Raw genomic sequence first — 57,671 nt, forward strand, 5'->3', positions numbered from 1 at the left:
TTGGAGTCGGTTGGGATGTGGCTAAGGACATCTTCAAACGTGACCTGAAGCATCGGTTCGGGAAACCCAAGCTTTCGGAGTTAAAATACATTGCAATCGATGAAATCAGCGTACGTAAAGGACATAAGTACCCGACGCTGGTCATGGATTTGAAAAGCGGAGCTGTCGTGTTCGTGGGAGATGTAAAAGGAGCTGAAGCCTTGTTGCCTTTCTGGACAAGATTAAAACGCAACAAAGCAAAATAAAAGCTGTAGCTACGGATCTCAGTCCCGCATATATCGGTGCAGTTCTTGAGAATTTACCGCGAATCCCTCTCGTCTTTGACCATTTCCACGTGGTCAAACTCATGAATGATAAACTCACCAAGGATGTGCTGAAAGGCACAAGATGGCTGCTTTTGAAAAATCCCGAAAATTTAAATGCGGATAGAGATGAACAGCAGCGTCTGGAGGAAGCCCTGCGGTTAAACAAACCACTGGCAACAGCTTACTCTCTCAAGGAAGACCTGCGTCAGAGATGGAGTCAGCCAAACAAGAAAGATGCTGCAACATTTTTGGAAAGCTGGATATCTCGTGCAAGAGCATCCGGCATTGCTCTGCTAATGACCATTGCAAACACGTTGGCAACGCATAGCTTCGGGATACTCGCTTGGTACGGTCATCCCATCTCATCAGGACCAATGGAAGGAACGAATAACAAAATCAAAACCATGAAAAGACAGGCATATGGATACCGTGATCTGGAATTTTTCAAACTTAGGATCATGGGCATTCATGAAGCGAAGTACGCTTTAGCCGGATGAACCTATATTTTGTCCTCTCTCTATTAGTAAAATCAAGTACTAGTGAACAAAGAACATGTTTATGTGTAATAAACTTATTCTCTGCTCCAACTAATCTGTTACCATTGTTAATCTTATCTGACTGTAATGTTTAACTTAATATAATCCTAAACAATCATAAATCATGCTTTCCAAATTGAAAGCTATTGCTGCCAACTTTATTATCAATTCGCAGGAATGTTTTATAAAATTATATCAATAGCTATAGTCGCCTGATTTTATATTAAATCCTAGGTGATGATTCTGCATGCTTCTGACGCTTTCAGTTATAATTAATTATTATTTCTTCTTTCAGTCTTGTTCCACTCGATTAAAAGGATTACTCTTTATTTTGTAATAATAATTACTAGTTGTATTAAATTATACAGAGATTAGTACTCGTTTATACCGTCAATAGAAAAGATCTGAATCTGTTTGAAACTGAAATTAGAACATTTAATCAGGACTTTTTGAACGGTAACAGTAATTGCGAGTATACATCGTCTGAAGGAGAAAAAGATATGCAGAATAATGAATCGACCATTGCCGGTCATGTATGCGAACTGCCTGAATTTTTGGAAAAACCCGCACCGATAACCAATATTGAAGAAATAAAGGAATACGACGTTGTCATAATCGGTGCCGGATCTCCGGGTGTCCCTTGTGCTCTTTCTGCTGTTGAATCCGGTGCAGAAGTTGCCCTGTTGCAGAAAGAAGCCGAAGCTTCAGCTTGTGGTAATTTCGGTTCCGGAATCGAGCTGTCAACCAGTAATCCTGCTGATGTAGAAGCTTTAGTTTCCACACTTATGGCAGCATCTTCACACCGTCCGAAACGTGGTCTGCTCAGCTCCTGGGCTCAGAATTCCGGTGAGGCAATCAACTGGCTGATTAAAAAAGCTGAGGAAGCAGGCGCACAAGTCAGCAATTTTGGCAACGGTGCCCATGCAGAGCTTTTAGAAAAATATGGTTATAAAATTGATTTTATCACATCATTTTTCGGACCTAAACCTTATGATGTCGGTGAAGCCCTGAAGGCGTTATGCGGACTGGCAGAAAAAGAAGGTGTTAATATTTTCTACAATACGCCAGCGCAGCAGCTTGTTCTTGAAGATGGCCGGGTCATCGGGGTTATTGCTAAAAGTGAAGGCAAATACGTTCAGTTCAATGCCAGAAAAGGTGTTGTCATGGCTACAGGCGACTATCAGAATGATGGAAGAATGCTCTCCTATTATCTGCCGGATGTAGCTAATCTTGTTCCTAAAAAGGCCGGAAGAACCGGTGACGGACATAAAATGATCGTATGGGCTGGCGGTAAAATTGAAAATCTCGGCCATACAAAAATGTGTCATGATTTTGATTCCGGACCTGCAACCATGTGCGATATGCCGTTTATGCGCGTTAAACTGAATGGTAAACGCTTCTGCGACGAAACTCTTGGTATGGAACTTATGAACTGCTATTTGCTTGGTAAAGAGGATTCCGGCCAGTATTGCCAGATCTTCGATTCCGCTTATATGAGCAAGGCTGCGGATTGGTCTGGTGGATTGGTTTCACCTGAAGAAATGAAAACCTGGATGCCTGAAGAGGATGTAGAGCGGAACGGTGTTGAAGAAGATCTGATCAACACTCATAAAGCTGATACTCTTGAAGAGCTGGCAGAAAAAATGGGAATCACCGACGTTCCGGCTTTCCTCGAAACTGTAAAAAAATACAACGAGATGACTGCCGCTGGAGCTGATACCGAGTTCGGTATGCCTTCAGAGTTCATGAAATCCATTGACACTCCGCCATATTATGGCATTCACCGTCATTTGGGAATGTCCATGGCCTGCTCAGGAGTTGAAGTTAACGAGAACCTTCAATGCCTCGACACACAAAATAATCCTATTGAGGGATTGTATGCCATAGGCAACTGCGCCGGTAACTTTTTCGGAGGAGTTGAATATCCTATGGCTGTAGCCGGATTGAACCTTGGACATAATTATACACAGGGTTATGTCGTTGGTAAGAGATTGGCAAAATTATAAAAAGTTAATGAATTGAAATTCAGCCCTTTTGGGTTTGCAGAAATGTATCCGTTCTGATTATATGCTGAGAAATGGCATTCAATCCTTATGGTGCTGATTTTTTTCGTCACACATTAGAAGCTTAAAATAAAACAGCCGGTTAACATCTATTGTTAACCGGCTGTTTTTATATTTAATAACCAATATGATTTATTAATGTGATGAAAAATTGGAACTAAGTTGAATCACAATTAGAGCATGAACTTCCGCAGCAGAGATGACAGCTCGCTGTTTGTAGATGATTTGACTGACAGACATTCCCATAACTCGCATGTATTCATAGTCTCCTATCTGTTTAAAATATAATAAGGATGAGAGGAAAAATATGAAAAAAATCAGTATTCCTGTTTTGGTCTGTCTAATAATGTTGTTGGTTCCGGTTGTTTCTTTTGCAACCATGCAGACTTTCAGCAACTTTTCAATTGATGTGCCGCAAGGTTGGCAGACTATGGAGAATGGCAATGTTGTTGCGCTTATTGCTCCTGATCGTTCCGCCTCCATGTCTATTGCTTTCGACAGTGCTCAGGGAATGTCCGCAGCAGACCTTGCAAATGCTTTCGTTCTTCAGATGAAAGGAAGTACACCTCAACCTCTTGATGATGGCGGGTATGCTTTTACATTTACAACTGCCAATGGGATAGAGAGTCAGTCAATTTTATATGTTGAAGGTAATCAGTATATGATGATCACAACAACAGGTGATCATCCTGATTTTGGCAGAATTATTGACAGTCTCGAATAAAAAACGCGTAGAAATTTACATTGGTCATACTGACAGGAACGTCTTTAAATGGATAACTATAGAGGTTTGCAGGTGAAAGTCTGCAAACCTTTTTTATTGAGATTCTTTAGAATTGCATAGTCGCATTTGTATTTTTAAATAAAAAAACATACTTATCCACCTGATAAAAGTATTGTTTTTATATAAAATCCATTGCATTATCCTGAGTCTTTATTTCTCCAGAGTACTATTCGCAATAAAGCCAAACAAAGAGTGTATTTTATAAATTGTGAAAATGAGGAATGTTGTGAGTACATCCAAATCATGTATCCGCATCCAGCTTCCTGCTGAAAAATCATGGGTCTGTCTTATGCAGACTGCTGCCGAGCAGGCAGGCTCTGTATTCGGTCTGGACTGTGGCAAAAAAATGCGACTTGTTCACTGTGCAGAGGAGTTGCTACTTTTTCTTTCTTCGGCTGACGCTGGTGACATAGAAGTAGTTATTCAGCAGATATGCACGGGAGTGGAAATCGGAATATCTTTTGCCTCGAGCGGGGTAGACCTTTCAGCTTTGAATCTGGTTTCTTCACCTGATGTTTCCGGTGAGGATATTGATTTATTATCATTGCCGCTGTTGCTGGCTTCACGAATGTCTGACGGCTTTAGAGTCGGGCTAGAAGGGCGGCGGATGGAAATTGTCATGCGGGTGGACAAGGATTACCCCAAACTTGAGCCTTTTCCGGTTGAGCGGTTTTCTGTGCAGGGGCGTCCTGTCCTTTCCGAAACTAATGACGCTGATGCTCTGCTTGAAGCCTGTAATTCCGTTGTGGCTTTTTATCCCGATCACGTTGTTCCTCTCTGGTGTCATATTCCGGGAAGACTTACGGATATGGTCTGTTCAGGACAGTTATCGGTTATAGAAGCACGGGATGCGGTCGGTCGTTTGTGCGGGGTCCTTTTCTGGGAATCACGCTCAAAACAGATAGTCACTTTTTATGGTCCTTATGATTTCTCATCAGACGACTCAGTTGCGGGAGAACTTGTTGAATCCATGTTGCAGGGTGTTGCCAGAACCTCAGCCAAAAATGTTTTCAGCAGTCTGGTGACACAACCCTTGTCGGAGTATGGGTTCGAATTGTTGGCCCGGCTGCCTTATCATCTTGAAAGTACCCATGAACCGGTTGTGCATCCTGTCTGGGGGCGTATGCTACAGGAAGATTTCGGAGGGGCGGTGTGGACTCATAGCTCTTTTGATGAGTATTTGCGCGGCCGCTATATTGCTCTCGACACTGTTCGCGATTTGAGACCTGTCAGCCAGCTTGGTGAAGTAGCTAACTCGGCTTCTGTAATTGGAGCACGCCTTAATCCGGTTCTCAGCGAAGCCTTTCTCAAGCCTGAGCTGAATGGTGATGATATCGGCATCAATATTGAGCGGCATGTTTTGTCGCTCACATCAGCAGGATATAAAAATATATTTTTTGAAATAGATCTTGCTAAAGGCTGGCACGCTGCATTGGGTGAACATCTAAGTAAAAGCCATTTTCATCCTGAACTTCTGCTCCCTCATGGCGGGCAGTCAGATACTCTTATTTTTCGCTATGACCCTGAATCTTGATCATCTTGTTCCGGCCCATATTCGTCTTTTTGACCCGTACCGTCCAAGTCCTCCAGACTCGGAACTGATGCGGCTTTTCGGCCTTAAAAAGCTCTACCGTCTGAATAACAATGAAAATGTTCTTGGACCATCTCCAGATGTCTGTAACCTGTTGAAAGGAATAGAATCCGGTCTAGTCCCTATCTATCCTCATGGTGACAGTCAGGATTTGAGGGAGGCCCTCTCTTTGAGACTTGGCCCGGACCGATCGCAATTCCTTGTGGGAAACGGTTCTTGTGAACTTATCTCAAGTGTCGTTAAAGCGTTCTGCGAGCCGGGAGATAATATTGTCACGGCTGATAAGACTTTTGCAGTTTATGAATGGGTTGCAGAATTTTCGGGAATCGAAGCTCGGCTTATACCGCTGGATCAGAAACAGGGGTTTGACCCTGAAGCTATGCTTGCAGCAATAGATGATCGGACCAAGCTTGTTTTTGTCTGTAACCCGAATAATCCCACCGGAACATACTGGGATGAAACCGCCATGCGCCATTTTATGGATAGAGTCGGGGAAAGGTGCATTGTTGTCGCTGATGAAGCTTATTTTGAATATGTGGAAAAGCCTGATTATCCGGATTGCATAAAGTTGCTGCAAGAATACCCCAACCTTGTCGTTTTCAGAACGTTTTCCAAGATGTTTGCTCTGGCTGCACTGCGAGTTGGATATCTTTGTGCCAGTGAAGAAGTGACGGATATCATAAGCCGCGCACATGTAGCCTATTCTGTGAATACTATAGCTCAACTTGCCGCGAGGTCAGCTATTCTGGATGAGTCCGCTTTTATTGCGGACACCAGAGACATGGTCAGACAGGGAAGGGAAATCATCAGAAAAACGTGCGAATCACTAGGGTTGGAATATATCATAGGTGAAGGAAATTATGTCATGGTCCGCACTCCTATGTCCGATACTTTATTGCAGCGAAAACTCCTGCGCCGTGGGTTTCTGGTGAGGACTATGACCGGTTTCAGATTTCCCAACTGGATTCGTGTCAGTCTGGTTCGTGATGATGTGCTTAATGAGTTCAGCTCAGTTCTGGCAGATATTTTTCGTTAAGTTCTACTGTTGTTGTGTTGATTAATTTCTCTGCTTGTGATGCGGATTAAAGGATAAAAGAATGATGTCTGGTAAAACCAGAGAAGAATGCCTGAAGTTTTTGAGGAATGAAGGTTATATTATCGAGCCGGGACAGAAATTTACTGTTGATTATTTTAAACCTGAGGATGCTCTTGGAGTAGCTCGACTATATTACGCCGTTTACGGTGAAATGTTCCCGATTGATTATGTTTATGATCCTGAAGCGATTGTCAGCATAAATGCAGGAGATGATTTATTTCAGGCTGTAGGACGTACGCCTCGGGGAGATGTCGTCGGGCTGTACGCTTTATTTCGTTCGGCACCGGGACTCAGGATTATGGAAGGTGGTTCATGGATGGTACATCCGGATTATCGTAAAACTTCCGTGGGATTGCGTCTTGCGCGTAAAATACACAGTAAACCTCCTGAGCATCTGGGTTTGGAAGTAATTTTCGGTCAGAGTGTTTGCGACCATGTTACAAGCCAGAAGTTGGGAAAGCTTATTAACGGGCATCATTGTGCTTTGGAAGTTGAGCCTATGCCTCCAAGACCCGGTGATCCTGATTCATACGGTCGTATTTCGTTACTCGATGGAATAGTTCTTTTAAACAATCGGCATAATAAGGTGTATCTTCCTGCCAGATATAAATCCCAACTTAAGACTATATATAGCTGGCTTGATCTTGATCGAAACTTTCTGGAAAGTGATATTTGTGATAAAAATCAGGTTTCTGCGAGCGTGACCGAGGTTGCTGTCAAGCCGGTTGGTGACGCTGGGGTAGTCAAGATAGAAGTAGAATCTGTAGGAGCTGATTTTGCTGAGTGCCTTGCTGAGGTTGAGCAGGAGTATTCAGGCATCCATGCATACCAGCTTATACTTTCTCTCAGCTGTCCTGAGAGTTCCTTTGCCGTTGAAACTGCCCGTAAATCAGGATTCTTTTTCGGGGGCCTGCTTCCTCTATGGTTTGACAAAGACGCTCTGCTTATGCAGAAAATTTCAAAAAAACCTGATTTTACAAGACCTTTAATTTATACTGAGGAAGGTAAATCCGTTTTATCTATGGTCGAATCAGACTGGAAAGCAATTCAGCTTTAATCTGTTTTTAATCGTCACATATACAAACTTCCCCGTGCATCCATTAGGATGACGGGGAAGTAGAGATACTAATTACAAAAATCAAGTATGATTTATTACCATGCCAGAGATTGGCCCTTGGCCCGCATCTCATGATCGTACATCATTCTTATAGTTGAATAGTTACACATTCCTGTAGCGCAGTACTGGTTTATTATTCTGGTTAGAGTATTTGGGGCTTTGGCGCTGAGGAGTTTTTGGAAGGCATCAAGATCTTGTTTTTCCATCATCCGCAGTGTTGATTCAGATGTCATACCGACTCTGTAGCAATCCTGCTTAACACTCTGCTTTATGTAGTTTACTACGGCAGCTTTATTCTGTTCAGTTGCCTGAAAACCGATAGGATTGACAAAATCAGCAGCTAAACATGATGTAGCGATTAGTAAAAAAGCAATTACAAGGATTAATTTTTTCATAGCCTTATACCTTATTCTTTACTTATTTTTTGCATTTCCTCTATTACATCATCGTAAGTCATTCCATCCAAGTAATCTAAGGCTTTAGATTCATCTCCACCGTTTTTGAGTGTTTTTGAGAGCAGCAACCCAAGCACTGCCTGTTCAAAGTTCTGCTGTTTTTCTTTAGGCAGAGAATCAATAATTACCTGCATTGATTTTTTGAAACTGGCTTCTGATGATCCGTCTATTGACGGTCCTGATGAGCAGCCTGCAACGAGAAGGGAAAGTAAGACTAAGCAGGATAAAAGAATAGTTTTCAAAGATGTTTTGGTCATAATCACTCCATCATTTCTAAATAAATATTAATAAAATAATACAAAATCGTGTACAGGTGTTTTTTTTATCATGCAATAACTTTTAATTATTTTATAAAAAGAAATTTATGTCTGGAGTAATTATGACATTTTATATTTTGCTAAACAGAATTTGATATTTTATATAAAATATGTGTGTGTTTATTTACATATAGATAGCATTTTAAATACATGGCTGCTTTTGATTTGATAATTCTATAATACAATAAAAGTCTGGAAGTATTCACTTCCAGACTTTTATGTTTAACTAAGTGCCTAAATATGACTCCCTACTTTAAATTTTCAGGGAAGTTCTCAGGCAATTCACTTGCTGCGCAGTTAATAACTTCTTCATTATTAAGACCGCAATCTTTGATATAAGTTATTGTCGCGAATTCATCTATTACTTCAGTAGGGTACGCGGGGCCGGCTTCTCTGAATGCTTCCATTTCTGAAATGTGTTCATTTTGAAAGCATACGGTTTTCTTGGGATCATTGATAATCCAGCGTGGGAAAAAGATTGTACCGTGAAAAATTTTATCAGCAAGATTCGCAATTAAGCTGACATCGGTTCCGGTAGGTTCGGTCCATGAGATTTTGTAGACCTGATCTGCAACCTGAACCATGTAGACTTTCTGGTCTCTAACCCAGCGGTTTCCCACTATTCCACTATGAATACGGTAATCCATAGTGGTTTCATTTTTAACATATATTTCATAGTTCCAACCGTTATCATAAGTATAAACCAGATGTTTTCCCAAAAGTCCGCTTAAATCTTCTTTTTCAAATTTCATTTTTATTTCTCCAGTTATTGTTGTTTCGATTTATGTCGTAAACTATAATGTTTTTATTTTTGAATTAAAAACGTTGATTTTTAATCAAAACAATCTAAAAATTAGATATGTCAAAAATGAAAACAAATCTTGCCCAGTGGCAATTGCTCCAAGCCGTAGTTGAACTTGGAAGCTATCAGAAAGCGGCCCAAAAATATCATCGTACTCAATCCTCGGTGAGCTACCAGCTATCAATGCTTCAGGAAGGACTCGATCTTCAATTGCTTGATATTGTCGGTAGGAAAGCACAGCTCACAGAGGCCGGTAGGGATTTGCTCGCACAGGCCAAAATTTTATTGGATGGAATGTATGCTCTGGAAGCAAAGGCAGAGGCTTTCAGGTGTGGAGAACGAGCCAGAATTGATCTGGTGGTTGATAGCATTTTCCCAAAAGCTGTATTGTTCAAGTTGCTTGAAGATTTTCATCTTGAACATCCCCAGACACAGATTCATCTGACAGAGACTTTGAGAAGTGAAAGTCTCAACCAGCTTTCAGAGCATACCGGCGATTTATATTTAATCCACCTCCCTGAATCTTCACAGCATCTTGGGAAACTAATTTTAGAGATTCCTTTTATTGCAGTTGCCTGCGAGGGGTACGGACTTTTAGATCTTCCACAACCTCTTCACGAACGTGATCTAGCTCGTTTTCCATTAATCAGGATTGTAGATAGAAAAACACAGAAAAGTCCTGAAACAGAAACAGCCGAAAACTGGTCATTCACATCAGTTGAATCAGCAATAGAGGCCGTATTGCACGGTTTCGGTTATGCATGGCTTCCAGAGCCTTACATTCTAAATTATCTGCAAGCTGGTGCTATGCTTAAACTCCCTTTACAAAATGGCTGCCGCCGGATGACTTCCATCTATCTGGTGCAGGATGCAGCTTTAGAACATGATGCTGTGATGGGGGATCTTATTAATCTGCTTGATAATCTTAGTGTCTGATTTGATATTTAATTATATTGATAATATATTAAATATCATCTATCTAGTAATACGTCTGTTTAAATAATTCAATATTGATTTTGGAACTCTACTGATGTGTACTTCTTTTAAATTAAGTCTTTTATACCGGAGATTATCAGAGCATGCTTAAGATTTTTGAATGGAGCAACTACCAGAAAAAAATATTCACCATAACCATACTGATATTATCAATTACAATTTTTATTCCGCAAAAAGTCACAGCAAAAACTTTCATGGTTGAAAGCTACCAAAAACTCCTAGTTGCTTTGAATGAATCCGCCCATAATAAGGAAGATGATATCATTAAGGTTTCTGCTGGTATAGATATACCTGCAACAAATGATTTTATTGAAACTGGATTTAGCTTAACCATTAAAAGTGGATATTCAAATAATTTTAACTTTAGAAGTGCTGTTACTCCAACAGTTGATACTACCGTTACAAAAGGGTGATTTCCCCAAATTCCTGCTCAGAGTACTTCCGGTCCTGTCCCTCCTGAAGGAGTTGAGCCGGTTTCTACTGTTGATAAATTTTTTAATAAAGAGGTTGGTGCCACTGAAAAAGTCCTTGGTGTTCCCGGGTATCTGTGGCGCCATGGCTGCGGTCCAACAGCTTTGGGTATGATTATAGGGTATTACGATCTCATAGGTTTTTCATCTCTTTACAAAGGGAGTGCTGCTACTCAGACCAGTGATGTTGATCAGGGTATAGCCTCTGAACGGAGCGCATCAGATCCCGGACATTATGAAGACTATAGCCTGCCGATGGATACTTATTCAGATAATCCCATCCCGGATAAATCTGAAGCTCCGGCAGGGGATGAACATACAAGTGACTGTGTTGCAGATTTTATGCAAACTTCTTTTTCATCCAGAGATAACTTTTATGGCTGGAGCTGGAGTACTGATATTTCACCAGCCTTTTTAAAATATGTTCAATATAAAAATTCTTCCTATATTGCTGAAAGTTCAACCTGTTATATGAGTAACAATTCTTTGAACTGGACCGTCTTGAAAAGAGAAATTGATAACAACCGTCCGATGGTTTTTCTGGTTGATTCCTCAGGTAACGGGTATACTGATCACTTTGTGGCTGTGGTCGGATACAGAGAGGGAACAGAATTAGAGTATGGCTGTCTTGATACATGGAGTCCTGCCTCTACCGTCCGGTGGTGTACGTTTACCGGCATGTCCTCAGGACATAATTGGGGAGTCTGGGGTGGTTGGAGCTTTTCATTGACCGGGAAAACAAAATTAATGGTACCGCAGAATATGCTGTTGTTGCAGTAGCAGTCCTGAAATCAGAGTGGTTACGGATTTTTTCTTAATTTTCAAGGAAAGATGTAATTGACTGGTCACTTTCATCACGGATATGAATTAGACAAATCTTTGAGAACTCATATCTAAATTTACAGTTTTCGTTATTCAAAGGACGGAAGCTAGCGGTGACGGTTGATTGCTATGAAATTTTTAGATGAAAACCTTCTGGACCATCTTCAGCGGCCTGAATTTAAGGAACTTTTAGCTTCACTTAAAACGCGAAGTTATCAATCAGGCTCTTTACTCTGTCAGCCGGATGGAACCGATAATCAGGTCTTCATCGTGGCTCATGGTCGAGCCAGAGTTTATCTTGGTTATGAAGATAAAGAATTTAATATTGGAATTTTATCCAAAGGTGACATTTATTCCACGCATACACGGGCATTTGTGCAGTCGCTCGAAGAAATAGAAATTCTTTCAGCCGATGTAGGAACTTTCCGGCAGAAGATGCTGGATGACTCAGAAGTTGCGAAAGCCATGATCGGTGTTCTTGGCAGCATGCTCAAAAACTCGTTCACTATTATTGAAGGTCTTGTTTTTGAAGATGTCAGCAGTCGACTGCTTAAACTTTTTGTAAACGAAGCCACAAAGCACGGTTCGCCTTACGAAGAAGGCGGAGTAGTGGTTAAAATTGATCTTTCAGTGGAACAGATAGCCCTTCTGGTCGGTTCTACACGTCAGACAGTGTCTAAAATCTTAAACGAACTTTTCCAGAAAGGGCTTATTAAAAGACTGGAACGCGGGAAGTATCTGATTCCTGATATTTCAGAACTCGAATCATTCTCCGGCTTGCGGCATGGGTGATGCCTTTCTTAAATGTGTTTAAGAAAATGGAGAAAAGCGTCCACCACAGCGATCACACCAGTTGATACCTTCTCTCTTGTCATGAATAAAATGGTCGATGCGGTCAGCTGTTTCCAACGGATTTTCTTTAGGTTCAATGGTCTGAAATGGAAATTTCAAGGTATGTTCGCAACTGGCGGAAGCAATAATAATTGCCGGTATAGCGGATACGTCCACTGAGGCAAATTGAGCAGTCACATCAAAGAGAGTGGCCAATCCTGAATTATCCAGTGGGGAGTTAACAGAAATTACCGGACTAATCCCAATAAAATCACAGAATTCAGCAAGCCCGTCTCCAGCATTTATGAAAAAATCAGGATCAGATAAAAATTTGCATTCGGACCCTGCTTTTTCTTTATTGAACTGTATAACCAGAAGGTCACGGTTGATAAGTTCCTGAATCAGTGCTGAATGAGCGTTGCTATCCCAGTCTGTGGAAAGCTTGGCGTCAGCCAGTATAACAAGGCCGCGGACTCTGCCAAGCTGAAATGATTTGAAAAAAATTTCTGTTGATTCTTTTAGAATTTCCCATTGGCTGTCATTTGAAATTTCAGTAACGCTAATTGATGAAAGATCTTGCTGGTCGCCGTGGAGGTTTGCAGTTTGAACGTTTCTGTCCATTTTATTCTCCTGACTGTTTTCTCATTGCTGATGATTTATGGAATTCAGGCTAAACAGGGTGCAGATTGTTGGATGCCTTGAGAGTAATATAGATACGGAGAAAAACTCTGTCTGTCGGCTGGCTGACACATAAACTTGTTTTGTGAAGATAATGTCATCTCAAGGGTATAAAAATGGGAAAAAAATTTAGTGTATTCTTTTTAACAATCATTTTATTCTTGGGCCTGCAGCAAGTTGGCAATGCCGGACAAAACTTTCGGTTGCGTATTTTTTTCGGTTTATCACGACCTGATGGAGGGGCTGTTTCACTAGAGCAATGGCAGTCTTTTCAGGATAAAGAGATAACCAGATTTTTTGACGGCTTTAATGTTGTCGACTCAGTTGGATACTATAAAGGTAAAGCTGAACGATCTAAAATTGTAACAGTCATTGTCAGTGAAGACGGGATCGGAAAAGCTGAAAAACTCGCAAAACTTTATGCGGTTCGTTTCAGTCAGGATTCAGTTATGATTGTTAAGGTCCCGGTTTCAGAATGCAGTTTTATTACTGCTGATTAAACTTTAAAATTAAAATAGATAGTTATGACTCCTGCTATTAATGTTGCCAAAAAAGCCAAAATAAATTTTCAGATACATGAATACGAGCATGACCCGGATGCAGAATCTTATGGTGAAGAAGCTGCTGCAAAAATGGGCATTGCCGCGGAAAGAGTTTTTAAAACCTTAGTTGTTGCCCGGGATGAGAAAGAGCTGTTTGTGGCAGTTGTTCCTGTTTCATCCAGACTTGACTTAAAGGCTTTTGCAAAGGCTTTAGGCCTTAAAAAGGTTGCTATGGCTGATAAAAATATTGTCCATAGAGTTACCGGGTATGTTCTCGGAGGGTGCAGCCCACTCGGGCAGAAGAAAAGATTGAAAACCGTGATTGATAAGTCCGCACAGGACTATGATTCTATTTTTGTAAGTGCCGGACGCAGAGGGCTGGATATTGAGCTTAACCCTGATGATCTTGCAGGATTAACCGGAGCACAGTTCAAAAAGATTACTGTTACAAAATAGGTGGGCTGGCCATCTTGCCTAAGTTGCATCGCAGAGCTGCGGACCATATTTTGTGACTTGAACAATGCGGCTTCTATTTTATGGTAATCTCAGCTTCTTACCTGTTTCTGTACTGATTTTTATATCTATATCTTTAGCACTTATAGACAAAATTTTTTCGGAGATTTTAACTTTTTTACCAGTCAAACGCTTAATTGGAATTGTCGTGCTCCATTTCTTTTTCCAGTTTGAAATTGTATACTTGGAAACAGAAAGCCCATGTTTGTGCATGGCAAAAAGGTAAACTGAATTGTTTCCGTCAGTCTTCGCGTAAAAAAAGTTACTGTCCGCTTTACGCTCAGTTATTTTCTTCCCTGTTGCTACATTGATAAAAGCAACCTGCGCTATTGAAGATTTAATCTTTTTCCAGCCGACTAAACCTGTCTTACGGTCAAAGAAAACTGAAGGCAGCGAATGCTCCAGATAAATAGGCTGCTTGTGGTTTCCATCAATTAGTAAAAGCAGGTAGCAACGGTTTGCTTTACCTGCTTTTTTTTGAGTGTATCCGTAAACAAGAGCTCCTTTTTTATAGGCCCAGACTCGATTTACCTGCATTCTGCCGTTGGCGGCCGTAAGTTGGGAACTCAGGATTTTTTTACCGGTTTTGATGTCTACTATGCTTATGAAATAAGAATCCTGCAGGTAGCTTTTCAGGCTGTCAGGATTATTAAATTTTTTTATTGTCACGCTTGTCTGCGTAGAGCTATCCGAAAACTCGGTAACTGCGACAGCATTTTTCTTCCAGATTTCATTAACAGTGGAACCGGATGAATTTTCAGGAAGCGTACACCCGCACAGCAGTACCAGTGCGAGGCATATATTTATCAGCTTTTTCATTTAATCAACTCTGCTGAAAGCTTCGGAGATTTCTTTATCAGGATGTATTTCCCCTGAATAAGCGTCAACAAATACATTCTTAAGCTTATTGTTCTCCTTGAACCTGAAACGCCATGTCGGCAGGTACGTTTTTACTTCACTATCATTCTGGAGCCCATAATAACAAAGTTCCGCTTCTTCCAAGGTAGGGCTGCCAGCATTTTTTGCTTTAACGTCTGTTTCTGATTTTAAACCTGTCAGAGCATAATCAAGAGCAGCTGATGCCGCTAAAATCTTCTCATTCTCCGGTGTAATGTCAGAAGTTTCGGCAATGGATACATATTCATGCCAGTTTCCCTTTAATTTGATGACCTCGTTACCGCTTATTGTTGCCGCAAGCATATCGCCTACCACCGGTATTCCATTTATGTAATGCGTGTATTTAAAAGTTCTGGCAATATCCACTATCTCATCAGACCTTAATGCGTAATTGTCCTGCCATGTAAAATCCTGCATTTTCAGGCTGCCACTCTGCGGCCCGTATGCATCATCAGGCAAAGGACCGAATGAACCTGTTAATGCTGCTTCTGCTTTTGCCAGAGCCGTGAATTCGTCTTGATTTTTGTTGGCAATTTTTTCACCGCTGTTAAGTATGACCATTCCGCATTTGAGTTTTGTCTGCTGATAGTTGTCAGGATAAGTGGAGAATTTCTTCTGTTTTAATATTACTGATTTTATATTTTTATAATCAAAAGAATCTAGATTCACTTTACTTGCAACAGAAGTTCCATCTGCTGTTTCTATGATTATATCATCTTTAGATTTATCTATGAATGAAGCTAGATTGTACCAGTAATATCTGTACCGGCTGGTGCTGGAGTCCTGAGTAAGAACTTTCAAGGTGTCGTCGATATTTTCAACATGCGCGACCATTGCACATGGTTCGTCTGAAGATCCTGAAGTCATGGCATTAAAAAATGCGTTAAGATATGTTTCCGGAGATTCAGATGATCCTAAACGGGAGAAGAAAGAATCAATTTCTACTGACAGGTCGGCTGATACCGGCTCATAAAATCCAAGCAGACCGTGAACTGGATGTATTGTTCCTTTTAAAACACCCATCCAGTTTTCAAGTCCGGTATCATCCTGATCAAGAGTACTGCATGCATTTATAAAGACCCACTCAATATCACTGTTCATATCCTGATCGGTATTTATTTCTGATGGCCGTATGATTATATCCTCTCCCCAGGGTGAATCGTTATCGACCAGTCTTCCATCGTGATCGCCGTGACTGGTAAAATGCAGAAAATCAGCTTCTCCGTTGGCATCAGTATTGTCTCCTGCTTCTTTGATGAAGTTTCGCATAATAATATGGTCTGGATTAGCTTCATTCCCAGCTGAATTACTGAATTCCTGATACCCTGCATTTACCCAGTTCAGCTCAGACATATTATTTTTTACTCTGGTTGCATCAGAAAAGAAGATACTAATGCCGCACGAAGCGAATTCCCCTTTGTCCAGCATAATTGATTTTGAGGCGACAACGCCTTCTCCGGCTGCGCTGATTGTTGTGGTCAGTGTATCTTCATCTCTGAATTTTATGGTGTCAAAAGAGCTTCCCATGGAATCCTTATCAGAAAGCCTTATGGGACGAGGATTTCTGTAAAGCCCTGGAGTACTGCTTTCAACCATATAAAAAGCAATCTGCGATGTTGAGTTTGAGCCTTTTACTCTTGCAAAATAATAATTTGTTTTGCCGGGTTTCCCCCTGAATTCAAAATTAACTCCATCATTTGAGGCTAAAACATACTTTGGTGATGCCGGGCGCAGAGGAGCTTCTTTGTAATCGGTCAATTCCAGCTGATAGTCGTTTAAGTAGTAGTTAAGATTAGTATCTTCATTAAGTAGAAGGTTTACTATGGCTATAGGGAATTTATCCGCTGCCATGGCCACTGCGGTACATGTTTTGATGGAGAAAAACACGACTGCAATAATAAGCAGAGTTAATTTTGTTGAAGGCGGCAATACTTTTGGGGAGTTTTTTTTAGAAAATTTGATTTGATCCATTTTTGACACTTTCTTATGTGGTTACTGGGACAATGACTTATAATTTTAGCTCTGTTTTAAGAGTCGCCGTGTATTCTATCTGCGCTGAATATAAAATTAAAAATTCAGTCAAATATCAACAGTGAAAAAAATCAGCACGTTAACATTAAAAAAGCTGCTTTGTTTTTTATTGAATTAGTTTGACAATACCTTATCTGCCATGTTCCAACCAGTATAATTTTAATTTTAAATGTCCCCATATATTCTGTTTACGGACAAAAGATAACTTATCTCATAATGATCATGTCTGATTTTGTAACTGAATCCTCAAAGGGTATTTCATAATGGCAGCCAGCTCTTCACCATGTTATTCCTGCGTTGTTGACAACTCTCCAGTATTTACATGGCAATGCCATATCTTTATCAGCACCTTGCTGCATAACTGCAATGTTGCTGCTGACAATATTTATATTCATACAATAGACCCTTCTCCGACTTTATTAAAATATCTTGATTCAGCAGGAGTAAACATTGTTTCTGCCCAACGTTTCGGAGACGGAAAATATTGTAACAAGCTGGCACAATTTGAAACCGGAGCCTTGAAAGAGGCCGAGCATGTTTTTCTATGTGACTGTGATCTTGCATTTGCTCAAAATATTGATGAACTGAGCCGTAGCAACGTCGTTTCCGGTAAAATCGTTGATTTCCCTAATCCTGATGTAGAAATTCTGGAGCATATTTTTGATAAATATGAGTGCTGTCATCCTGAGCTGGTCGACACCTATACAGGAAAATCATTTAAAACAAATTGCAATGGGGGATTATATAGTATTCCCCGAAAGTATTTTGAACCTTTGGGAGAAATTTGGCGTGAATTTTCGCTGGCCCTGCTGAATGACCGGGAGGTATTGGAATTACTTGGGGCCAAACGTATTCATATTGATCAGATTACCTTTGCAATGTCTATAGCAAAACTTGATATTCCATTTTCAAGCCTTGATGATAGCTATAATTTTCCTGTTCATGTTCCTAAAATAAAAGATAAAATCTCTGAAATACTTGGTGGTGACAGGCCAAAGGTACTGCATTACCATAAAAAGATTGATCATTGTGGCAACCTGCTGCCATTTAATGTCGCCACTGTAGACGCCAGTATCAATGCGGTGAATTCAACCCTGATGAAGGAATTCAATAATAAAATTTTTTGGGATTATAGATATGCAGAGCATCCCTCACTCGGCTCAGGTGTAGGTTCACGAGGTGATTTAAAAGTAATAAAGAGGCGAATTTTAAAAGCTCTGGGTATTGAAAAATCCGCTTCGGTTCTTGATGTCGGCTGTGGTGACGGAGAGATCGTTAAGGGGTTGGAGATTTCTGCTTACAGCGGCATTGATATGTCCTTAGAATCTTTGGAGCTGATTAAAAAAAGAATCCCTGCTGCAAAAGTATTCAATTTTTTTGAAAAGGAGAAAGCCGACAGGGCTGAGGTTGTGGTCTGCCTTGATGTTCTGCTGCATCAGGATAATCTGAAAGACTATAACGAGCTTATACGTTTTATTGCAGATAAAGCTGAAAAGCGTCTTATTGTCTCCGGCTACGGAGCTAAAGAAAGTCTCGATAAATCAGCCATGTGCAGATTTTATGAAGAGCTGCGAACCTCACTGGAAAAGACAGGAAAATTTGCCCGCATCTTTAAGATAGCTGAATACAGGAATCTTGATGTTCTTGTTGCTGAAAAAAAAGATTCACTAACTCATGAGGCTCTAAATCCCAATGATATAAAAGATGAAGTTGTTGCCGGTTTGCTTCCATCGCATGAGATGAGTGATCTTTTCCTTACATGTCTTGCTGTTTCAAGAAATTGTTTCGGCTGGCATACCAAACAGTATTCCCGTGCTTTTGAGTATCCATGGGTGATGGCACAATTCGATACTGATTTGCAGGGGGTCTCTGTAGCTGAATTCGGTGCCGGTATTTCAGCCCTGCCTGTTTTGTTATCCATGCGTGGTGCTGATGTTTATACTTATGATCACGGCAAAGAAGTTTTTCTTGAAGAAGTAGCAGCAAAAAATGAATGGGGCTTCTTTGATTATTCCGTACTTGATTCGGGTATAGTTTCAAAAAATAAAACCCTGTGCAGTGGCGATATCCCGGATGAGAGTCTGGACTTCTGGTATTCTGTCAGTGTTATTGAACATGTTCCAGCTGTAGTAAGACATGATATTTTACAGATAATGCGGGCCTCTTTGAAAACAGGAGGCCGACTTATTTTAACAATCGATTTGTATAAAGACAGCGAAGATCTTTGGAATTATTGTAACGGTAAAGTCATTGAAACTATAGATGAGCACGGCACTGTGGATTCTTTTCTGCAGGAGCTAAGAGCTCATGGGTTTGAGCAGATTAGCTCACATATTCAGAGAATGCCTGCCTCAGAGAGAATTGATGTTTTATATATTTCGGCATGCAAAGGGAATGTTCCCGATGAGGTAGCAGATGTATCCTGCGAAAATTGTGCTGATGAGCCTGAGTCAGTTGAAAATTTAGCGGTAAGCAGTGCTGGAGATGCAGGAGCAGCGTCTCAGATTTCAGCAGGTGCCTCGCTGGATACTGCTGATGGTCCTATTCATTCAGAACAAAATTTTGAAGATAAAGTGCATAAATTGCATTGTGTCAATGAAACTGAGCATGGAAAAAATATTATTGAAATAGTGAGAAGATTTTTCTCCTCGCCTAACGATTTAAGATCGAGACTGCTCGCAAAATGGGAACAAAGAGTTATTGAAAGGTCACATCATTTCGATAAGGTCTGGTATTTACACACAAATGAAGATGTCAAAGCTGCCGGTGTTGATCCAATTGTTCATTATGTAAATTATGGATGGCGTGAAGGACGCGATCCTTCAGGTATTTTTAGTACAAACGAATATCTTGCAAAGTATCCTGAACTTTCTTCAAAAAATATCTGCCCGTTAGTGCATTTCATCCGTACCGGGGGATATTTTAATACGGATGTAGATATAGATGCGATAATACCGGCACAGGTTCTTAATTTGGTTAGCCCGGTTAATTTCAAGAGTGCTTACGAATTAGGGAACAAGAAAACCAAAGGTGTTCCTTATGCCATATCTTATCGTTCCAGAGGTATTGAGTATACTTCTCTGGATATGAACGCTCTTGACGGAGCAGTGCCTGTTGATCTTGCCAGACCTGTAGATTTGCCACCAAAAGATATTGTTATGAATATCGGTACAATTGAACATGTCGTAGATCAGGAAGAAGCTTTTAGAAATGTGCATGTGCTTGCAAAGTCAAGGATGGTTCACTGGGTTCCTCTTACGGATAATCATCCTGATCATGGTGCATGGGGCTACAGTTTTGAATTCTTTAAGGAGCTTGCAAGGCTTAACGCTTATTCTATTGAAAAAATGTATATCGAGAATTCATTCAAACATTGGAATCTTGTGTGTTGCTCTCTTAAGAAAACTGTTGATACCGGCAGAATTTTTGAGTGGTCTGGTGTCCTGCAAGAAATGCTGACATATAATGAAAACGGCACTAGAGAAGTTGATTACAGATAATATTTGCAATTGCTTGATCTTAAATTATTAAAAAATATTTCATCCTTTTTTTTAAGTTTTTTATCTCGCCTATTCCTTCCTTTTTACCTTTCAAACAGACGTTATATATTTTATAGTGTGGTGAGGACGCCAATAATTTAGTAAAGTAGTATTTAAATGTCTATACGTAGCAGAATCTATTATTTAAGTTCTTTCCGGTATGTCTTTAGTTAACGTCTATACTTACAACAACTATTGTAATTGATTTAAAAGAAAGTTGTATCTGAAGATATTAGTTTTTATTTATACTTACAAAATATGGAAAGGATATTTATTTTTTTGTATAATTTACTGAAAATTATTATATCATAATATTATACAATAATTTTTGAGTAAATTGTAGCACTTTTGGGAGTTAACTTGGCGGATAAGTTAAGAGTTCTTGTTATTGGCGGGAGTGAGTCCAATAGAAGACGCGTTCCTTCTGTTGGGATGGAAGAAAATACTCAGTGGGCTAAGATTTTAGATACACGCAATGAAGTACGCGGATACTGGCCCGCATTTTTAATGCATTATCTGGATGCCAGAGCTTCCGGCTGTGAACTGCCGGGCATAGATTCTCTAAGCGGTTTTGGTAAAGGGCACTATCTGTATGATCGCAGGTCTGCTTATGAGTGGGAATCAGCAATACTTTGGAATGTGGCCATGCCTGCAACAAATGCCATGTTTGGTCTGGATTTTCTGATTCACCATAAGGAAAGGTTCAGAGCTTTTTCTCCGGACATAATAGTTTTTTGTCTTGGTTCAGTGGACTGTATGGAAATTGATATCGAGAGAACAGCGGAAGATATTCAGGAACCGGGGTCTGTCAGCGGACTGGATGATGATATGAAAATGACATATCCTTATTGCAGTATTGCTGAAGAATTCAGGGTTATTATGGAGAATATCTCAAAAACTGTTTCATGGATAAGCAATGGAGGCCGGGTCTGCCAATTGGATATTATCGGTGGTGCTCTTAAAAGCACAAACTATGATCAGCGGGTCAGAGCATTCAGTCGTGTCGTTCAGGATAACTGTCTTAAATTCGGTTTTGAATTTATAAGGCTCCCATATCTGGAAAATGCTTCGGGAGATGAAGTCTTTAATTGGTTGCATAAAGTCGATAACCATCCCAACGACAAGATGAATGAAGCCATAGCTGCCAGCATTCTTCCGTTTGTTCCTGACAGTCATAATTTTAGTGGTCCGCAAAATGAAATTCCGGTTCCAGTTATTAGGGTTTCAAGTTTGGGGAATAGAAAATGAAACTTAGAATCCCCGTAATTTTAGAAAATTCGAAAGTTAAGTGTGATGTTCGAGGATTTAGCCTTAAGGCTGGTGATTTTGTTAAGACCGGAGATTTTATAGCAGAATTGCGGTATGAAGTGATCGAGGATTCATATTCTGACTGTCCTCTTGTATATTATGGAGATTTAATTGCCGCGGCTTCCGGCTCAGTCATAACCGTTGAAACAAATTCAACTGGCGGGGCAGGCATGGTTCTTGGTGAAATTGGAGACGGTGAAGGCGATTTCCCAGTAACATTTGAAACGCTTTAAGGTTGTAACTTTGGATCGGATAAAACTTATTTTTGTGGATCTGGATAATACTTTCTGGAATGGAATTTTGCTTGAGGATAACTTTTCAGAAATCAGCCTTAATATTCCACTGGTAGAAAAGCTGATACATCTTGATAAATCGGGAGTCCTTTTGGCTGTCGTGAGCAGGAATCATGCTGACGAGGTTGAAGATGCTCTTAAATCCTTTGGATTGTCATCTCTTTTTGTCTCCTGTGAAATTTCTTTTAAGCCCAAATCTGAAGCTATTCATAATTTATTAAGATTTTTCCGTTTTGCTCCGTCAGCGTGTTTGTTTGTGGATGATTCTGCTTTTGAGAGAGCAGAGGTCCGGCATGCTTTCCCTGATATGAGAACCGTTTCCCCTGAAGATTTTATCAATCTTGATGATGAAAATATGTGGGCTTACGCAAGCTCCTATGATGCCGCTTTGACCCGGAAAAAATCTTATGTGGAAGAACGTCAGCGTAAAAATGACGAAGATTCATACTGCGGTACATTCAGGCAGTTCTTAAAACAAAGTGAGCTTACCCTTAAGCTTTCTCCCGCCTCGGCTGATTCTGTCGGCAGAATCAGCGAACTGGCCAAACGAACAAACCAGATAAATTTTTCCGCTAATAGATATTCAATTGAAGAAGTGGAGCAGCTTCTAAAATCTGAACGCTTTATGTGCTATGTTGCCGAAGTTTCAGACCGCTACGGGGATTATGGCCTTGTTGGTTTTGCCTGTATCCGGCTGGAAAAGGAGTCTGCAGTGGTACAGGATTTAATGCTTTCCTGCCGGGTTCAGAGTAAAGGTATCGAATCGGCAATAATTGTGATGCTCGCAGAAAAAGTTAAATCTTCCGGTTTGAAAAAAATGGTTGGATTGTTTCGCCCTACACGCCGTAACGGTCAGATTGCAGGAGCCTATCAGAAATTAGGATTTTCCCCCGCAGGAACCTGCGGAGAGTATCAGAAATTTGAAATAGAGCTTGATGGCTGTGAATTTAATTCTCCAGCCCACATCAGCATGGTCTATTGTGATGCCTCCTCTGACGGAGGAGAATCAGGAATCCCGTTTGTCCGCAATATTGTTCAGGATGCTGTGAATCGGAAATTTATTTGTGGTGATATACTTGATGTAGGTGCCGGTTGGGATGGAGTTTTAGGCGAAGACTGTGATGAATTTTTAGAAATTGAAGGTAATAAACATATCCGTCTTGATATGGAGAAAAGAGCCCGCACCGACATTGTGGCGGATGCCACGAACATGGCTGTTGTCGGCGATGAAACTGTTGATTCGGTACTGTGTCTTGAGGTTCTGGAACATTGTGCCAACCCGTTTACCCTAAGCTCTGAAATTTTGAGGGTTCTGCGTCCCGGTGGATGTGCAGTTGTTTCAGCCCCTATGAATTATGTTATTCATGATACTCCGGGTGACTATTGGCGTTTTACTCCGGATGGCCTCAAAATGTTGTTTTCTGATAAAATAACTGTTGTTTCTGAATTTGTAGAAGGAGATAGCGATTTTCCTGTAAGGACTATTCTGATCTTTAGAAAAAAATAATAATATGTTTTATAATATAGTTTATTTTAGATTTTAAAAATAAGTTTTTTTGTTTTATTTTGCTATTGCTTTTATTCTTTGCTTTTATTGTAAAATAAATAGATTTATATTCAATTGTGTAGCAAATTTTATTGTTATTGATTATCAATTATACCGTATAGTAATTAAATTTTTGCAATAAATTACTTCAAATCTGTTTAATACTTTTATCCATAACATTCTTTATATCAAATATTGTATCTCTGTAACAATAATTATCTTGTCTTAATTATTGTTAATGGTTATATAGCTTCTATGAAAAAATATATAACTACATTAATAACTCTGGCAGTATTGTTTTTGTCTGTACCTTCCTATGCAGGATGGGTACTGTACGATGATTTCAGCTCTGGTATTGATGAAACGAAGTGGGCTTTATATCCTGAGGGTAATGCAACTATATCTTACTCTTTGGGTGGTGCTTCTTTAATCAGTAGGAATCAGGAAAGTTATCCTCACATAGAGGCTCTTGCAATTCCTGCCACTGCCCGCGGATTAAGATTTGATCTAACTTATATGTATCAGGAGGATTTTGAAGCCATTGCTTATTGCAATATCGGAAAATCGCAGGACGATTGGCATGACTTTATGGTTGGTGCCGGATCTGACAGTGGCTATTCAGGTATTTTTAGTGTCAAAGAAGATTATGGCGGAGAAACTTTTAAAACACATTTAAAGGCTAATTTTAACTTTGCTGAAGGATCTAAGCAGATTGAATTTTTGTTCAACGATAAAGCTGTGCAAGCCGATTATACTGTAGATGGTGTGAAAAATACTACACTTTTTGTTTATCCTGTAAGTGTGTATAGGGCAGATCCAAAGTTTACTATAGGGCTAAGAGTGAGAGCTGATCATACTGCATCAGCTACCATAGATAACGTTTATTATTATGTTCCCGATAATGGAAAGAGTTATATGCCTGCTCTGAATCTGCTTTTGCTGAATTAATAAGTCCGCAAAGTATAAAGAGTGCCAGAATTTTTCCAATAAAAATGTAGTTATTGGTTTAAATAATTGAAGATACTGATCATGGCGACACTATAAAATGGTGTCGCCATTTTTGTAGGCCGCATCAATCACAGGGTAGTGTTTTTTTATGAAACTTTTAATGAAAACTATATGTTGAAGCATGTGACGTCTGGCTCCTTCTTTATCTTTCTGAATTATGGCGCCAAGTATTTTAAAATGATGTTTTTCAATTATTTCGAGGTTGAAAGGAGTTTCGTACAGCAGTGAATGGAGAGCATTTATTTCTTCAAACATCTGCTCATAAAATTTCTTAATCAGATCAATATATACCAGATTATGAGTTGCGTAGGCTATGTTAATGTGGAAATTCATATCAGCATCCCTTGCTGAACTCATATCCTGCCTGTTTGCCGGTATTTTTGATAAAGACTCTTTAAGTCTTTTTATATCCTCAAAGGTTGCTCGCTCTACAGCCATCACAACTCCTTGTCCCTCAAGCCCTGCACGAACTTCCAGAAGATCGTTTAATGAGTTCAGATGTGGGTAAGTTACACAGGAAAAATGGCAGTTACTTTTTTGCGTGGAATTGTCTTTGATGAAAATTCCTTGGCCTTCACGTACTTCAAGATAATTGGAACTAATTAGTTTTTTTATGGCATCTTCCACTGAAGATACCGAAACAAGCAGAATCTCGGAAAGTCTCCTGACTGATAAAAGTTTATCCCCGGGTTTCAAGTCTTCGCGGTATATACTTTCCTGAATGCGGCTGAAAACAAGCTCCTGCTCAGTAACTGACTTGCGGCTGATTATAAAAGCCTGCTGCGCTTCATCTATAAGTTTAGAGCGCAGGGCATCACAGATCAGATCTTCCGTATTTTCATATTCCCCGGAATCCAGCTGTTTTTTTATTTCGTTTTCCAGTTCAGGAGTTACGGAAATCTGCATTTTGGCTATCCTCATCGTTATTAGTTTTTTTCAGAAATATATTAAAAAAAATATTTCGGAAAAGTCTATAATAATAAGTATGCGGGCAGGAACTTAATTTCCTCGAAAGCAAGGGATGCCAACGATCTTAGATGATAATCACTCCGTTTTGCCCGGTAATTAAGAAGCCGTAGGTGAGACAATCATTCCCATTTTCTTTTATGCTCTCATGTGCGCCATAATTAAATCTGGGCTGCATGGATTTAATACCCCGAAAGTTCTGCTCATCTTCAGCCGGTTTGGTGCTGAATTTATTACCCATTGTTTTACTGCGGGATAATTCTCTGCGCGAATCATTAAGTCTGTAGCATTCTTCTAACTCTCCATAATGTTTATTTATAGTGCGTTCCAAAAACTTCTTCCACATTAGGATGAAAGCAGTATGCTCTATACGCATAATGTATTTCATACTTTTGTAGTATTAATTAAAAAGTATTGAATGATAGTTGTTACTGTTAAGCCATTGGTGTCACGAATGTTCAAAGAGACGTGACAGGATTGGCACTAAATTAAACTCTGCTTATAGACTCACTCAGGTGTTGAAAGTGAATGTTGTAATGATTTTGAATGATATAAAACTAACCATCCTTATTTAAATTAAATTTGAAAATAGTTTTATATTATTTGCCTGTGTTGATGCTGAGTGATGCTAATTTAAAAATTTCGTAAAAACTTTGATATTTAAAGATGTGCTATTATTCTTTGAATATTAATAGTTGTTGGGGGGTACATTGAAACAATTTAACGTGTTGATAATTTTTATTCTTCTTTTACTGCTGAGCTTTCCTAATGCGATAAAAGCTCAGACATTAAATGATAATGTCAAGAAAGAAGACAGTGTTAAGAAAAAGAGTAAGAAGAATAAAAAACCTAAAGTTGAAAAGTGTATTGGTCTTGTTAACATGTCCAACGGTATTGTCCTTCCTAAAGGAAAGGTTATAGCCAACGTTAAGTATAAATATATCCATAAAGGATCATTATACGACGGCAGTACTGAAAAAAATGGAAATTACGGCGGTAAATACGATCGCGTCAATCAGCTTGTTCAGTTCACAGCCAGAGCCGGTCTGTTTAAAAATTTTGATGCCAGAATTCTCGTTCCGGTATGGAAAAAACAGATTAAAAGGAAACCCGGCAACCTTGCTCAGCCATACGATAAAGACACCAACAGCGGTCTTGGCGATATAACCATCATGGGACGTTATGCATTGCTGACTCAGCGTGATGGAGACTGGCTGAACCTTGCCATAGGTGCCGGTATCAAGACTCCTACCGGTGATTCAGATCGTGAGAACGAGGCTCCTTTCTCCAATATGTATAAATATCTGGGACCAAGGGCGCAGCTGGGTACCGGATCATGGGACCCGAAGTTTGAAATTGGTGCCACAAAGTTCTTCGGCCGTTCCAGAGTTGATGCACACATGATGTATACTCTGGGTGGTGACGGCGCTCATAATTCCAGACCCGGTAACCAGTTCAAATATGATATTGGATACGGGTATGCACTTAACCACTATTTTGACCTTGAACTGGAGCTTAACGGAATAGAGCAGGATAGCGATGTCCATGATGGAACCGTTGACCGTTCAACCGGTGGGCATACGATTTTCATTACACCCGGTATTCATTTCAAATATGAAAAGATCAACTTTTCAGTCGGTGTACCGGTTGTAATTTACCGTGACCTCAATGGCTACTCCAGAACTCCAGAAAGAAACAGCCGCTACGGACTTGGTGAAGATTTTCAGGTTGTCTCAAAACTGGGCTTCTGTTTTTAATTTAATCTGCTGCTATATGATTATGGACGGACATTCTCACCTTCGTCCACTTCTCCACTTGTTAAATGGCGGGTCGTTCAACCAGCACGGCTCGCCATTTAACTTTATGGGAACATTTTATTTTATAGCTAAAAATATAACCCGGTCACGAAACAGTTGAAAACCGTGACGGGATTTTCAACTGGGATTTCCGGGGATAGATTTAATAAAGCCAACCATGAAAGACCGCTCTAATCTGCGGCTGTAGTGGTATTAGAGAGAAAAAAATGCTTGATAAAAAAAGAATTACAAATGCTTTTTATGTTGCGCTTACTGTTCTGATGATACTTTCTCAGGCTGCAATAGGTTCAGCTGGAACAGTTATAGATATGACCGGGCGCACGGTTGATATTCCTGATTCCGTAAGCCGCGTTTATGCTGTTTCTCCACCGGAAACCATGATGGTTTACGCCATCGATCCCAAGCTGCTGATAGGACTCAATTTTCCTTTTAAAGGTTGTGATAAATACGTTGATGCCGCAACATTGAAACTTCCTATTGTCGGCGGTTATTTCGGACAGGGTAAGATTCCTAATTATGAGAAGCTTGTTTCTTTGAAGCCGGATCTGGTCATAGGAAGAAAATCCAATCCGATGAGTGCTAAGTTTGAAGCTATGCTGGCTAAATTCAATATTCCGGTATTTAATATCAGCATTGATGATATTGATGAATATGCTGAGGGATTTGAAACCCTTGGTATGGTCTTCGATCGTATGGACCGGGCTGAGAAACTCGCTGAATACACCAGAAAAACTCTTGAAGAAACAAAGACTGTTGTGGACAGCATTCCGGCTGATAATGTTGTTAAAGTTTATTACGCCGAAGGCAATGACGGTTTGAGAACAGACAGCAGCACATCTATTCACGCCAAGCTTATCCCGCTTGCCGGTGGTGATAATGTTTTCAAAGGGGATATCATGACCCGTTTCGGTAAGGAGAAAGTAACTCTAGAAACCGTCATATCCTATCATCCTGATGTTATTCTGGTGGAACGCCCCCAGTTCTTTAAAAAAATATACTCACTTTCAGCGTGGAAAAATATCCCGGCAGTTAAAAATCACAGAGTATTTCTGATTCCAAGAAAGCCGTTCAACTGGTTCGACCGTCCACCTTCCTTTATGCGTATTCTGGGCTTGAAGTGGGTCAGCAGCAAACTTTATCCTGATCTTTTCAAACTGGATATGACCAAAGAGTGTCAGAATTTCTTCCATCTGTTTCTGCAAAAAGACATTAGCGCAGCTGAAGCTGAAAAATTGATGAGCGGTATGAAATGATAAATCGCAGTCACCGGGAAAAGCAGGAAAGAAGGTTCCTGTGCAGCCTTAAAAGCCGATCTTTTTTTCTCCTTTTTCTGGGTGGACTGCTTGTGCTTTGCATAATGGTTTCCATGACACTGGGAAAATACCCGGTTTCGATGGAAGAAGTTTGGACCATAACTAAACATTTGTTTTTTCCGGGAAACGGAAAACTTGGCGAAAGCCTGCTTACAGCGCAGACGGTGCTGCTTGATATTCGTGCTCCGAGGCTTGCTGCCGCGGTCCTGATCGGGGCGGCACTTTCGGTTTCGGGTGCTTCTTTTCAAGCCATGTTTGTGAACCCTCTCGTTGCTCCGGGGATATTAGGCGTTCTCCCCGGAGCATCATTCGGGGCCGCACTGGGACTGCTTATCGGTGATTCATGGTTTGAAGTTCAACTGTTCAGTTTTACCGGAGGTCTGGTTGCCGTTCTCATCGCCATGTTTCTGGCAGGCATGTACAAAGGTGACAAGCTCATGGTGCTTATACTCGGTGGTATAATCAGCGGCTCTTTATTCACATCCCTTCTTTCCGTTGTGAAGTATACCGCCGATCCTACCGATGAACTGCCGGCCATTGTCTACTGGCTTATGGGCGGGCTTTCGATGGTGAACGGTAAAACGGTTCTTTTTACGGCCGTTCCTATTGTGGCTGGAATTATAGGTATCCTTGGTATGTCAAGGCTCCTTAATGTGCTCAGCATGGGAGATGAAGAAGCAAGAGCTTTAGGTGTGAATGTAAAAGCTGTCAGGGCCGGACTTATTTTTCTTACAACAGTGGTCAGTGCCCTCACTGTAGCCATTGGCGGTCTTATCGGTTGGGTCGGGCTTGTGATTCCCCATGTGGGCAGAATGATTGTCGGCCCTGATAATTCCATTCTTTTACCAACTGTTGCCCTTGTCGGCGGTATGTACCTGCTTGTCGCTGATGATATTTCAAGACTGCTCTTAGATGTAGAAATTCCACTCGGGATCATAACCTCTCTTGTTGGGATACCGTTTTTTTCAATAATTATGAAAAATGCCAGACAGGGATGGAAATAATGTCTTTGCTTAGCATCCGGAATATTCATTTTGCCTATCCGGGCTGTCCCCCGGTGCTGGATGGTGTTTCATTCAACATCGAAAAGGGCGAGCTTGTTTCCCTGCTCGGTCCAAACGGGTGCGGCAAAACAACTCTGCTGAAAACAATTTTAGGCATAATGCATCCCGATTCAGGAAAAATATTTCTAGAAGGTGCTGATATCAGTACGATGGGAAGTAAGCATCTGGCCCGCCGGGTAGCCTATGTGCCTCAGGTTCATAATGCCTCGTTCGCATATCCGGTTATGGACGTTGTTATGATGGGCAGGATGCCGCATAACAGTTTTTTCGGTGTTTTTTCCAGAAAGGATGAGCTGGCTGCAATGGAGGCGATGGAGAAAATAGGTATCCTTCATCTTAAGGATAAGTCCTATACGCGCATAAGCGGTGGAGAAAGGCAGTTGACGCTCATTGCAAGGGCTTTGGCTCAAGGCGCCGGAATATTTATTCTGGATGAGCCGCTTAATGGCCTTGATTATGGGAACCAACTAAAACTTCTGGAACAACTTCACGGACTTTGTCAGGAAGGTTATACGTTCATAAAGTCCACACATTTCCCGGAACATGCGTTCTGGGTTTCGGACCATGTGGTTATGCTTAAAGATGGTATTGTCATAGAGGACGGCTCACCGGACGGTGTAATTACGCAGGAAAGTCTTTATAAAATCTACGGGGTTGAAGTTCGTGTTCTTCCGTATTCTGAAAATTTCAGAATATGTATCCCCGGAGAAATATATTCCAGACTCTGCCCTTTGTCCGGCAGTGCAGCCAAAGCCGGTAATACACAGCAATAATTCTGATAACCGGATTGAATAAGTTTTTTAAGCAACAGAAAAGGATGGGAAATTATGGCTATTCCAGAAAAAGATAGAGATTTTTACAGGTACACAAAAGATCACCGCTTTGCCCCCATGTATCCATTACTGGCGAGAGAGTTGGTTGAAAAGTATGATTTGAAAGATGGAAGATGCCTCGATATCGGCACCGGAAGCGGAGCTTTGGCCATTGAACTGGCCAAGCTGACCACATTATCCATTACAGCCATAGATGCTGAAGCTGATGCTGTTGAAATGGCAAAGGAAAATTGCCTGCAAAATGGTCTTTCCGAAAATTCAATCAAATTTATCACAGCTCCGGTTGAAAATATTCCACTTGATGATTCAAGTTTTGACATCATTATAAGCAGAGGCTCAGTCCCGTTCTGGAGTGATTATGTCGCAGCATTCAAGGAAATCAAAAGACTGCTTGCGCCCGGAGGAGTCGCTTTAATTGGATGCGGATTCAGTCATTTTCAGACCATGGAGGAAGTTGAAGCCATGCGTCCCAAGCTGAGTCCGGAGAAAAAGAAAAGACGGTTCAGGTGGAAGCAGAGTGATTTCCTTTCCGAAAATCTGCGAAAGGCTGAAGTAATTCCTTATGATATTATTGATGATAGTTACGGATCATGGGTCGAAATTCGTAATTCACTGGAGAAATAAAGATGTCTGGCAATGTATCTGTGGTTTCGTGCAGCGTTTGTGAAAATTCCTGCCTGATTTCCGAAGGAGAATCCGGTATCTGCGGTCGTTATATAAATCAGGGCGGGGTAATTTCTGAGCGTTATCCGAACAGATATCTTCTGGCATGTCCCATAAGAATTGAAACCATGCCTATGCTGCATTTTCATCCGGGAGCAAGGTTCCTTCAAGTAAGTACCGTTGGTTGTAATTTTAACTGCCCCGGATGTATTTCAGCAGTTATTGTCCGTGAAATGAATCCGCAAAGCAGGGCTATTCATGAGTTCTCACCGGATGAAATAATCGAAAAAGCCCGTCAGAACGGATGCAGAGGAATCACATTCGTTATGAATGATCCTCTTGCTGCTTTTGATACCTTTATGGCTGTGGCCCATGCCGCCAAGGAAGCCGGACTTTATGTCGGCTGTTCTTCCAATGGGTATTTTTCGCTTCAGTCGCTTCAAAGAATTCTTCCGGTTCTTGATTTTATAAATCTTGGAATAAAAGGACTCTCAGATGAAAGCTACCACGCCTGTGGAGGATATAAAGGCGCCGCTCCAGTTTTAAGAAATATCAGGATGCTTCATAAAGGTGGTGTCCATATTGAAATAGCATGTATTCATACCACTAAGAATACGGAAGAACTTCTGGAACTTTGCAGAACCATAAAAGATATTTCTACGGATATTCCTGTGCAGATTATGCGTTTTATCCCTCTGGAGGGAGCTGACCCCCGGTTGGAACCACTTATAAGGGAGACGGAATCACTCTGCGGTAAAATGCGTAAGATACTTGATTATGTATACGTTTTTAATTCTCCCGGGACACATTATCTGAATACCCTCTGCCCTGACTGCGGTAAAATTGTTCTGCATCGCGATTTTTACGGACCAATGGGAGCACGGTTAAAGAAAGCCTCTCTTGCTCAGGTTGAACCTCTTTCGTGTCCCAATTGTCACAGCCCTATAGGTATATGCGGTATGGGTCATGTTTCTGATTTCAGAGAAAAAGATTTTCAGGGCGGGTATCCGTTTACAAGAGCCCTTGAGATTGTAGAGTCCGTGCTGATTGCAATAGGAGTTGAAAGCAAAGCCGAGGTAGTCAGAGTATGGGAGGATCTGCTCTGCAATAACCGCCTGCATGACCTGCATCATAATATTCAGCGTGTTGATAAATATCTTGAAATGATAAAATCGTTCGGTGATCTGATCGGGTGGAGAGAAAAAGCGGAACAGCTGGCCGGATACCTTGAAGCGAAAGCTGAAGAAATCAAATCAGCCTGTAGTAAATGTCATGGCAGCCCGAGAGTTTATTACGCAATGGGCAAACCGGCTTTTTGTATTAAAGGTGAAAGATTTGAAAATCATCTGGTCGAACTGTGCGGCGGGACCAGTGTAAACAAGGAGATAGAAGTCCGGGGGCGTCCGGGTATGAGTATTGAGCTTGATGTCCTTGAAAAGCTTAACCCTGAAATTATCTTCATTTCTTCATTTATTTCCAATTCGCCTGAAGATTTTTATCACGAATGTGTTGAAAAAGGGTTGAAAGTTGATGCTGTCAAAAACTCCAGAATTTATACATCACCTGTCCCCAGCAGTGATTTCGGAAGTCCCAAATGGATTCTGGGGATGATGAATATTGCCAATGAAATGTATAAGGGAGAAATTTATTTTAATATAAATGAAGAGGCTCAGGAATTTTATAAACTCTTTTACGGAGCTTCGTTTGATATGAAAGATGTAAACAGATCTTTCGGCAAACCGAATATGTCCTGGAAGTGGAGTCCTAAACCCGGAAAGATTACTACTGCACCGATCTGATCCTGATGTATAACTGTTCTCTGTTGTTTCTATAAATTTAGTTTCGGATTCATTGATTTGCTAATGACACGGTTTGTTCTGGAAAATCGTCATGTATTCTACCCCTCTTTATACATGACGAGATTAAGGAGTTCGGAAGGCTTACTTCCGGACTCCTTTTTTTATATGCAGTGCTCACTCTCAGTTTATTTCGTAATTATTAAATTCCAGAAGGTTGCAGCAGCTTTTGCATTTTTTTCAGTCTTGCTTGTTTAGTTTTAAAATACGGAGTAATATTAAAACTGGTCTATTTTCCGGCAATATCAGGGAGGGATGGATGCCTGAATATGAAAGGATTCAAACGCAGTTAAAGAGCGTTGCGCAAATCGTTTCCTGTGAGCTGGAAAGGGTTGAGGATTATCTTTATTTTCTGGAAGCCCTTACGGTCGGCTTGTTTTCTTCGGAGCCTGCGGCCGCTGAGGTTGAGCTCTGGCTTGAGAAGGATGGCTTTGAAGTTAATTCCGATGGATTTTATCTGAGTGTTCCCAAGCTTGAGGCTTTTAGAAAGAACCTGCTGAGCGGTAACGAAGTCAGTTATTCATGGTCTCCTGATAAAAAAAATGATTCTGTTGCTGCTGCCCATCTGTTTGGACTGCGTAATCTGGGTGAAATACTGCAAACCATGCATGAAAGGCTCCCCAGCTCAGTCTGGATGTACTCTCAGGATCTTACAAATGTTGCTTTGCAGTTTCCATATATAGATCAGATTACAGCAATTACACCTGATTTTGACTGGTCTTCATACCACACCTATATCTCTGTATGTCCTGAAAACAACCCTGAAAGAGAAGTGCGCTGGTCCTCCCCGCATATTGATTATGCCGGACAGGGGCTTATCATAGCCGCGTCCATACCATTATATATTGATGATGAGTTTAAAGGACTTTGGAGTATCGACCTGCAGGTTGAAAAACTTATCAGGCATGAAGTTCTTGTTGCCGACCGTAAAAGCCAGCTGACTTTTATTATAGACCGCCACGGTGCGCTCATAGCCAGCAGCAGTGGATTTTCAATAAAGGAAATGGCCAAAGGGCAGGTTGCTATAGTCGAGCTGCAAGATGTCCATGAGTGTTTTGCAGATATTGATCCGAGCCACTTTTTTGAGGATCTTTCCGGTAACGAAAATCTGGCTTCAACGGAAAATTCATTTCAGGTGCAATGGGAAAGAATTCCTTTTATGGATTGGGTTTGTATTACCGCAATTTCCGTAGAAGAATTGATCTCAACTGCGCGCGGACGTTTTCAAAAAGCTTTTACTCATCTTGGTAAGGGCGACTCCGGCGCATTATTGAAAGCGGATTCATTTTCCGGGGAAATGCTGGAACTGGCTAAGTCATACAATGAGATGGTTATGAGTCTCGGTATAGCCCGCAAAAAGTTACTTGCAAATAATCTTGAACTTACAAAGCAGAAGATTCGTGCAGAAATGGCTGACAGAGTGAAATCCGATTTTCTTTCAAATATGAGCCATGAATTGCGGACACCTCTCAATGGAATAATCGGGATGCACAATCTCCTCTATTCTACCTCTCTTGATGCTGAACAAAAAAATTATGTTGATCTCGCTGCTGAGTCAGCAAAAAGGCTGACAGTTTTAGTGAGTGATCTTCTTGAAATGGCAAATGTTGAATCCAGTTCTGCAAAGCCTGATGAAAGTGTTTTCAGCCTGACGGAGGTCTTTGATTCACTGCGTCAGCTTTTCGGACTCCCATGCAGTGATGATGAGCTTGCCTGCCTGATTGAAATGGATAGCGAGGTTCCTGATCTTATTGTCGGCGACTGCGTAAGATTATCTCAGGTTTTGCATAACCTTTTGAGTAACGCAGTAAAATTTACCAAAAGCGGAGAAGTTGTTTTGAGGGCTGACCTTCTGCCACAAACGAACAGTAATTTACATAATATACTTTTCACTGTTTCAGATACCGGCATAGGCATTGATAATGTCCTGCTCGACAGTCTTTTTGATATTTTTACACAGGCGGATGAAGGTTTCGAAAGAGCTTATCAGGGAGCAGGACTAGGTCTTGCCGTGGTCAAGGAGCTTGTCTCAATGATGGGTGGGAATATTTCTGTCGACAGTTCACCGGGAGTAGGGTCGTCTTTTTACGTCAGGCTGCCTTTTGGTAAAGCTGAAAATTAATTTCAGTCTTTTTTCAGAAAATATTTATTTTAGTAAATTGAGAGTAGAACTATAAATTATTACATATTGATATGTGATAATTTTTTTTATGCATTGTGAAGTCTTATGTCTTATTTATCTGTAATTAATAACTAATATTTTTATATCTAATCCTCTTTTTTATATTCAAAATCATTATATCTGTGCTATGCCGTTAAAGGGTTAACCTTTAACAGGAGTTGTGGAGCTATGGATTTAACTGGAATACCTTTTATTACAAATAGGGTTTTGACCGGAACAGGTCGTGCGGAGACATTTGTTGAGACCAACGCTGCCTGCCAGAATTTGAGCTTTTGTAAAACCGGACCCAATAAAACGGTTGATGTTCTGGGAAGTGAGGAGTTGTTTAAGGCTTTAAGGGATTCTGATCAGAGTAAAGAGTTTTTGTTGTATCCTCACGGATTTAATAATCAGCCCTGGGACGATATTTTCCCCAATGCGAAAAAGATGCAGGCGCAATTGGAGTCTGCCGGTCTCGGTCATGTTACTGTTGTTCCTATCGTCTGGCCGTGTGATAATGATTACGGGATAATAAAAGATTACTGGGATGATCAGGAATCCGCTGAATTCAGTGGCAGATTTTTTGCCAGAGCCATTGGAAAACTGATGAAGTGGCAGACGGAAAACTATCAGCTGCCGTGCATGAAAAGAATACATATCATGGCCCATTCAATGGGAGGACGGGTGCTGCTGAAAGCCATGAACCACTTTGCTTCTTTATTCGGCCGGGGCGGTGTTCCGTATCTTTTTAAAAACTGCTTTCTTATGGCGGCTGATATTCCTAATGAATGCCTCGGCAAGGGGGAAGAAGGAGAATATATATGTCAGGCTTCTCAAAGGGTTATCTGCTATTATGCCAATGATGATATGGCTATGCCAGCCAGCAAGATATCAAATGTAAAAAATATGGTTTTCAGCCGCAGGATGGGCCATACCGGACCTGAAGACTGGTCAGCACTCCCGGAAAATAAAGTTTTTGCTGTAAATTGTGACTCTTTTAACGGTAAGCTTGATTTTAAGGGTCATACTTATTTTATGGATAATGAAGAAATGCGCAGTCCGGCATTTGAGCATATGACGGAAATGATCAAAGGAAAAAGGTTTCCACCGGGCCAACGTGAAATAGAGCTTTGAGGGGTCTCTCTGATTGAGTAGCGTGGCACGGAGAAGGGCAGTCTTCGTGCCATGCTGTTTTTAGCGTCGGTCAAAAATGCATATTTAGATTTGATTTCAATATGTTCCATAATGTTCATTCAGATGACTTTATCTTGCTTTAAAAACACGGCATAAAAATATAATTTATGCCTGCTTTAAGGCATGCTCAATTCTTTACCTTGCTCAGAATGTTCAGAATTAAGATTTAAAGATTTTGAAATCAGGATACCATTATGCAGATTAAAAAGACTATATGCCCTTATGATTGCCCAACTTCCTGCTCACTTCAAGTTACAACCGACGGAACTAAAATTATTAAAGTCAGAGGTGATACTGATGACCCTGTTACCGGCGGTCTTATCTGCCGTAAAATGCAGCATTATGAAAAATCTGTAAATTCCTCTGAACGTATCCTGACACCTTTGAAACGAACCGGCGCAAAGGGAAGTGGCGAGTTTAAACCGATATCATGGGCAGAAGCTGTTACTGAAATTACGGAGAACTGGAAAACAGCCATAGCGGATTATGGTCCGCAAGCAATTCTGCCTGTTTATTATTCGGGAGTAATGGGACTTATCCAGCGTAATTGCGGAGAGGCTCTTTTTAATAGAATGGGAGCCTGTACCCTTGTAAAAACTCTCTGTAGCTCTGCCAAGGATGCAGGATATAAAGCCGTTGCCGGTAGCACTGGATGTCTTGATCCGCGTGAACTTTCAGGTAGTGATTATTACATAATCTGGGGCAGCAATATGAAAGCCACCAGATTGCAGAGTATGCCTCATATTGTAAAGGCCAGAAAAAATGGCAAAAAAATTGTTTTAATCGAGGCTTACGCCAATGAAATGGCTTCCTACTGTGATCAGGTTATTCTGATTACTCCCGGAACAGATGGAGCGCTTGCCCTTGCAATGATGCATGTTCTTGAGAAGGAAGGTCTGGCTGATTCAGAATTTTTAAAGACTCAAGCCGAAGGGTATTCTGAGTTTCGTGAAACTCTTGAGAACTATACCCCGGAGTGGGCAGAAAAAATTACCGGTGTTCCAGCTGAAGTAATTGTTAAACTGGCTCGTGAATTCGGTGCTGTCAAAGCTCCGGCCATAATTCTTGGAAGCGGTAACTCCCGTTATGGAAACGGTGGTATGACCGTGAGACTGATTACCATACTTTCGGCCTTTACCGGTGCCTGGAATAAAAAAGGCGGCGGTTATTGCGGAAGCAATCCAAACAGCAAGTCATATGTAGATAAAAATAGAATCACACGCCCTGATCTGCGCAGCAACAGCGCGCGTTTTGTTAATATAAATAAAATTTCCTCAGCTCTTAACGGTGAAGCTGGCGAAAGTCCCATAAAATGCCTTCATGTTTATGCCTGTAATCCCGTGGCATCGGTTGCGGACCAGCAGGGTATTGTCAAGGGAATGAGCCGGGCGGATCTTTTTACCGTGGTGCATGAAAGGTTTATGACCGATACTGCGCGTTACGCAGATATAATTCTTCCCGCAACTTTCTCAGTGGAACAGTCGGACTGCCATACCGCTTACGGCTATTGTTCGTTCGGTGTTTCCAGAAAAGTAGTTCCGGCTCCCGGTGAATGCAAAAGTAACTGGGATATTTTCTGTATGCTGGCAGAAGGCATGGGATTTGATGACGATCACTTCAAACGCAGTGAAGACGATTTGCTTGATGAGCTGCTGGCAAATCCTATGTCAGGCCTTCAGGAAATCTCTGAATCCGATAAAAAAGTTTTTGCAGAGGGTGGAACTGTTTCTATTGCTTACTCCGATCATACAGACTGGCAGACTCCGTCAGGAAAGCTTCAGATAATTAATAACTCTCTGGAAGATAAACTTCCTGTTTATCGTGAGTGCTATGGTGGTGACTATCCCTTAAAACTAATTTCCGTTCCAAGCTCTGAAACTTTGAATTCAATCTTTCTTGAACGTGATGAGTTGATGGAGCGCAGAGGTGAAATGACCTTGCAGATGCACCCCGCGGATGCTGAAGCCCGAGGGATTTCAGACGGTGATTCGATTGTAGCCTGTAATGAACAGGGAAAGGTTGTTTTTACTGCTGCGCTTACACCTCTTATTGCCAGAGGAGCGGTTGCGGCTGTCGGTGTTTTTAAAACTATGCAGTCTGCAAACGGAAACCTTGTAAACACACTCCATCATGAACGGCTTTCAGATATCGGAGAAGCAACTACAATGAATGATAATACTGTGGAAATAAGAAAAGCCTGATAATTTTGACTGATTAAATAAAAAAGGTCCGGTTTTGCCCAAGGCGTTCAGCATAGGTGTGGACCATGCTGAACTGGAGAACTTAAAAAGGAAACCCCCGAAAGTCGGGGGTTTCCTTTTGCGACCTGCCTCGGTGTAAGCCAATAAAGGTAGGTGGGAGTCCTGTTATATGCCAGCAAACAATTGCCTTTTGGCATATTCAGCTACGGCCTTTTCGAGCATTTCCTGCCAATCGTTGAACTGAGTACGTTCTCGAACTAACTCCTGCAACATTTGGTTGTCCTCAAGAGATTCTTTTTCTGTATCAATATCAATCGGATCAAACATTTCTTGGACATCAGAAAACGAAGTGTATTGCCTCATGAAATCTTGGGGAAAAAGCTCGGCAAAATTAACTTCTTGTGAGCCTTCCATCTGCTTGGCATTGTTTTCCAGCCGTTTGAATTTCTTACTTAACTCGTCAAATCCTTTCATTGTTCTTCTCCATTTGTATTTTGTATCAACGCCCGCATAGTATACTATTTGAAATCCAATATTCAACTCAATTTATTAATCTGATAAAATCAACACTCTAGGGTTGGCAAAATATCTTGCTGGCAAAAGAGTATCCCCCAACCCATACGGGCCGGGGGATATTTTGTGATTTGCGAACCAAAAGTCCACACCTTTACTGAACGGCTCGGGTTTTGCCGGACCTTTTTTATTTAATCTATTGCTTTGATTACAGGACCTTGAATTTCTTCGGTTCACCGCCTCTGCCGTCAATAAGGTGTACGGCGCAGGCTATACAGGGATCAAAGGAGTGAATGGTTCTCAGAATTTCAACCGGACGATCAGGATCAGGACACGGACAGCCCATAAGTGACTGTTCGGCAGGACTGAGCTTTCCATTGGCGCATCTTGGTCCAAGGTTCCATGTTGAAGGCACAACAAGCTGGAAGTTATCAATTTTACCGTCCTTGATTTTTATCCAGTGTGAGAGCGCGCCTCTGGTTACGCAGCAGGTGCCGACACCTTTTATTTCCCGGTCAGGCATTGTCCATTTCTGGTATATTTTATCATCTCCGGCCTTAATGCGGTCAGCACAGGTATTAATCCAGCCCTCCATGCGTCTGGTCAGCATAGTTGTTTCTACCACGCGACAGACTGTCCGGCCCATGGTGGAAAAGAGCTGTTCTGATTTCATTCCTGTTTTTTTGAAAAAATCATCCAGAAGTTTGGTCGTTTCGCTTTCCTTTTTTGCGTAGGCTATGGCTCTACGGGCCAGAGGGCCTGTTTCCATTGGCTCATCTTTGTATCTGGGGGCCTTTGCCCACGAATATTTATCCTTATCTTCATAGCTGGTGTATTGCGGGTCGGTTTCGCCTTCATAAGGCTTGCGGGCCTTGTCTCCCTCATACCAGCTTCTGGCTACATGCTCCGCAATGTTATCAAGGTCCATTTTATCATGTTTATGCAGATTGTTTCCCCAGATTATTCCGGATTTGAAATACGGGTCTTTTCCAGTTTCCGGGTCATAGAAATCGGAGAAAGCCATGAAATTGGATGTGCTTCCATATTTCAAAGCCTCAGGATATTTCATGGTGAGCATTGTTATGTCCGGCATCATGGCGTTTTCAACAAACTCCATTGTAATTTTCCAGATGTGCCGGAAGTGCTCGATTATTTCCGGTCTTAAACTGTCATAGCAGGTTACCCCGCCCACAACCATGGACTGGGCATGGGGGTTTTTGCCTGCGAAAAGAGCCATGGCTCTGGCAAGCTCAAGTTGAACCCTTAATCCTTCAAAATAATGGGCTGAAAGGATCAGGTTTTCTTCCGGGGTCAGGTGATAAGCCGGGTTTCCTCCAAGAAAATATGCATTTTCAAGAAATCCCAACTGTCCTGTCTTAACAAAATCTTTCAATCTTTTCTGGATCAGGTAAAGCTCGGATGGATCTTCGGATCTGTTGCTGGTCTGGGCAACCAGTTTTCCAGCCTTTGCAGGGTTTGCTGATATGGCGGAAGCCATATCTATCCAGTCAAGCCCGTGGAGGTGATAAAAGTGTACCAGATGATCATGAACAACCAGAGCTGAAAGGATAAGGTTCCGTATTACTTCAGCCATCGGCGGTGCTTTGATATCCAGTGCATCCTCAATTGCTCTTATGGAAGTAAGTGCGTGAGTGTTGGTACAGACTCCGCAGGTTCTTTGAGTAAAAAGCGGAGCATCTTCAGGCGGCCTTCCCTTAAGTATTTTTTCTATTCCCCTGAAAAGCTGGGCTCCCACCCATGCGTCTTTCACTCGTCCATTATCTATTTCAACCTCAATTTTGAGATGTCCTTCTATTCTGGTCACCGGATCAATAATTAGATTCTTACCGGCAACAACTGCTGATTTTTGACTCATAACTTTTTTCTCCTTCCTGATCTGGCAGGTTAGCTCTTGGGATTGTCTTCAATCGGGTGGAAGAACGGAGAATAGTCATCCCAGAAATTGGGTTCGCTGCATCCGATACATGGAGCTCCGGCCTTAACGGGCCAGTTAACCTGATTAAACATTTCTGTGGGGCAGTTGTTGTAAGTATATGGTCCCTTGCATCCCAGCTTGTAGAGGCACCATCCTTTTTTAGCTTCCGGGCTGTCAAAACTGAGTGCGAATTCACCCTTGTTGAAATGCTCCTGCCGCGGGCAGTGAGCGTGAACTGTGTCTCCAAAAAACATTTTCGGACGGTTCCATGAGTCAAGCTTGGGCATACCTTTTGTAAGAAGGTGGACTACTGTTCCAACAAAATTCATCGGGTTTGGCGGGCATCCGGCAATATTTATAGCTTCAACTCCAACTGACTCCAGAGCTGCATTTACTCCTTTTGATCCGGAAGGGTTGGGGCTTGCGGCCTGAACCCCGCCAAAGCTGGCACAGGAACCCATAGCAATAGTTGCTATGGCCTTTGATGCGACCCGTGCACAGAGCTGGAAAAATGTCTCTCCACCTACTTTGCAGTATTCCCCGCCATGATATGTTGGAATACCTCCCTCGATAACACAGATATATCCATCCGGATTTCTTAGGGCTTTCTCAAGTGCGGCATGTGAAGCATGTCCTGCTGCCGCCATTACGGTTTCACAGTAATCAAGCGAAATTGTACTCATTATTATTTCATCAAAATATGGCTCATAGGCTCTAAGCAGAGCTTCCGTACATCCTGTGCATTCAGCACCGTGCAGATATACTACAGAAGGTCTTTTTTTATTCAGCAGAGCCTCGGCTACCTGAGGAGCTGCGGCAGGGCCGAGTCCTATAAAAGTGCCCATTACTGTGCAGAATTTCATGAAATCACGACGGTCCAGCTTTTTTCTGCCGGCCATCATTTTTAGTGAGTCGAATCTGTTTCCGTTCGGCATAAGATCCTCCTTGGCTAGCCGGGCTTGTGACAGGCTGTGGTACAGCCTACAGGATTTTTACCGCCTTTGGTCCGCATCTGGGTATGGCATCCAAGACAGCTCGGGGGGCCATCGGAGTGCCAGGCTCTGTAAAAACCGCTTTTGTCATTAGGATCGTCACTCACATGACATTCACGGCAGGGAACGAATTCTCCCAGAGTTTTTCCTGATTCCTTGTGATGGCATTTCTTACAGGCAACATTGATTGCATGGAATCCATGAGGAAATTTAACTTCTTTTACCCATGTGTTTAATTTTTTGTTTCCAGCTGGCCGTACGATAGTGATTTTGTCGGGCACCTCGTATGCCTGAACCGCAGTTATCGCCAGAAAAGCAATAGCTACGGCAGAGATGAAAGGCAGAATCCTTTTCAGCATGGCTCCTCCATTTTCTGCATAAATTAGATTGAATCTAATAATACATGAAATAACTTAAAGGTAAATAAGAATAACATGAATTTAATGTAGCGTTTTCATTATATAGAAGAGAAATTTTAGGCAGTTATTTTTTGTGCAGTCTCTGAGTCCCTAAATAAACGCTTTTAGCTGTGTATGGAATGCTGAAATTTTCATTTTTACTTGCTGTTAAATTTAAAAATAGTTCATTAGCTCTTATTTCTCTTTTTGTTACATTAGAAAATACTATTAATCTTTAGAGAATACGTTTCTGTTAAAAGTGTTACGTGAAATTGCGGTTCTCAGGCTCTGTTTTATTGAGATATTCCCATCGCCGTATATTTGAAATCTTAGAATTCAGTGCTGCTCATAGCTTGAGCTGATAAAATGGAATATGAAATAATCCAACAATTGTAGTGAAATATCCTTAGCTTGAAATTTTGATGTTACAATTTGATGTCTTAAAAAACGGACTTAGTCTGACTGGATCATATCGCTTTAATATCGAGTCTGAAAAAACGGACTAAATGGTGATAAACTATATAATTTTTAAGACCATGTATTAAAAGAATATTTATTTTATAAAACAAGTGCTCCAGTCCTTTTTTTCAGACTTTGTTCCGATTGTCACAATCTTAGAGATCTGTAGAAGCATCTAATAAGTTCTTTTGTTCACAAAAGTGAAAAAATAAATTTTCTATCAAAGCCTGTGTTTTTAGCCTCATGCGTATTTTATCAAAAAAATCAAAGCTCTCCTCTGTTCATTGCGGCATGCTATTTGCTTTTGCCGAAGAAACTGAACGCTTAATCAGTTACAAAAGATAAAATTAATTAACCGGGAAACAGGTTCTTTTTAACTCAGGTCAATATTTAATAGGCCTGATTCTGGTTGTTTCAGATATTTTATCTTTATCTGTTGAATAATTATTCAAGTGATTAAGCCTGTTTCAGATCTGATTGATCTTTGATTCGAGAATAATGCCGGTAGGTTATCTCTTCGGCTTATTGCTATAATTTCGAGGCTCAGCTCCCTATAGTCTGCTGTTTTGTTTTCTTGACTGACAAAACAGCAGTGGGAGCACTGTTTCGACTTTTCCCATTTATTCATGGGGAAAGACTGTAATGGACAGTGCAGTTTTTTCGGACACAGAAGACGCATTCCGGAAAATCTGTTTTTATTGCGGTTTTGTTGGTTTGTCTGATGGGTGGTTTTTAAGGGCAATTGCCGGAAATCACAAAATTATTTCTCTTAAAGGATTGGTCAGTTGAAAAACAGATATATCCCGATAATTACAATCTCAGTTGTTTTAGCCCTTGTGGCGGCTGTCGGTTTTTTAATACCGCCGGCAGTACAGGACGCACCAACCCGTGTAGTCCTTGATAACAGCGGTGGTAGAGTTATTTTCAATCATCTCACACATGTTGATGACTATGGTCTGGAGTGTTCCGATTGTCACCACGATGATATCGGACAGGATACTCCTATTGCCTGTGGCAACTGTCATCCCGCTGCTTTTGATAAAAAATTCAAAGCAGAACACATGAAAAATTTCAAAAGTGATGAAGCATGTCTCCGCTGTCATGATGAAAAGCCCACTGGTCCTCTGTCCGAAGAAGACAGACCGGATATTGAATCCATCCCGACCAGATCCGAGGCTTTCCATAAACAGTGTATGTCCTGCCATGAAGACATGGGCGGACCTTACGGTGAAGACTCCTGTTACGAATGTCATGCGAGGTAATGCCGATGCTTAAAATTCATTACTCACTCGAATCAGATCTGAAAAAGGATATCGTAGATATTCCGGCACCTGATGAAATAAATATCAGAGTCAGCAACCTCGTTCTGAAGACCGGCAAAGGAAAGAAAATAGCCAAAGGCGAGCTTATTGCCGAACATCCCTCCAGATTCGGCGGTGCATACCACGCTCCTGTTTCAGGTAAAGTTACCAAGGTTAACTACCACCATATCACTATCAAAAGTGACGGTACTGATAACTGTGTTGAGCCGGTTGATTTGAGTTCTCTTGAAACCGGTAAAGAGCTTTTACGTACTCTGCAGGGGCTGGGTGTTGATGTTGCACCGCTTTCATCTGCTTCCAGACTGCTCATTATAAACGGACTTAATCCCGAACCGGGAATATCTGTTACCGAGCAGCTTCTTAGAGTCGAGCTGAAAACTATCGAAGCCGGACTTGAAATGGCCCGCAGATTTATAGCTCCCGAACAGACCGTTCTGGCTGTGTCTGCCGGTTCTCCATATAGACTGGACGGCGCTGAGATAAAGCAGATCAAGCCCAAGTATCCGAATTCCCTCGATGCTCTGGTTGCTAAAAAAGTGACTGGAAAAGAGTTTCCCGAGGAAACCAGAATAATGAGTGTTGTTGATCTCTACAGGATCGGAAAGATTGTTTTAAGCGGTCTTCCTATCACCGATACTACAATAACAGTCGGCGACACCAACTATCATATCCCTCTGGGAACCCCGATCAGACATCTGGTTGAATACCTCGGCCTTGAAGTCAGCAGCGGCGACAAGGTTGTGCTTGGCGGACCTTTCCGCGGTGAGGCTGTCTACAGCCTTTCAGAGGGCGTTAAAAAAGCTGACCACGGACTTTTTGTAGTCAAGGCTGGTTCTTTCCCCGCCATTGAGGATGCAACCTGCATCAACTGCGGTGAGTGTGTGCTTAACTGTCCCGCTAGAATTCAGGCAAACCTGATCAGCCGTTATGCTGAGTTCGAAATGTTCGACCATGCGGTCAGGCACGGACTTCACAGCTGTCTGGAATGCGGTCTCTGTTCATTCAACTGTACCGCCAGAAGACCTCTTTTGCAGTACATTCGTTTTGCTAAAACCCAGCTCATGAATCAGGGAGCCGGGGAGCAGGAACAGGGTTAGGCGGCCGTTTTTTTCGGCAATCGTAAAAGTTTCGAGATTTAAAGGGTTAATACTATATGACTCCTCCCGTAATTAAAGCAATGTCGGACGTAGCCGTAAGACTGACCGTATCACCGGCTCCGCACTGGCGCAGTAAGCGCACAGTGGAGAAGATGATGATGTGTCATCTGCTGGCTCTTGTCCCGGCAATGGCAATGGCAATTTATATGTTCGGTATCCGGGCTGCCTCACTTGCAGGCATAGCCGGAGCCGTAGCGGTTGTTACTGAGGCCGTATGTCTTAAGCTTCAGAACCGTGACATCAATGTAGACAACTACAGTGCTCTTTATGAAGGCGTCCTTTTTGCCTTTCTGCTCCCGGCAGGCGCACCGTGGTGGCTTGCAGCAATAGGAGCCGTGGTAACCATAGCTCTTGGCCGTACCGTATTCGGAGGCTTCGGATGTAATCCCGTCTGTGCTCCTCTGGTTGCGTGGGCTTTCTGCAGACTCTCCTGGCCGCAGGCTATGGATATTGATTTCAATACCGCACAGTTCGCCATGAACTATCCACTTGATCAGCTCAAGCATTTCGGCGTGGATAGCCTGTATCAGTTTGACTACAAGAATCTTTTCTACGGCTTTCAGCTTGGCGGCATCGGTTCCTCACAGGTCGCAGCACTTCTTGTCGGTGGAATATTCCTTATAGCCACCGGCTGGATTCGCATTTTTATTCCGCTTTCATTCCTTATCGGAGTAGCCGGAACAGCAACCCTGTTCTGGGGAATTGATCCTTCTGTATATGCTGATCCGCTTTTTCATATCCTTACCGGAAGCACGGTTTTTGCCGCGTTCTTCCTTGCCCCTGATGTAGCCTCCAGCCCTGTGGGAAAAATACCGCAGATTCTGTTCGGATTGATAGCCGGTATTATGGTCGTGATTATCCGTGTCTACGGAATTTATCCCGACGGAGTGCCCTTTGCCATCATGATTGCGAACCTGCTCACCCCGCTTTTGGACAGGGTGCGCCCCAAACCTTTCGGAGGCAGATAAGACATGCGTGAAATTATTCATATGATCGTAGTCCTGTCACTTATCTGTGCCGCTTCAGGAACACTTCTGGTGAACCTGAAAAAAGCAACTAAAAGCCAGATCGAGCAGCAGGTACTGACTTATGTTCAGGGTCCGGCCCTTCTTTCTGTTCTTAAGGATCGTGACAACGATCCCATCAAGGAAAGAGTTAAAATTAAAGGTGTCAATGTTTTTCCGGCTATGAAAGACGGCAAACTCATCGGCGTGGCAATTGAATCATTTGCTCCGGGTTATTCCGGAAACATCGGCGTAATGGTCGGATTCAATATGCAGAAAGATGCATTGCTGGGAATCGGAATTACAACTCAGACCGAGACTCCGGGAATAGGAACAAGAGTTACCAAACCGTCATTTACCTCAAGATTTGTAGGGCATGATCTCAAAAGCATGCAGCTCAAATCCAAAGGTGGTGATGTCGACGGTATTTCCGGTGCCACCTATTCATCCACCGGTACTGTTGATGCCGTTCGTAAAGCCATTGAGACTTTCAACGGAATCAAGCCTGAAATCCTCAAAATCTGGCAGACTTCATAGGAGGCTTTCGTGAGCGCTATAGTTAAAGAATTTGTCAAAGGACTATGGGAAGAGCTTCCGCCGTTCAGGGTTGTTCTTGGTCTGTGTCCAACACTGGCTGTTACTTCAAATGCGGAAAATGGTCTTGGAATGGGAGTCGCGGTCGTGTTTGTTCTGACTCTGTCAAACCTGATCATTTCCGCTTTAAGAAAAATAATACCTACCAAGGTTCGTATCGCCTGCTTCATTGTTATTGCTGCTTCACTGGTTGTTGCCGTTGAGCTGCTCATGCAGGCTTATACCTATCCGCTTTATCAGAAGCTCGGAATTTTTGTTCCGCTTATTGTTGTTAACTGTCTCATTCTTGGTCGTGCTGAAGCTTTCGCATCCAAGAATCCGATTATGCTTTCCATTGCCGATGCTCTGGGTATGGGAATCGGTTTTACCCTGTCGCTTACTTTTCTCGGTGCTATCCGCGAAATACTCGGAAGCGGAACCATTTTCGGGCATGCAATCATGTGGGAAAGTTTTCATCCAGCCGGATTCATGGTCAAGGCTCCCGGCGCATTCGTTGCTTTGGGACTGATACTGGCCGGCATGAATGCCTTCAATCGTTATCAGAGCCGCAAGAAAGGTGAAACACCTCCCGATTGCCAGAATTCAACCTGTGCAAGCTGCGGTGCCTGCGGTTCCTGCAACTCAATTAACGAACGCTAGAAGGAGTAAATACGATCATGGAATACTTCCTGCTTTTTATCTCCGCCACTTTTATCAATAACATCGTACTGGTTCAGTATCTTGGTGCCTGCCCGTTCATGGGAACATCCAAGTCCACCGATGTAGCCATCGGAATGGGTAGTGCGGTTATTTTTGTTATTCTGATGGCAACCGCTTTCACCTGGCCGTTGCAGCATTATGTGCTCGACCCTTATGGAATCGGATATCTGCAGACCATTGTTTTTATTCTGGTCATTGCATCACTTGTTCAGTTCGTGGAGATGTTCCTCAAAAAAGCCATTCCACCGCTGTATAAGTCTCTGGGACTTTTTCTGCCCCTTATCACAACAAACTGCGCCGTGCTTGGCGTGGCTATCATGGTTCAGCGCAGCGAATATTCGTTCGTTAAATCACTGGTTTTCGCGTTCTCATCCGGTGTAGGTTTCCTTGTTGCGCTGGTAATTATTTCTTCCATTCGTGAAAGACTGGATATCGCACCGGTTCCAAGTGTGTTCAGAGGGGTTCCCATCGCTTTGATCATGGCTGGAATTATGTCTCTGGCGTTCTTTGCCTTTAAGGGCATGGCTGCCTAACTAGTGAAGGAGACAAGTTAATTATGGTTACATCTTCGATATTAGTATTGTTCCTTTTAGGATTTATTGCTGCCGGTATACTTGCCGCAGCATCCAAGATTCTCCATGTGGAGGAAGATCCTCGCATAGCTCTGGTTGAAAACTGCTTTCCCGGTGCGAACTGCGGCGGATGCGGATTTCCCGGATGTTCAGCAGCAGCTGCCGCTGTCGTCAAGGGACAGGCCGCTCCTGAAGTCTGCGTTGCAGGTGGAGCCGACATCGCCACCAACATTGCTGCAATCATGGGTACAGAGGTTGCTTTTAAAGAACCCAAAGTGGCCGCAAATATCTGCACCGGTGGTTCCAGAGCGAACCTTCTCTTCGATTATGAAGGCGTTGAGGACTGCCGCGCTGAAGCTCTTCTCTACGGTGGTGAAAAATCATGCGGTCTTGGTTGTATCGGCCTTGGCTCATGTGTGAAAGTCTGCGGTTTTGACGCTATTCGTCTTACCGATGACGGACTTCCCATTGTAGACATGAATGCCTGCCGCTCATGCGGAAAATGCGCTGAAGTCTGCCCCACAGGTGCGGTTCGCATCAGTGGCATGACCATGGACCTGCTGCATCTTAATGAGATTGATGATTGTCTTGCGCCCTGCATGCAGAAATGCCCGGCACAGATAGACGTCAGAACATATATCAACCAGATGAAAAAAGGGGATATGCGTGGAGCATTGCTGACCATGAAGGAACGCAATCCGCTTCCGCTGGCTGTCGGACGCCTCTGCCCGGCACCCTGCGAAACCATTTGTCGCCGCAACATTGCCGATGAAGGTGTCGCAATTCATACCCTGCACCGTTTTGTGGCTGACTGGGAAATGAACTCAGGTTCCCGTCTGTCACTGACCTGCAACCCCCTTTCCGGTCATAAAGTAGCGATCATAGGTTCCGGACCTGCCGGTCTTTCCTGCGCTTATTTCCTGCGCAGAGTAGGGCATCAGCCGGTTATCTTTGAAAAACGTGACGTGGCCGGTGGTATGATGAAAGGAATTATCCCTGAATACCGTCTGCCTGAAAAAGTTGTAGACTGGGAAATTCAGAGCATTTTCGACCTTGGTGTGGAAGTCCGCACAGGTGTTGAATTCGGTAAGGATATTACCGTCAAGCAGCTTGAAGATGAAGGCTTTGAGGCCATATTTATGGCTACCGGAGCATGGAAAGTGCCTGCCCTTGGAATAGAAAACGGGGACAGCGAGAATGTGCTTGACGCAATTAGTTTTCTTGCCGGTGTAGGTAAGGAATTCAGCGACCTCAAAGGTAAGAAGATCGTAGTGATAGGCGATACGAATACCGCTATGGATGTTGTTCGCAGTGCCTCGCGCCTCGGAGCTGAAACCGCAGCGATTATTCCCTGCATTCAGCGTAAAATGTCCGCTAACAAGAAAGAAGTCGAACGTGCCGCAGAACTCGGCAGCGATCTGAAATTCCTTACTGAACCGGTAAGAGTTATTGCTGAAAATGGAAAAGTCAGCGGAGTTGAATACCGCGAACTTCAGTACGATGATCCTAAAAAGGCCACCGGTAAACCTAAACCGGTAGAAGGATCAGAGCAGAGCATGGATGCTGATTATATCATTGTCGCATCAGACCGTGTTGCAGATACCGACGTATTCAGAACAGAAAGCGGTGAACAGCTTTTTGAACTGGATAAAAAGACCGGCGGTATCAAGACCGATCCTATGACAATGCAGACCAGCGTCCCCAACGTATTCGCCGGCGGTGAAGTCCACACCGGTCGCAGCATACTGATTCAGGCTGTTGCGGACGGTCGTTGCGCCGCAAGAGGAATTCACTACTTTGTGACTAAGGGTGAAATTCCTGAAATCTCTAATCCTCAGTTACGCGTTATTCCTGAATCTATCCTCAAGAATATGGAAGTAATTTACACTATTCCGCGTATCAAGGTTCCTGAGATTTCGGTAGAAGAAAGGAAATCCACTTTCAAGGAAGAGGTTACCGGTTCCATCGTTTATGATGAAGCCCGTAAAGAGAGCAGCCGTTGTCTTAGATGCGGTCTGACCTGTTACGATTCCGAAGCCGGAGCTGAATACGCTGCTGATTCTGATGTTCATAAGTTCAACGAAGCATAAAATATAAATCTCGCTTCATAGAATCCACCCTGTAAGTATGGCCCGGAAAACGTCTTCATTCCGGGCCATACTCCTTTTTTGTCTCTGAAAATGTGATTTGGTTTTGTCAGATATATCCGTTCTGATCAGTGGCAGGCAACTTGACTGTAAATGTTGTCCCGACTCCCGGTTCCGATTCAATATCAATAGACCCGCCGTGTTTATCCACAATAATATCGTGTACAATTGAAAGCCCTTGCCCCGTACCCTTGCCGACCTCTTTGGTGGTGAAGAACGGGTCAAAAACTTTTTCCATATTTTCTTTGGAAATTCCGCAGCCTGAATCTGAAATTTTTATGACCACATGGTTGTTTTCAATGCCGGTTGAGATTTTTATCAGACCCTTGCCTTCTTTGGTCTTGTCATCACTTATGGCATGGGCCGCGTTAACAAGGATGTTGAGAAAGACCTGATTAATTCCACCGGGCAGGCCCTGAACCAGAGGTATTTCCTTATCCAGTTGAACTTCGAGGTCCGCAGCATATTTCCATTCATTTTTCGCAACCGTCAGAGTGTTTTCCAAAGCTGAATTTATATCAATAGCCTTCATTTCCTCTTCTCCCGGATGGGAGAAGTTCTTCATGGCCAGAACAATCTCGGCAACCCTGTGTACACCTTCTTTAGCTGTTTTACAGGCATTGGGAATTTCTTCGTTTAAAAAGTCTATATCGATATCTTCGCTGAATTCTTCAATGCGTTTTACATATTCTTTCGACTTTTCGGGATCGGAAAGACTTACAAGGTGTTCAGAATACATCTGGAACAGCTCTGTCATATCCTCAAAGGCATTTTGCAGAAACTGGATGTTATCACCTATATATTGAATCGGTGTGTTGATCTCATGGGCTATTCCGGATGCGAGCAGACCTATGGATTCGAGTTTCTGGGCAACGCTCAGTTTTCTCTCCAGATTTTTACGTTCTGATATATCGAAAACAACTTCAACAATATGCTTAACTCCGCCGATACTTACTTCAAATAAATGGAGCGAAGTGGGGAGAGGTTTGCTGTCCGGGATATATAGAACTCCTTCTTCATAAATTTCGTGTCCATCCCATTCAGGGCAGAGCAGCTGCCTCTTAGTTTCTGCTGCGAAGATATAATCTGTCTGACATGAATTTTCTTTAATCTGTTCTGCCGGTATACCCAATAATTCTTCACTCTTTGAATTGGTATGAACTATTTCACCATTATCTGTATTGAATACAAAGATTGCAGCTCCAATTTCCTCAAAAATAGTGTTCAGGAATTTTTCATGTTCATTCTGCTGTTGCTGAATTTTTTTGCGTTCAGTTATATCCCTGACATTAGCCAGTATCAGTGGTTTTTTATTCAGCTCTATCCTGTTCAGAACTATTTCTGTATAAAATGTTCTACCGGTTTTTGGGCATCTTGAATGCCATTCCAGACTTATATTCCGGCCTTCCAGAACAGTCTGCCATATCTGCCTTATTTCATCCCGGTTTGTCTCAGAAACTGTATAATCAGCAAGCAGGGAGTATGAAAAAACTTCATCCTGATCAACTTCGAACATTTGCAGCATTCGCTCATTTGTGGTGATCAGGTTGCCATCAGCATCATGAATTATTATCGCGTCATAGGTATTGTTAAAAAAAATTCTGAGAGCTGATTCGGCTTCTTTTCTTTCCAATATTTCAGACTTCAAAGCCAGTGTCTGCTTTTCCAGCGCCGTTGTTCTTTCTCTGACTCGGTTTTCAAGTTTTTCATTTATTTCCTGAAGAGCGGACTCTGCAACCTCACGCGCGTAAATTTGTTCCTGAAGGGTTTTATTTTTATCTTTTATCAGTTGTTCCTGTTTTTCCTTTTCTACAAGATGAACCTGAAGCAGCATGTTGTCTGTGTTCATTTTTAAGACAACCATAGTGATCCCCAGCAGGAGGATGGCAAGAACGGTGATGGCACTCATCATCTGCCATGGAGAAATGGAACCAAGAAGTTTAGTGTGCTGTACCTTGGCGTAAATATAAAAAGGTGAATTTTTTATATTGGTTCTTATTTCAAGTATTTTGCCAGTACCAGTTTCAAAATTTTCTTTTTTATTGGAAATGGTGTCAGTTGCTGGAAGATTGTCAATTTTAACTATTTTTTTATTTTTGGAGTTCGTTAACGGATAGATATAATTTTGATAATTGAAGAAAAATTTGGTGCTGTCGTCAAAAATAAAATGATTGTATGATATAGTGTTAAGTATTGCTTCACTATTAAGTAAAGCAATTAAAGTTCCTGAAAAAGATTTTTTATAATAAAAAGGATATGCTGCTATGATAAATATTTTTGACCCTTCAACTTTAGCAGTTATTTTATATTCATCATCTTCAGATAAAAGAAATTCATTGAAATTAAAGTTGCTTTTGTTTGGGCCATTGCTTCCTGAAAGCTGGTTTCTATCTGAATCGTAAAATCTTATTGCTTCATATATCCTTTTGCCATTGTAGCTCTTATTTTCTATAAAATTATTAAGCTGGTTTGAGACTTCTATTAGACTTGCTCCAAGGCCATATTGCATTGTCATGCCAAGGGCTTTGTTATCAAAATATATTCTGATGATATTTCTAGCGGCAAGGTTTTTGAGATCGTCCTTTCTTTTAGAAAAGAAATGCTGAAAGGCATCAGCTTCCATTATTGTCTCTGCTTGAAATTTTTCAAGAGCATTTCTACGCAGCTCAAGTTGTGAAGAATAGTTCATCCAGACTATGATAAAAACAAATGTAATCAGCATCACTACAGCGACAATGCCAAGTTTCATTTTATTCTGCCTGAATACTGTCTTCATGATCTTACCTTTAAAAATCACTTGCTGTTGCGGTCAAAGAAAGATGAAAAATAGGTATAGACTGCCGGGTAATATTTCTTAACAAGCTCATGATATTTACCATTATTCATGATTTCAGATAAATATTCATTGAACTTAGCTCTCAGTTCAGGAGAATCCTTTCGGAAAGCTGATGCCATGACCTGCTTCTTGGATAAGGGACCGATTATTTTTAATTTTCCGGGCCATTTCTCCAAGGCGATAAGGGCATCTGGAACATCGAGAAGGGATACTTCGGCCTCTCCCTTTATAACGGCTGGAGCAAGATCGTTAAGGTTACCGTCAAAATTGTTTATCTGGGCCATTGAAGTATCTATGCCGTACAGCTCCGGGGTAAGACAGGTTCCCCGTTTGCAAAGAATTTTTCGTTTGAGGAGCTGTTTCTTGACCGCAGCTATATCTTTTAAGATATCTCCGCTGCTTTGTATGGGAATGATCTCTGAGTCTGATCTGGCTATGCACCATACTTGTGTCGGGAAAATGTTGCTTGAAAAATTTACAATTTTTTCTCGCCAGCCAAGTTTTGTCAGACCTGTGGAAAGAATATCTCCTTTTATTTCTGCATCTCCTGTTACTTTAACCGTATTTTTGTTTATCTCATACGTTTTGCCTGTAAGGTCTGTGAAAGCCTTATCCCAACTTGTTCTGACGAATCTGTATTTTACACCTAAGTACTCGGCAAAACCTTGTATTAGTTCAACATCAAGACCTTCGCCATTACCTTTGATAAAGTTTGCATACGGTATCCCAAGATGTATGATCTCTCCTTTACTTATAATTTGGTCAAGATCATGCGCATCACTATCTGCATAAACTGGAAATACGGAGAAAAAGCTTATTATTATAAATAAGACTGTAACATACTTGTATACTTTTAAATTCATATTTTCTCCATTGTTTATCCATAAAAAACAAGACCTATATATAACAATGTTATCACAACAGGCATAGAATTTCTACGGAAGACTTTTAAAATAACAGAAAAATGGAATAGTCAGCTTGATTTTATAGAATTGGCTGAGTTTGTATTTATCCTTACTTTTTAAGCTTCATAAAAAAGCCGCCATTCTGATATCAGAATGGCGGCTAAGTTTTTACAGTATGATGTAAGCTAGTAATTAGTTTTAAGTTTTACCTTGTATTCATTACGTTTGGGGGCAGGATTATCTTTATCCAAAGTGCTAAGTAAATCGTAAGTGTCATCAAGCATGATGGACTCGGCCGCATTGATCTTTTTGGAAGCTGCATGCAGGTCTGTATCTGCGTTTTCAATGCCTCCCTGAATCTTTTTATTTACCTCTGTAGTTTCAGAGCCTTTTGTCTGGGAACCATGAACATTGGTGGAAATTGTGTCAGGACTGTCGTGGTTGTGTTTCAGTTCCTCGTTTATGACTATGGAAGCGGTATTAACCATTTTTCCATTTTCAAAACTGCTGTCGGTATGGGAAGCACTTTTTATGGTTCCCGGTGATTCATCCTCTGTCAGCCCCTTGCCGTTCCAGAACTGAAGTCCCCGCTGGCCGCGATTTGTGCGTGCGGATTCAGAATCTTCCTGTTTAGCTACCAGCTCACCTTCTTTATAGATTTCACTGGACCATTTCATATCATAGGGGCGATCAGACACGGTGTCATCTTCAACCATAAACGCAGTATTGTAGTGGTTTTTAGCTGTGTGTTTTTTTATGTTGTCAGTATAGAATCCTGCCCGGGCCGAGCTGTCCATGAGAGGTTCCGCAAGGAGTCCGGCTGCTGTCTGAGTTTCCTCTTTTGAAGAATACTCCACGTTTGAAAAGCCTAAAATATCAAGTATTCCCGGTCTCTTTGGCAGCTTGGAGGATTCTGTTTCTCCTACGGTTGCAGAGCTGTGGTCATGCTTTACTTTTTTACCGTCATTATACCACATCACATCCATACTTTGTCTCAGTTCTCCATCGTCAGGGGCGTCAGAGTCAGAATAGGAGTCATTCCATGAGGCCTGTCTCAATAATTGGCCTTTGTTGTCGTAATTTAAAATATCAATGCTCAGTGATGAATTCTGGCTTACTTCATGTGTGCTCCATGGATCAAGATCACCAACTTTTTTACCCGACCTGTTTGTTTCATTAACAAAATGTCCCTTTTGCTCTATGTGGGCTTCCTTTGATTTAGTCCCGTTATTGTACTCTGTTATGTGTGATCTGTAGTTGGTTGAATGGTAGTCAGTTGTATTCTGCTGGGTAAGTTCATTGAAATCACCGTTGATTTTTTTTGTACCGTAAGCGACAAGCGAATCAGATAAGGCTTTATTCGGATCTCTATATTTGCTTTCCAGCTGCATTGAATCGTCCATATTACGGATCAGCTTGCCATTGTCATACCACTGTGCGGAACGGGTAACTTTGGCCGCGCTGTTGTCACCAGTGGAAAGTCCGGTGAACTCAGTATTTATTTCTTGTGTCAGCTTACCATTTTTATTAAAAATCTGGGTGTTTAAAATTGCTCCGTCAGCGGTCAGCTCTCCATTCACCTTGCGGACCAGATCGTCACCGTCATATTCCTCAATGGTGAGTTTTGATCCTTGAATGGAAAAAACCTGTCTGTTGCCGTTATCGAGTTTGACCTCTCCCTCATCATAGCCGAATAACGACTTCCATGAATGGTCGGTCTGCTCCGGTTTTCTATTCTGCTCTTTCTGCATGAGCAGTGCTTCACCGGAAATTACGACAAGGTCTTTTTTTTGCTTAATTTGATCTTCAGCAGGCTTTTCCAAAGCTCGTGAGGACGCAGCTGCCTGACTGGTGCTTGTTGAAGCTTTAGATGAATTAAACTGGAAAGGTGTTATTGATCCTGTCATATTGCTAACCTCGAAATTTGGGCATCGTGAATAAAATTAATTATAAGTGTTATCGGCAACACCTTAATAAAACTTTATGCTAATATATAGAAAAAACCATGGGTAATCGATAATATTATCTAATGGAATATACAAAAATGTAGTTGTTTTTATGATGATCAGCTGCGGTCAGCTTAAGCATTTAAGATTAATCAGGTAAATAAAAATTTAGTATAAATATATAACTATTACAGATTATTATATTGATCCGCCAGTGTCTGCACTGGCGGTTTTTACATTGGCTCATCTGGCAAAATTAATGGGAAATTCCATCCCTGCAGGATATTAACATGCAAAATACAAAAGTGTCGTGTGAAGATTCCACTCCAAAACAGAGTTCCAGCAGAAGCCGTCTGTTGATGGTTTTAGCTTTTTTTGCCCTTACATTAAATCTCAGGGCTGCCCTGACGTCTCTTCCGCCTGTCATCCAGAATATTAAGACTATGTTTGACATAAGTGACGGGCTTGCCGGGTTTCTGACTTCAATACCTATTCTGTGCTTTGGTCTGCTCACTCCGGTCATAAGTTTTCTGATGAAGAATTTGAAACTGGAAACTTCTGTTTTTCTCACTTTAGGTGGTATTGCGATCGGTTCTGTGCTGCGTTCCGCTGGTGGTATGAATGCCATGATTGCCGGAACGACATTGATAGGAATTTCCCTTACAGCAGGAAACATAGTCGGTCTTATGGTTCTTGGTAGAGAATTTTCGGATAATATAAGCGCAATGACCGGGTTGTATGTCTGCGGAATGTCGATCGGTTCCATGGCTACTATGGGGTTAACAGCACCTCTCACACATGCCATAGGCTGGCGTGCGGCTCTTGCTTTGCCGGTTGTTTTTGCTCTTGTGGCCATTTTGTTATGGATATTTGCCGCAGTAGGGCGCAAGCGTGCTGATAAGATACAGGCCGCATTTCAAAAGCAGTGCTGCGCGCAAAAAAGTGAAACTGAATATAAGGTCGCACAAAGTCTGGAAGCAAGGTCCTCAAACGTGCTTAAAAAAAGTCTGGTCTGGATTTTAGCTGTGGCCTTCGCTGCGCATACTTTTCTGTTTTACGGCATTACCGCATGGATTCCAGTTTATCTTGAACAGACTTTGGGAATGTCGGATGCATTGGCCGGAGTTGTGGCTTCATTATTTCAGACGTTGGGGCTGGTTGGTTGTTTTGGTATTCCGGCTCTCGTTAAAACAGGTAAATTTTCAACACGAGCCAGATTTACCATGGTCACGGTCGGATGGCTTCTGACTGCGGCAGGATTCTGGCTGGCTCCTCGCTGGTGGGCCGCATGGGTTTTCTGCGGCGGATTTGCTTCCGGCGGTGGATTTACGGTTATTTTCAGTATGATTATGGAAAATGCCAACAATCTTAATGAAAACAGAACAATGTCTACGGTTGTTCAGACAGTAGGGTATATTGTTGCTTCAATCAGTCCTTTCGCCATTGGACATCTGCATGAACTTTACGGCAGCTGGCAGGGCGGCATGGCGATTCTTACCGGTTCAGCCGTGCTGATGATTTTGTGCGGATTTGTTGCAACAGCCGGTGCCAGAAGAGTTTAGGATAACGCTGTGTCCTGATTG

The 57,671-nt window shown here is 41.8% G+C and carries 48 protein-coding genes and 1 pseudogene; 34 read left to right on the plus strand and 15 right to left on the minus strand.

Translation table 11 applies throughout. The features are described 5' to 3' along the window. Positions 1–143: 143 nt before the first annotated feature. The 6 genes and pseudogenes from G496_RS20815 to G496_RS0102185 all read left to right on the plus strand — a co-directional run bounded on the left by G496_RS20815 (position 144) and on the right by G496_RS0102185 (position 7,432). Positions 144–802 (plus strand): annotated as a pseudogene (locus tag G496_RS20815) (ISL3 family transposase). 539 nt (positions 803–1,341) lie between these two features. Continuing rightward, positions 1,342–2,847: an FAD-dependent oxidoreductase gene (locus tag G496_RS18580; RefSeq protein WP_084407464.1), complete on the plus strand. Its 1,506-nt coding sequence runs from the start codon at positions 1,342–1,344 to the stop codon at positions 2,845–2,847. A 364-nt stretch (positions 2,848–3,211) separates the two neighbouring features. Further along, positions 3,212–3,628, plus strand: coding sequence for a hypothetical protein (locus tag G496_RS0102170; RefSeq protein ID WP_027177821.1), 417 nt, complete (start codon positions 3,212–3,214; stop codon positions 3,626–3,628). A gap of 286 nt (positions 3,629–3,914) precedes the next feature. After that, on the plus strand, positions 3,915–5,222 hold the full coding sequence (locus G496_RS0102175; RefSeq protein WP_027177822.1) for a hypothetical protein: 1,308 nt from the start codon (positions 3,915–3,917) through the stop codon (positions 5,220–5,222). Beyond that, positions 5,173–6,315, plus strand: a complete 1,143-nt coding sequence (gene hisC / locus G496_RS0102180; RefSeq protein ID WP_425411662.1) for a histidinol-phosphate transaminase — start codon at positions 5,173–5,175, stop codon at positions 6,313–6,315. Before G496_RS0102175 ends, hisC begins: the two co-directional genes overlap by 50 nt. Positions 6,316–6,376: 61 nt before the next feature. Further along, positions 6,377–7,432, plus strand: coding sequence for a hypothetical protein (locus G496_RS0102185; protein ID WP_027177824.1), 1,056 nt, complete (start codon positions 6,377–6,379; stop codon positions 7,430–7,432). A 95-nt stretch (positions 7,433–7,527) separates the two neighbouring features. Here the strand turns inward: G496_RS0102185 and G496_RS0102190 are convergent, their stop codons facing one another. The 3 genes from G496_RS0102190 to G496_RS0102200 all read right to left on the minus strand — a co-directional run bounded on the left by G496_RS0102190 (position 7,528) and on the right by G496_RS0102200 (position 9,016). Continuing rightward, entirely contained in the window at positions 7,528–7,887 is a 360-nt protein-coding gene (locus G496_RS0102190; RefSeq protein ID WP_027177825.1) for a hypothetical protein, read from the minus strand. 11 nt (positions 7,888–7,898) lie between these two features. Continuing rightward, a complete protein-coding gene (locus G496_RS0102195; RefSeq protein WP_027177826.1) occupies positions 7,899–8,204 on the minus strand; it encodes a DUF6694 family lipoprotein in 306 nt (101 codons plus the stop codon). A 308-nt stretch (positions 8,205–8,512) separates the two neighbouring features. Continuing rightward, positions 8,513–9,016, minus strand: a complete 504-nt coding sequence (locus tag G496_RS0102200; RefSeq protein ID WP_034632130.1) for a phenolic acid decarboxylase — start codon at positions 9,014–9,016, stop codon at positions 8,513–8,515. Positions 9,017–9,132: 116 nt separating this feature from the next. Between G496_RS0102200 and G496_RS0102205 the strand changes: the two genes are divergently transcribed. The 4 genes from G496_RS0102205 to G496_RS0102220 all read left to right on the plus strand — a co-directional run bounded on the left by G496_RS0102205 (position 9,133) and on the right by G496_RS0102220 (position 12,146). Beyond that, entirely contained in the window at positions 9,133–10,002 is an 870-nt protein-coding gene (locus G496_RS0102205; RefSeq protein WP_169725721.1) for a LysR family transcriptional regulator, read from the plus strand. Between the two features lie 143 nt (positions 10,003–10,145). Then, positions 10,146–10,475: a hypothetical protein gene (locus G496_RS0102210; protein ID WP_027177829.1), complete on the plus strand. Its 330-nt coding sequence runs from the start codon at positions 10,146–10,148 to the stop codon at positions 10,473–10,475. Between the two features lie 168 nt (positions 10,476–10,643). Further along, the gene (locus G496_RS0102215; protein ID WP_027177830.1) at positions 10,644–11,312 is read left to right on the plus strand and encodes a C39 family peptidase; all 669 of its coding nucleotides are present in this window, start codon (positions 10,644–10,646) and stop codon (positions 11,310–11,312) included. A 171-nt stretch (positions 11,313–11,483) separates the two neighbouring features. Then, complete coding sequence (locus G496_RS0102220; protein ID WP_027177831.1) at positions 11,484–12,146, plus strand: Crp/Fnr family transcriptional regulator; 663 nt, start codon at positions 11,484–11,486, stop codon at positions 12,144–12,146. Between the two features lie 18 nt (positions 12,147–12,164). Here the strand turns inward: G496_RS0102220 and G496_RS0102225 are convergent, their stop codons facing one another. Beyond that, a complete protein-coding gene (locus tag G496_RS0102225) occupies positions 12,165–12,806 on the minus strand; it encodes a hypothetical protein (RefSeq protein WP_027177832.1) in 642 nt (213 codons plus the stop codon). A gap of 260 nt (positions 12,807–13,066) precedes the next feature. Here G496_RS0102225 and G496_RS0102230 point away from each other — a divergent pair, with 260 nt between their 5' ends. Both G496_RS0102230 and ybaK read left to right on the plus strand, forming a co-directional pair. After that, positions 13,067–13,363 (plus strand): DUF3574 domain-containing protein, encoded by a 297-nt coding sequence (locus G496_RS0102230; protein ID WP_027177833.1) that lies wholly within the window; start codon positions 13,067–13,069, stop codon positions 13,361–13,363. A 24-nt stretch (positions 13,364–13,387) separates the two neighbouring features. Further along, positions 13,388–13,861, plus strand: coding sequence for a Cys-tRNA(Pro) deacylase (gene ybaK, locus G496_RS0102235; protein ID WP_027177834.1), 474 nt, complete (start codon positions 13,388–13,390; stop codon positions 13,859–13,861). A 78-nt stretch (positions 13,862–13,939) separates the two neighbouring features. Here the strand turns inward: ybaK and G496_RS0102240 are convergent, their stop codons facing one another. Continuing rightward, entirely contained in the window at positions 13,940–14,737 is a 798-nt protein-coding gene (locus G496_RS0102240; protein WP_027177835.1) for a hypothetical protein, read from the minus strand. Next, on the minus strand, positions 14,738–16,786 hold the full coding sequence (locus G496_RS0102245; protein ID WP_027177836.1) for a DUF6345 domain-containing protein: 2,049 nt from the start codon (positions 16,784–16,786) through the stop codon (positions 14,738–14,740). Positions 16,787–17,109: 323 nt separating this feature from the next. Here G496_RS0102245 and G496_RS20340 point away from each other — a divergent pair, with 323 nt between their 5' ends. The 5 genes from G496_RS20340 (at position 17,110) to G496_RS0102270 (ending at position 24,480) form a co-directional block, all read left to right on the plus strand. Further along, a complete protein-coding gene (locus G496_RS20340) occupies positions 17,110–20,346 on the plus strand; it encodes a methyltransferase domain-containing protein (protein WP_051294777.1) in 3,237 nt (1,078 codons plus the stop codon). A gap of 399 nt (positions 20,347–20,745) precedes the next feature. Beyond that, positions 20,746–21,633, plus strand: coding sequence for a hypothetical protein (locus G496_RS0102255; RefSeq protein ID WP_027177837.1), 888 nt, complete (start codon positions 20,746–20,748; stop codon positions 21,631–21,633). Continuing rightward, the gene (locus G496_RS0102260) at positions 21,630–21,926 is read left to right on the plus strand and encodes a hypothetical protein (RefSeq protein WP_027177838.1); all 297 of its coding nucleotides are present in this window, start codon (positions 21,630–21,632) and stop codon (positions 21,924–21,926) included. The genes G496_RS0102255 and G496_RS0102260 overlap by 4 nt, the downstream gene beginning before the upstream one ends. 10 nt (positions 21,927–21,936) lie before the next feature. Continuing rightward, positions 21,937–23,493: an HAD-IIIC family phosphatase gene (locus G496_RS0102265; RefSeq protein ID WP_169725722.1), complete on the plus strand. Its 1,557-nt coding sequence runs from the start codon at positions 21,937–21,939 to the stop codon at positions 23,491–23,493. Between the two features lie 294 nt (positions 23,494–23,787). Next, a complete protein-coding gene (locus tag G496_RS0102270; RefSeq protein ID WP_027177840.1) occupies positions 23,788–24,480 on the plus strand; it encodes a hypothetical protein in 693 nt (230 codons plus the stop codon). A gap of 90 nt (positions 24,481–24,570) precedes the next feature. Here the strand turns inward: G496_RS0102270 and G496_RS0102275 are convergent, their stop codons facing one another. Beyond that, the gene (locus G496_RS0102275) at positions 24,571–25,446 is read right to left on the minus strand and encodes an FCD domain-containing protein (RefSeq protein WP_027177841.1); all 876 of its coding nucleotides are present in this window, start codon (positions 25,444–25,446) and stop codon (positions 24,571–24,573) included. A gap of 127 nt (positions 25,447–25,573) precedes the next feature. Then, positions 25,574–25,837 carry a hypothetical protein gene (locus tag G496_RS0102280; protein ID WP_027177842.1) on the minus strand — a complete coding sequence of 88 codons (264 nt, stop codon included), beginning with the start codon at positions 25,835–25,837 and terminating at the stop codon, positions 25,574–25,576. Positions 25,838–26,216: 379 nt separating this feature from the next. On the opposite strand from G496_RS0102280, the gene G496_RS0102285 reads away from it, so the two are divergent. The 9 genes from G496_RS0102285 to G496_RS0102330 all read left to right on the plus strand — a co-directional run bounded on the left by G496_RS0102285 (position 26,217) and on the right by G496_RS0102330 (position 38,608). After that, a complete protein-coding gene (locus G496_RS0102285) occupies positions 26,217–27,263 on the plus strand; it encodes a transporter (RefSeq protein ID WP_027177843.1) in 1,047 nt (348 codons plus the stop codon). Between the two features lie 266 nt (positions 27,264–27,529). Further along, complete coding sequence (locus tag G496_RS0102290) at positions 27,530–28,576, plus strand: ABC transporter substrate-binding protein (RefSeq protein ID WP_051294778.1); 1,047 nt, start codon at positions 27,530–27,532, stop codon at positions 28,574–28,576. Beyond that, the gene (locus G496_RS0102295; RefSeq protein ID WP_084407466.1) at positions 28,573–29,640 is read left to right on the plus strand and encodes a FecCD family ABC transporter permease; all 1,068 of its coding nucleotides are present in this window, start codon (positions 28,573–28,575) and stop codon (positions 29,638–29,640) included. Before G496_RS0102290 ends, G496_RS0102295 begins: the two co-directional genes overlap by 4 nt. After that, positions 29,640–30,473: an ABC transporter ATP-binding protein gene (locus G496_RS18590; protein ID WP_051294779.1), complete on the plus strand. Its 834-nt coding sequence runs from the start codon at positions 29,640–29,642 to the stop codon at positions 30,471–30,473. The genes G496_RS0102295 and G496_RS18590 overlap by 1 nt, the downstream gene beginning before the upstream one ends. Positions 30,474–30,527: 54 nt before the next feature. Next, positions 30,528–31,157 carry a class I SAM-dependent methyltransferase gene (locus G496_RS0102305; RefSeq protein WP_027177846.1) on the plus strand — a complete coding sequence of 210 codons (630 nt, stop codon included), beginning with the start codon at positions 30,528–30,530 and terminating at the stop codon, positions 31,155–31,157. A 2-nt stretch (positions 31,158–31,159) separates the two neighbouring features. Further along, a complete protein-coding gene (locus G496_RS0102310) occupies positions 31,160–32,995 on the plus strand; it encodes a radical SAM protein (RefSeq protein ID WP_034632133.1) in 1,836 nt (611 codons plus the stop codon). A gap of 316 nt (positions 32,996–33,311) precedes the next feature. Then, the gene (locus tag G496_RS20345) at positions 33,312–35,174 is read left to right on the plus strand and encodes an ATP-binding protein (protein WP_027177848.1); all 1,863 of its coding nucleotides are present in this window, start codon (positions 33,312–33,314) and stop codon (positions 35,172–35,174) included. 228 nt (positions 35,175–35,402) lie between these two features. Continuing rightward, positions 35,403–36,347 carry an alpha/beta hydrolase gene (locus tag G496_RS0102325; protein WP_051294780.1) on the plus strand — a complete coding sequence of 315 codons (945 nt, stop codon included), beginning with the start codon at positions 35,403–35,405 and terminating at the stop codon, positions 36,345–36,347. Positions 36,348–36,601: 254 nt separating this feature from the next. Beyond that, positions 36,602–38,608, plus strand: coding sequence for a molybdopterin-containing oxidoreductase family protein (locus G496_RS0102330; protein WP_027177850.1), 2,007 nt, complete (start codon positions 36,602–36,604; stop codon positions 38,606–38,608). A gap of 165 nt (positions 38,609–38,773) precedes the next feature. Here G496_RS0102330 and G496_RS0102335 read toward each other — a convergent pair whose 3' ends face one another. From G496_RS0102335 to G496_RS0102350, 4 genes are all read right to left on the minus strand, one after another. Next, complete coding sequence (locus G496_RS0102335; RefSeq protein WP_027177851.1) at positions 38,774–39,082, minus strand: hypothetical protein; 309 nt, start codon at positions 39,080–39,082, stop codon at positions 38,774–38,776. A 247-nt stretch (positions 39,083–39,329) separates the two neighbouring features. Continuing rightward, positions 39,330–40,997: a nickel-dependent hydrogenase large subunit gene (locus G496_RS0102340; protein ID WP_027177852.1), complete on the minus strand. Its 1,668-nt coding sequence runs from the start codon at positions 40,995–40,997 to the stop codon at positions 39,330–39,332. A 29-nt stretch (positions 40,998–41,026) separates the two neighbouring features. Next, complete coding sequence (locus G496_RS0102345) at positions 41,027–41,992, minus strand: hydrogenase small subunit (RefSeq protein ID WP_027177853.1); 966 nt, start codon at positions 41,990–41,992, stop codon at positions 41,027–41,029. A 14-nt stretch (positions 41,993–42,006) separates the two neighbouring features. Continuing rightward, positions 42,007–42,408, minus strand: a complete 402-nt coding sequence (locus tag G496_RS0102350; protein ID WP_027177854.1) for a cytochrome c3 family protein — start codon at positions 42,406–42,408, stop codon at positions 42,007–42,009. 1,283 nt (positions 42,409–43,691) lie between these two features. Here G496_RS0102350 and G496_RS0102360 point away from each other — a divergent pair. From G496_RS0102360 to G496_RS0102390, 7 genes are read left to right on the plus strand one after another with little or no spacing between them, the layout of a single operon-like run. Then, on the plus strand, positions 43,692–44,168 hold the full coding sequence (locus G496_RS0102360) for a cytochrome c3 family protein (RefSeq protein WP_027177855.1): 477 nt from the start codon (positions 43,692–43,694) through the stop codon (positions 44,166–44,168). After that, on the plus strand, positions 44,168–45,325 hold the full coding sequence (locus G496_RS0102365) for a 4Fe-4S dicluster domain-containing protein (protein ID WP_245577846.1): 1,158 nt from the start codon (positions 44,168–44,170) through the stop codon (positions 45,323–45,325). Before G496_RS0102360 ends, G496_RS0102365 begins: the two co-directional genes overlap by 1 nt. A 56-nt stretch (positions 45,326–45,381) precedes the next feature. After that, positions 45,382–46,353, plus strand: a complete 972-nt coding sequence (locus G496_RS0102370; RefSeq protein WP_027177857.1) for an RnfABCDGE type electron transport complex subunit D — start codon at positions 45,382–45,384, stop codon at positions 46,351–46,353. A 3-nt stretch (positions 46,354–46,356) separates the two neighbouring features. Continuing rightward, the gene (gene rnfG / locus G496_RS0102375; RefSeq protein WP_027177858.1) at positions 46,357–46,926 is read left to right on the plus strand and encodes an RnfABCDGE type electron transport complex subunit G; all 570 of its coding nucleotides are present in this window, start codon (positions 46,357–46,359) and stop codon (positions 46,924–46,926) included. A gap of 9 nt (positions 46,927–46,935) precedes the next feature. Beyond that, positions 46,936–47,622: an electron transport complex subunit RsxE gene (gene rsxE / locus G496_RS0102380; RefSeq protein ID WP_027177859.1), complete on the plus strand. Its 687-nt coding sequence runs from the start codon at positions 46,936–46,938 to the stop codon at positions 47,620–47,622. Positions 47,623–47,639: 17 nt separating this feature from the next. Then, complete coding sequence (locus G496_RS0102385; protein ID WP_027177860.1) at positions 47,640–48,215, plus strand: electron transport complex protein RnfA; 576 nt, start codon at positions 47,640–47,642, stop codon at positions 48,213–48,215. 23 nt (positions 48,216–48,238) lie between these two features. After that, complete coding sequence (locus G496_RS0102390; protein ID WP_027177861.1) at positions 48,239–50,344, plus strand: FAD-dependent oxidoreductase; 2,106 nt, start codon at positions 48,239–48,241, stop codon at positions 50,342–50,344. Between the two features lie 106 nt (positions 50,345–50,450). Here the strand turns inward: G496_RS0102390 and G496_RS20350 are convergent, their stop codons facing one another. The 3 genes from G496_RS20350 to G496_RS0102405 all read right to left on the minus strand — a co-directional run bounded on the left by G496_RS20350 (position 50,451) and on the right by G496_RS0102405 (position 56,049). Then, positions 50,451–53,177, minus strand: coding sequence for a PAS domain-containing sensor histidine kinase (locus G496_RS20350; protein WP_156900576.1), 2,727 nt, complete (start codon positions 53,175–53,177; stop codon positions 50,451–50,453). Positions 53,178–53,194: 17 nt separating this feature from the next. Beyond that, positions 53,195–54,100: a transporter substrate-binding domain-containing protein gene (locus G496_RS0102400; RefSeq protein ID WP_027177862.1), complete on the minus strand. Its 906-nt coding sequence runs from the start codon at positions 54,098–54,100 to the stop codon at positions 53,195–53,197. A gap of 227 nt (positions 54,101–54,327) precedes the next feature. Further along, entirely contained in the window at positions 54,328–56,049 is a 1,722-nt protein-coding gene (locus G496_RS0102405; protein WP_027177863.1) for a hypothetical protein, read from the minus strand. Positions 56,050–56,378: 329 nt separating this feature from the next. Here G496_RS0102405 and G496_RS18605 point away from each other — a divergent pair, with 329 nt between their 5' ends. Beyond that, complete coding sequence (locus tag G496_RS18605; RefSeq protein WP_051294782.1) at positions 56,379–57,650, plus strand: MFS transporter; 1,272 nt, start codon at positions 56,379–56,381, stop codon at positions 57,648–57,650. The last annotated feature ends 21 nt before the right edge of the window (positions 57,651–57,671 follow it).

Source organism: Maridesulfovibrio bastinii DSM 16055 (assembly GCF_000429985.1).
Taxonomy (GTDB): domain Bacteria; phylum Desulfobacterota; class Desulfovibrionia; order Desulfovibrionales; family Desulfovibrionaceae; genus Maridesulfovibrio; species Maridesulfovibrio bastinii.

What these genes read in the sequence shown, in the direction of transcription:
- G496_RS0102260 (WP_027177838.1), top strand. Translation starts at nt 21,630, where the DNA reads ATGAAACTTAGAATCCCCGTAATTTTAGAAAATTCGAAAGTTAAGTGT.
- G496_RS0102220 (WP_027177831.1), top strand. Translation starts at nt 11,484, where the DNA reads ATGAAATTTTTAGATGAAAACCTTCTGGACCATCTTCAGCGGCCTGAA.
- ybaK (WP_027177834.1), top strand. Translation starts at nt 13,388, where the DNA reads ATGACTCCTGCTATTAATGTTGCCAAAAAAGCCAAAATAAATTTTCAG.
- G496_RS0102215 (WP_027177830.1), top strand. Translation starts at nt 10,644, where the DNA reads ATGATTATAGGGTATTACGATCTCATAGGTTTTTCATCTCTTTACAAA.
- G496_RS18580 (WP_084407464.1), top strand. Translation starts at nt 1,342, where the DNA reads ATGCAGAATAATGAATCGACCATTGCCGGTCATGTATGCGAACTGCCT.
- G496_RS0102270 (WP_027177840.1), top strand. Translation starts at nt 23,788, where the DNA reads ATGAAAAAATATATAACTACATTAATAACTCTGGCAGTATTGTTTTTG.
- G496_RS0102305 (WP_027177846.1), top strand. Translation starts at nt 30,528, where the DNA reads ATGGCTATTCCAGAAAAAGATAGAGATTTTTACAGGTACACAAAAGAT.
- G496_RS0102325 (WP_051294780.1), top strand. Translation starts at nt 35,403, where the DNA reads ATGGATTTAACTGGAATACCTTTTATTACAAATAGGGTTTTGACCGGA.
- G496_RS0102345 (WP_027177853.1), bottom strand. Translation starts at nt 41,992, where the DNA reads ATGCCGAACGGAAACAGATTCGACTCACTAAAAATGATGGCCGGCAGA.
- G496_RS0102210 (WP_027177829.1), top strand. Translation starts at nt 10,146, where the DNA reads ATGCTTAAGATTTTTGAATGGAGCAACTACCAGAAAAAAATATTCACC.
- G496_RS0102290 (WP_051294778.1), top strand. Translation starts at nt 27,530, where the DNA reads ATGCTTGATAAAAAAAGAATTACAAATGCTTTTTATGTTGCGCTTACT.
- G496_RS18605 (WP_051294782.1), top strand. Translation starts at nt 56,379, where the DNA reads ATGCAAAATACAAAAGTGTCGTGTGAAGATTCCACTCCAAAACAGAGT.
- G496_RS20345 (WP_027177848.1), top strand. Translation starts at nt 33,312, where the DNA reads ATGCCTGAATATGAAAGGATTCAAACGCAGTTAAAGAGCGTTGCGCAA.
- G496_RS20350 (WP_156900576.1), bottom strand. Translation starts at nt 53,177, where the DNA reads ATGAAGACAGTATTCAGGCAGAATAAAATGAAACTTGGCATTGTCGCT.
- G496_RS20340 (WP_051294777.1), top strand. Translation starts at nt 17,110, where the DNA reads ATGGCAGCCAGCTCTTCACCATGTTATTCCTGCGTTGTTGACAACTCT.
- G496_RS18590 (WP_051294779.1), top strand. Translation starts at nt 29,640, where the DNA reads ATGTCTTTGCTTAGCATCCGGAATATTCATTTTGCCTATCCGGGCTGT.
- G496_RS0102330 (WP_027177850.1), top strand. Translation starts at nt 36,602, where the DNA reads ATGCAGATTAAAAAGACTATATGCCCTTATGATTGCCCAACTTCCTGC.
- hisC (WP_425411662.1), top strand. Translation starts at nt 5,173, where the DNA reads ATGGCGGGCAGTCAGATACTCTTATTTTTCGCTATGACCCTGAATCTT.
- G496_RS0102310 (WP_034632133.1), top strand. Translation starts at nt 31,160, where the DNA reads ATGTCTGGCAATGTATCTGTGGTTTCGTGCAGCGTTTGTGAAAATTCC.
- G496_RS0102405 (WP_027177863.1), bottom strand. Translation starts at nt 56,049, where the DNA reads ATGACAGGATCAATAACACCTTTCCAGTTTAATTCATCTAAAGCTTCA.
- G496_RS0102195 (WP_027177826.1), bottom strand. Translation starts at nt 8,204, where the DNA reads ATGACCAAAACATCTTTGAAAACTATTCTTTTATCCTGCTTAGTCTTA.
- G496_RS0102385 (WP_027177860.1), top strand. Translation starts at nt 47,640, where the DNA reads ATGGAATACTTCCTGCTTTTTATCTCCGCCACTTTTATCAATAACATC.
- G496_RS0102365 (WP_245577846.1), top strand. Translation starts at nt 44,168, where the DNA reads ATGCCGATGCTTAAAATTCATTACTCACTCGAATCAGATCTGAAAAAG.
- G496_RS0102200 (WP_034632130.1), bottom strand. Translation starts at nt 9,016, where the DNA reads ATGAAATTTGAAAAAGAAGATTTAAGCGGACTTTTGGGAAAACATCTG.
- G496_RS0102335 (WP_027177851.1), bottom strand. Translation starts at nt 39,082, where the DNA reads ATGAAAGGATTTGACGAGTTAAGTAAGAAATTCAAACGGCTGGAAAAC.
- G496_RS0102390 (WP_027177861.1), top strand. Translation starts at nt 48,239, where the DNA reads ATGGTTACATCTTCGATATTAGTATTGTTCCTTTTAGGATTTATTGCT.
- G496_RS0102240 (WP_027177835.1), bottom strand. Translation starts at nt 14,737, where the DNA reads ATGAAAAAGCTGATAAATATATGCCTCGCACTGGTACTGCTGTGCGGG.
- G496_RS0102170 (WP_027177821.1), top strand. Translation starts at nt 3,212, where the DNA reads ATGAAAAAAATCAGTATTCCTGTTTTGGTCTGTCTAATAATGTTGTTG.
- G496_RS0102275 (WP_027177841.1), bottom strand. Translation starts at nt 25,446, where the DNA reads ATGCAGATTTCCGTAACTCCTGAACTGGAAAACGAAATAAAAAAACAG.
- G496_RS0102350 (WP_027177854.1), bottom strand. Translation starts at nt 42,408, where the DNA reads ATGCTGAAAAGGATTCTGCCTTTCATCTCTGCCGTAGCTATTGCTTTT.
- G496_RS0102225 (WP_027177832.1), bottom strand. Translation starts at nt 12,806, where the DNA reads ATGGACAGAAACGTTCAAACTGCAAACCTCCACGGCGACCAGCAAGAT.
- G496_RS0102295 (WP_084407466.1), top strand. Translation starts at nt 28,573, where the DNA reads ATGATAAATCGCAGTCACCGGGAAAAGCAGGAAAGAAGGTTCCTGTGC.
- rnfG (WP_027177858.1), top strand. Translation starts at nt 46,357, where the DNA reads ATGCGTGAAATTATTCATATGATCGTAGTCCTGTCACTTATCTGTGCC.
- G496_RS0102205 (WP_169725721.1), top strand. Translation starts at nt 9,133, where the DNA reads ATGAAAACAAATCTTGCCCAGTGGCAATTGCTCCAAGCCGTAGTTGAA.
- G496_RS0102400 (WP_027177862.1), bottom strand. Translation starts at nt 54,100, where the DNA reads ATGAATTTAAAAGTATACAAGTATGTTACAGTCTTATTTATAATAATA.
- G496_RS0102190 (WP_027177825.1), bottom strand. Translation starts at nt 7,887, where the DNA reads ATGAAAAAATTAATCCTTGTAATTGCTTTTTTACTAATCGCTACATCA.
- G496_RS0102185 (WP_027177824.1), top strand. Translation starts at nt 6,377, where the DNA reads ATGATGTCTGGTAAAACCAGAGAAGAATGCCTGAAGTTTTTGAGGAAT.
- G496_RS0102370 (WP_027177857.1), top strand. Translation starts at nt 45,382, where the DNA reads ATGACTCCTCCCGTAATTAAAGCAATGTCGGACGTAGCCGTAAGACTG.
- G496_RS0102245 (WP_027177836.1), bottom strand. Translation starts at nt 16,786, where the DNA reads ATGGATCAAATCAAATTTTCTAAAAAAAACTCCCCAAAAGTATTGCCG.
- G496_RS0102340 (WP_027177852.1), bottom strand. Translation starts at nt 40,997, where the DNA reads ATGAGTCAAAAATCAGCAGTTGTTGCCGGTAAGAATCTAATTATTGAT.